Origin of the sequence: Bacteroides sp. 43_46, from assembly GCF_001915455.1 — a bacterium.
Classification (GTDB): Bacteria; Bacteroidota; Bacteroidia; order Bacteroidales; family Bacteroidaceae; genus Bacteroides; species Bacteroides caccae.
The window spans coordinates 1-57,671 of the sequence record NZ_MNQN01000120.1; the positions used below are offsets into that span (position 1 = coordinate 1).

Below are 57,671 nucleotides of genomic sequence, written 5' to 3' on the forward strand. Positions count from 1 at the left end.
AGGAGGGGAAACGGACTATTGTTTCTCTTCATGTGAAAGGCATTTGTAAATATCTAGGCATATGAAGTCTCTTCCGTGGATATTAGTCTGTCTATTGTTTGGCGTGATCGTGTGGATGCGTTGTCATCTGCACGATCTGTCAACTGTGTACATTAAGGGAGATACTGTACATGTCCGGGACACAGTAAGAGACACAATACCCAAACCGGCAAAGAGAACTCCAAAGCGTATCGATACGGTATATTTACCTATCTTGATAGATACTACGACTGACAGAACCGTAGAAGGTGATTCAATTCCGGTACTTGTACCTATTGTAAGCAAGGAATATAAAACTGATAATTACCGGGCCATAGTTAGTGGATATAAGCCTAGTCTTGATTTCATGGAGGTGTACAGAGACAAGGAAATTATTACTCTTTCACCTTTACAGAAGAAAAAACGTTGGGGATTAGGCTTACAGACAGGATATAGTTATCCGGGCGGTTGGTATGTTGGGGTGGGAATAAGCTGTAATTTGATTATGTGGTAATGAAAAAGGAAATACAATACACTAGTATTCGTAGATTACTTCTCCATTATTTTTTTTACTGCTAAATTCTTTTTGGATATTTCACATATTATTTATAATTTCGTATTTACATTTTAATCTAATCTTATGATGTAACTTATATAAATTATATTGAAGGTATGAAATATATATGTTTATTTCTTTTTGCGTGTATTTCAATAATATCCAAAGCACAAACTTTAATTCTATCAGAAAATGATTCTACGGTTATGACAGAATATAATGATGGGAATCTTTGGGCATATAGAAATGCGAATGGTTTTATCGTTGGCCTTACGACTTATGAAACGAAGGATGATTATGGAAAATATTATCGGATTGATGTTTTCATCAAGAATCAGTGTGATTCGTCGGTCATATTTACGCCGGACGATGTTACTTCTCATTTGCTGACTAATAGAGGAGATAATTATCAATTAATGGTATACACAAATGAAGCTTTTCAGAAAAAGATAAGAAAGTCTCAAAACTGGGCTATGGCCTTATATGGCTTTTCTTCTGGGCTTAGTGCGGGAAGTGCCGGATATTCTACATCTTATTCCACATCGTATTCGTCAAATGGTACCGCTTATACAACAGTGACCAACCATTATGATGCAAATGCGGCTTTTCAAGCTAATATGGCATCATCTTATCAACTACAAACATTGGGTAAAATGATGGATAATGATAGGGAAATAAAAAGGCAAGGATATCTGAAGAAGACAACGGTACATCCCAATGAGGGTATAATAGGATATATGAACATTAAAAGAAAAAAGGGAAAGATTCTAACTATAAATATACCTATCAATGGTTATGTTTATTCTTTTGATTGGGATGTAAGTAAATAATTGGATTGAAGGTAAATGAAAGGCAGCTTATTAGGCTGCCTTTTTTGTAATCCTTCCTATCAACAACACACGAATCAACAAACTCTCAAGAAGGGTTACATAAGATAGTACTAATATATAAATGAAAAGTTCGATCGTGGATATAAAAAAAGTGAGGGGAACCACCCCCTCACCAAAGTCAAACCAAAATAATCCGAATTATGTCCGTATTATCTTGATGTTGCAAAGATACAATTATTTTTCGATTAGACAATAAAAATCCCTGCATCGGCTCAATGCAGGGATGGTGTCAAATAAGAGCTTAACTGATCTTTAATGATGTCTGATGAATCATTTCGCTAACATCGTTCAAAGCGTTCAGAAACGTTTTGAGTTCATTGTCAGTAAAGCGAGCCTTTTTCCCGTTGACTATATTTCCGTTAATACGCTGATATAGCCAGTTTCTACTTTTACCAAAATATTTCTTTGCAATATAACTGAATGAGATTGCTTCGGGCAATTCTCCAAGTTTATCACGTAATATGGCTTCTTCCACTCTTTCTATATAATCATTGCAGGCATTTACCGTTGCTTTTAGCCCAGCTTCAGATGCTTTTTTGTAGGCTTCCTTTTGGGCTTCCGGTAGTTTATTATATTTATCCTGCATTTCCTTTTTGAAAGCTTCTTTTTCTTCTGTGGTTTTTAGTTCTTTGAATCTTTCAAAGTCAGCCTGCATTTCTTTTGTTGGCAGGCAATCATTCCAATCTATCATAGCTTTTAATGTTTGTCCCTCCCCGAAGGGAGGGATGTTAATTACAACTTTTTTAATTTCTCTTGGATTTCGTTCATCCGATCGAGTATGTCATTTATAAGCGCTTCCCGTTCTTTGGCATTTTCAGGAACCCCATAGGCCTCGTGAAAAGAAGCGAGAAGTTTTAAATTCTCATACTCTTGTTCTAATTCTTTTTTTTCTTCATCTTTCATCAGTTAAACATTAAAATTAAGAACTCTTATTTGACACTACAAAGATAATAAGCATTTGGTTATTATGCAAATTCTTAGTGATTTATTTTATATGTGATTATTCATTTTTCAAGTTGTCAAGTATTTCCCTGATTGCTTTATCAGCGTGTTTTCTCATTATTGTGACATAGTTGAAGATTGGTCTATCTTCTTTCATTGACTGCCCGATACAGTATTCCAGTGTACTAAGAGGAATTCCCAGGTCATATCCATGTTGGACGAAAGATTTGCGGGCTGAATATAGGGTGAATTTATGCCTGATTCCTGCCACCTTGCCTAATTGACTGATTTTCCTAGCCAGCAGGTTATAGCAGGAGGTATAGTTCTTGTATTTCCCGAATATAATTTTCCCCGTATTCTTTTTCATATACTTTTTTATAATGGGCTTTGCTTCTTCGGGAATGGAAAAGGAAATCAGGGAGTCCCCCTCTTTGGTGTTTTTGGTCTTTTTTCGGATGTAGTTTATTTCATCCGTCCGGAAATCGTATGCTAGTATGTCTACTAGGTTCATGCCGGCAAGATAATAAGTAAGCATGAAAATGTCCCGTGTGACGTTGAGATTGTAATGCTCTAAATTGGCGTCCCTGATTGTCTTGAGTTCTTCGACGGTGATTTGCGTTTCCCTCTTTTGGGCTGATGGAATTCTGGCTGTGATGAAAGGGTCGATATCGTAGGTGACGTATCTCATCTTTATAGCATAGTTAATGATAACCTTTAGGAGGGTTATGTAGATGTTGATTGTGGTGCTTGACAGCTTTGTCTTTTTGAGCCATGATATGTACTGGTTCATTCTGATAGGGGTAATATGTTCCATGAGAGAACCGTTCCCGATGAATTGCATAAACTTGTTTGTGGCCAGCCGATAGAGTTTGTATGTCTTGGTACGTTCTTCTTCATCTATTTGGGACAGATATTCATCCACGATATCCTCGAACTTACGATGCTTTTCTCCGTTTAACGGGTTAGTTATCATTTTGACTAATTGCGTGCACGTGAGCGAATCAGGGTAGTCCAGTTCCATGTATCGCTTGAAATAAAGGTTGTATAGCTGTTGTAATTTTGTATTGAGAAAATCCTTGTCTGGACGGTGTACTATTTTACCGTTCTTAAACTCGTTTTCCCTTACCACTATATCCGTGGTGATGAATCTCGTTTCAGAGTTGTGTGCGACTCGAATTCTTATTTTATGTGTCCCGTCTGATAACCTTTTTGCGGGAACTATTACCAATGTTAATGTAGCCATAATTTGTGTTTTTAGGGTAAAAATGGCGTTTTCGACCATTATTTTTTTAACATCCTATTGTAATTTACTTATAATCAGATTCTAATCCGGGAATTTTCCGACCATAATCCGACCATTTTATAGCGTCAAAAGTGACGTTTTTGCTCTCTATTATAGACTACTAATTGATAGGAAAAATAGTTCGATTGTGCTTTTAATATGCTGTATATCAATAAAATAAAAATCGGAAGCTCATGCTCGCTCGCAGGCTTCCGATCAACACAAAAACTAAACTAGACTTAACTAAACTATTCTATTCTTGGAATTTCACAATCCCTTTTCTGTTCGGTGCAAATGTACGCATAAATCATATTCTGACAAACTATAATCGACAAAATTCTCTTTTTTACCGATAAAACAGCTAAACATTAGCTCCTCTCGTCGAGGAAAGTTTGGAAGACCTGCTTGTAGCTGTCGCTGATAGGGATATAGGTCTTGTCGAATACAATACGGCCACGGTCAATCACACGTATTTTATCTTTTTGTACAATGAACGAACGGTGTACACGTATAAAGCGGCTGGACGGCAGAAGTTCTTCCATAGCTTTCATACTCATCAATGAAAGAATAGGTTTGGGAGCGTCTTCTGTATAAATTTTAATATAATCTTTCAGTCCTTCGATATACATAATTTTCTTCAAGTCTACTTGTACCAGTTTGTAGTCACTTTTTACAAAAATGCTGTCTATTTCTTCCGGTTTCTGAACCAGTTCGAACCATTGAAGTGCCTTATTGGCAGCTTGCAGGAAATCGACATACGAAATAGGTTTCAGCAGATAATCGAGCGCATTGACACGGTAGCCGTCAATGGCATACTGACCGAAGGCGGTGGTAAACACAATACGGGTACGAGAATCCACCATTTTAGAAAACTCCAGTCCGTTAAGCTCCGGCATTTGAATATCCAGGAAAAGAAGATCGACTTCCTCATCCGGCAACTCTTTCATGGCCTGAACCGCACTGGAATATTTCCCGGCTAGTTGCAGAAACGGAGTCTTGTTCACGTAACTCTCCAACAGACCGAGAGCCAGAGGCTCATCATCAACGATTGCACAACGTAACATCATAATTCTCTATATCTATTGTTTAATACTTAACGTTTTATTCTCAAATCCTGATACTCAGTCGAGATTCGTACACTTCTCCCTCCTTCGAAATGCCTTTCGACCAGGTGTAATCCCCTGGATAAAGTATCTCCAGCCGTCGGCTGACTTGTTCCAATCCCACGCCTGAACCACTCTTGTCCTCCATTGTCTTAGGATGATTACTGTTACGGATCTCACAAATTACCTCTTTGTTGCTTTCCGAGATACGAATGCTGATGAAACTCGTTTCGGTGGGGGAGATGCCATGTTTGAAAGCGTTCTCAATCAAGGAAATGAAGATAAGTGGGGCAATAAGTGTCTGGCTGTCCGGCTGGATATCGAATTGAGTAGTCATTTTTACGTTCGACGATAATCGGATACGCATCAGTTCAATGTAATTGCGGATGAAGTCCACTTCCTTGCAGAGAGGGACATACGTCTGCTGATTGTCGTACAGAACATAACGGAGTAATTTACTCAATTCCTGTACCGCCTGTTGTGCCTTGTCCGAGTCGAACGCAATCAGTGCATAAATATTGTTCAGGGTGTTCAGCAGGAAGTGCGGATTCAGCTGATTGCGCAGATTTTTCAGTTCAGCTTCCGCACGGCTTTTTTCTGCTTCCTTACGGGCAGCTTCGTTCTGTGTCCAACGGGCACTCATGCGGATAGCGGCACTTAGCCCGATAGTAAAGACAAGGCTCAGCATATCTCTAAGGAAAAACAGCCAGCCCGGAGGCATACCCGCCCGTTTGGGTTTCGGAGCAAATGACGGGTCGAATGTCAGGCTCTGCCAGAGATGAAGTAAAACTCCAATGGCACATAATAGGATGATGTTGTAAACAACATATCTCTTAGCCTGATTCTGAAAAAGGTAGCGGGGAACCAACAGGAAATAATTGGCGTAGAACACGATCATAAAAGAAAGTGGTACGGCGGCATGGCGTACGTAAGCCCACCAGTTGATGTTTCCGTTCCCACGTTCGACGAAAAAGAACGGGAAACCGAACATAATCCCCCAGCCGATAATGTGTATCAGTATCTCCAGGGGACGACGTGCGGATGTAAAGGTTTGTTTCATAAAGACAAAGATAGTTTTTTATTCGTATCTGATTGCCTCAATCGGATCTAAATCTGCAGCTTTTTTTGCAGGATACCAACCGAAGAAGACTCCGGTGACGGTACAGACAGCGAAAGAAAGGAAAACGCTCCACGGCTGAATATAGATAGGCCAGTGGGCCACGCTTTTCACTATCCAACTGGCTCCGCAGCCGATAATGACTCCGATGATACCTCCGGTGATACTGATCATGATCGCTTCGATAAGAAATTGGCTCAGAATATCGACGCCTCGTGCTCCGACGGACATACGCAGACCGATTTCACGGGTACGTTCCGTGACGGATACATACATGATATTCATGATTCCGATACCGCCCACTACCAATGAAATGCCGGCGATACAGGCAAGCAGGGTTGTCATCAAGTCGGTGGTAGAGTTCAGCATTGTACTCAATTCCTGTTGGGTACGGATCGTGAAGTCATCGTCGTCCGAGGCTTTTAGCTTATGATTGCGGCGAAGAATTTCGGTGATTTCCTCCGTGGCATAGTCCGTCATATCTTCAGTGAGGGCAGAAGCAAAGACGCCTTGCAGGTAAGTGACGGCGAGTAGGCGTTTCATCACTGTGGTGTAAGGCGCAAGCACGACGGCGTCCTGATCCTGTCCCATAGAGTTGTAACCTTTCGATTTGAGCACACCTACCACGCGAAGCGGTATTTTGCTGAAACGGATAATCTTTCCCACGGGATCACTACCGTCCGGGAAAAGGTTATCTACGATTGTCTTTCCGATAACGCATACTTTGGCAGAGCTTTGTATATCGGCTTCGGTAAACATCTCTCCATTTTCGACAGTGAGCTGACGGATGTCGAGATATTCTGTTCCTACTCCGTTGACGGAGGCAGGGTAGTTATTGTTTCCGGCGATGAGCTGTCCGGACGAAGATACGTTGGGACTAATGGCAGACAGGAAATTTGTCTCATCGCGTAAGGCTTCGTAGTCTGCTAGTTTCAAGGTCTGCATCGCAGAGGGATCTTGCCGGACACCTCCACGCATATCGGCTCCCGGGTGAATCATTATCATGTTCGAGCCCATTTCGGATATCTGCTGCTGGATACTTTTCTTCGAGCCTTGTCCAATGGCAAGCATCGTGATGACGGATGCGACACCGATAATGATGCCGAGCATGGTAAGGAAAGCACGTAGCTTGTTGTTCGCCAACGCCCGGAGAGCTATTTTAAATAAATTGGTTCCATTCATGTTTAAAAGCTTATAACTTTAATTAGTCTTCCTCATTTTTCGGCAATGCAGCCAGCGCTTCGGCGGCAGACAGAATCTTCGTATTGACCGTATCTTCCGTTATATGACCGTCGCGCAACCGTATATTCCGGCTACTGTATTGTGCGATTTCGGGATTATGCGTTACGAATATAATTGTACGTCCTTCCGCGTGAAGTTTCTGAAACAGGACAAGTATCTCAAAAGAGGTACGGGTGTCGAGATTTCCGGTGGCTTCGTCGGCAAGGATAACGGCAGGATTGTTCACCAGTGCGCGGGCGATGGCAACACGTTGCATCTGTCCGCCGGACATTTGGTTCGACTTATGTTCGAGACGGTCGCCCAGTCCCACCGCTTGTAGAGACTCGATAGCACGGCGGCGACGTTCGGAGGCACTGACGGCGGAGTTGTACATCAGCGGCAACTCCACGTTTTCTACTGCCGTTGTTTTGGGGAGGAGGTTGTAGCTCTGGAACACAAAACCGATTTTCCGGTTTCTGAGTACCGCCCGTTGAGGTTTGCTCATTGTGCGGACGGAGATTCCGTCGAGCAGATACTCTCCGCTGGTTGGGGTATCCAGGCAGCCCAATGTGTTGAGCAGCGTGGATTTTCCCGAACCGGAAGTTCCCATGATAGTAACAAACTCTCCTTCGTTGATAGTGAAAGAAACGCCTCGTAACGCATGGACAGTTTCTTCTCCTACCTGAAAGTCACGTTTGATATTTTGAAGTTCAATTACTTTTTTCATCTTTTATTCTTTATTTCTCATTTGCAAAATGTCTGCTGGTTTTCAGAATCGGTTTTACATACTTCTCGGATTTGCGCAAAGTTTATTTTAGCCTGTTTTAATGTGAGTTCGATATAACAGTTATCATCCGCATGGTTTCCCTTCCGGGAAGGAGGGGAAACCAAAGGGCGGGGTGGTAGGTGCGGCCATTTGCTTTTAATCGTAAGGCAGTATATTTCATATACCTATATATTCACCTACCACCTCCCCCTACGGGTACTCCTCCTTCCCGAAGGAGGAGAGTTGTGAACAGTATAGACTTATATCGAACTCACATTATTTTAATTTTAGGAAATCAGCTCTATCCTCTTAGACTGATTTCTTAAAATGGATTCATTTTTTCTTTTTGCTTCCCGGAGGGCCCGGCATGAACGGACTTCTTTCTCCGCCTTCCTGACCTGTCGGGGCTTCCATGCTTTCGCCCGGCATGCCACCTATGGTAGCTTCTGTCACTACTCTTGTTCCTTCGGCGACACCGCTGATGATCTCTGTGGAGATTCCGTTTGTAATTCCTATTTCTACCGGATGAGCAGTGAATGTGGTGCCTTCGCGTGTCCAGACTTTATGTTCGCTTTCGCAATCCTTCACAATATCGTTTTTACCGATCAGAGGTTCTTCCGGTGTAAAGCGCAAAGCCTTGTTAGGAACAGACAGTACATCTTTCTTGTCGAGAATATAGATTGTGATATTGGCAGTCAGACGTGGTTTCAGTTTCAGATCCGGATTATGGGCGGAGATTACCACCTCATAAGTAACCACCGTGCTGGTGCTGGAACTTGTACTGCTGGTACTGCTCGCATCTCCCAGGCGAATCTGTGTCACTACTCCTTCGAATGTGTCGTTCGGATAAGCGTCTACCGTGAAGCTGGCACGTTGACCTTCTTCGATACCGCCTATATCAGCTTCGTCCACGTCGGCCACTACCTGCATCTTTGTCAAGTCCGCAGCAATGGTGAACAAGGTCGGAGTTTCGAATCCGGAAGCAACAGTCTGTCCGGCTTCCACATCACGGCTGATAACTACACCGTCAATCGGTGAGGTAATCGTGGCGTAGGACAGGTTACGCTCTGCTTTTGCCAGAGAGGCTTTGCTGCTGTCGTAGTTACTTTTGGCTTTCTGGTAGTTATAGAGGGCCTGTTCGTAGTCCGTATCACTGATTAATGATTTCTCGTGCAGACCTTTGCTGCGTTGGAAGTTCTTTTCCTGATATTCGTATTCGGCTTTCGCACCGTCATAGGTTGCTTTCTGTGAAGCCAGTTCGCTTTGCAGGGTGACGCGGTCCATTTCGGCTATCAACTGTCCTTTGGTTACTACCGAGTTATAGTCCACATAGATTTTGTCGATGATACCGGATACCTGTGTACCGACTTCTACTTCCGTTACCGGTTCGATCGTTCCGGTAGCAGTCACCGAATTTGAAATATCGCCTTTGCTGACAGTAGTGGTGGCATACGTAACCTTGTGTTTGGCGGGTGAACCTGCAAAGAACCAGATTCCTGCTCCCACAACCACAACGACTGCCACAGCGATTAGAATAATCTTTTTCGTTTTCATTCGTTTATTATGCTTTTACTTATTTATAATGCTGATATTCGATTCCTTACAAAGCTAGTTTGTCGCCTTGATAGAACTTCAACAACTGTGTATTCAGTATTGCCATATATTTGGCTTGAAGCTGTTCTTGCTGTGCTTGTAGCAAGTTGTTCTTTTCAGTGAGAAGTTCTACTGTATTTTTCATTCCCAGATTGAATTGCTCGCTAATCAGGTTGTAGCTGATTTGCGTACTTTTCAGTTTCTCGTTGGCTGCTGCATAGCGTTGCTGTGCACTGTTGGCGTCGAGCCAAAGTCCTTCAATCGTTTTGTATAAGGCTTTCTGTTCGTCGAGCAATGACAGCATACTCGTTTCATATTGTAACTTGGCTTTCTGTACGGCACTCTTTGTCTGTCGATTATTGAAAATAGGCACGCTGACAGACAATCCGATGGAATTGTTCCAGCCATTTTTTACTTGTTCGCCGAAAGTGAAATCACTACCACTGGTATGATTCGTTCCGATTCCCGCGCTGAGGCTGACGGTAGGAAGGTAGCCGGACTTGGCAATGTCGATTCCCAATTCGGAAGCGTTCACATTGAGTTTGCTCGCTTCGATTTCGGGACGAAGGGCAAGGGCACTCACATACACATCTCTTTTGGCGGGCAACGGAGACAGTACATTCTCGTCGGACAGAGCGGGGAGATAGATGTTCATTTCATTCTCCCCGTCGAGTTCGAGCAGTTGTTTCAGTTGTAATTTGTAATCTTGCAGAGTGGCTTGCGCTGTGACAAGTTGGTAACGGTCGGTACTGACCTGCGCTTCCAATTGTGCGAAATCGCTTTTGGCAATGCTTCCGGCATTCAGAAGTTCCTGACCGCGGTCGCGCTGTGCAATGGAGACTTGCAGCGTATTTTCATTTACTCTGACAGACTCTGCTGCATAAAGTATCTGAATATATATTTGTGCAATAGACTCCTGAATACTGTTCTCCGAAGTCGCTACATCCAGTTCGGCTACCTGATTGTTCAGTTTCTCCTGTTGGATTGTCTTCAGCCGTTTGCTACCATTATAAAGAGTCCACGAGGCATTTAGTCCGTAGTTTCCATTGTAACTGGTTTTACTGTTGGTACTGATAATCTCACTGCCACTGACTCTGCTACTTGATTCCTGATACGGCCGGTTCACAACCTGCTGGCTGGTAGAGAAGGAGAGGCTGGGGAACAAGGCAGCCTTGGCTGTCTTCACATCAATCTGCGTGCTTGCCGCAGTAACCCGATTTTTACGAATCGTAATATTCTGCTCAAGGGCATAGTCGATACACGATTGCAAGTCCCATTGAGCGGGAAGCTTTGTTTCGTTCAGTGTATCGACTTGCAGAGAAGAATTTTGGGCAGATATGCCGGGCAGCATACCTGCACCCAAAAATGCTATCACTGTCAATCTTCTTACGTTTATCATATTCATTCTTCTATTAATTAACCGGAAACGAAGGTACGTACATATTATAATAGCAGCAAAAGTGATAGACGGATTGCGGAATTTCGCCGTTAAATGATTTTTTTCTGTCGATAGGCAGGTTTTTTTAGAAAAACACGACAAATTCTGCAACAATTCAAGGGATTTGTTTGTTTTAATTATAAAAATTGTATATTTGTACTCATTACAAATCTTGACGTAGAAATATGAAGAATACACTACTTTCCGTCTGGAACTTCTACCTGGAAGGCTTTCGAAGTATGACTTTGGGGCGTACTCTGTGGATTATTATCCTTTTGAAATTATTCATCATGTTCTTTATTCTGAAGTTGTTCTTCTTCCCCGACTTTCTTGGCGACCACCCTACGGATGCCGACAAGGGAACGTATGTGGGAAATGAACTGATACAACGTGCTCTTCCCGAGAAATCTACTGATTTTTAACTTTTAAACTACATAAGATTATGATTGAAAGTATTGACACCTCGCTGATCGATTGGTCGAGAGCCCAATTTGCGATGACAGCTATGTACCACTGGATTTTTGTTCCCCTTACGCTCGGACTGGCGGTGGTAATGGGAATAATGGAGACGCTGTATTATAAAACAGGCAATGAATTCTGGAAACGGACAGCCAAATTTTGGATGAAACTTTTCGGTATTAACTTTGCCATTGGTGTGGCAACCGGTTTGATTCTGGAATTTGAATTTGGTACGAATTGGAGTAATTATTCGTGGTTCGTAGGCGATATCTTCGGTGCGCCGTTGGCTATTGAAGGGATTTTGGCCTTCTTCATGGAAGCTACGTTTATAGCGGTGATGTTCTTCGGCTGGGAGAAAGTGAGCAAGCGTTTTCATTTGGCTTCTACCTGGCTGACAGGTCTGGGAGCTACAATTTCCGCCTGGTGGATTCTTGTTGCCAATGCTTGGATGCAACATCCGGTGGGTATGGAGTTCAATCCTGATACGGTTCGTAATGAAATGGTGGACTTTTGGGCGGTGGCTACTTCGCCTGTGGCCGTCAATAAATTCTTTCATACGGTGTTGTCCGGCTGGGTGCTGGGTGGCGTGTTTGTAGTAGGCATTGGTTGCTGGTATTTGTTGAAGAAGCGCAATCGTGAGTTTGCACTTGCCAGCATAAAGATTGGTGCTATCTTCGGATTGGTGGCATCACTGCTTTCCGTTTGGACAGGCGACGGCTCCGGTTATCAGATTGCGCAGACGCAGCCGATGAAACTTGCCGCTGTGGAAGGATTGTATGAGGGTGGTACGAATGTGGGTTTGGTAGGAATCGGCATGCTGAATCCCGAAAAGAAGACTTATAATGACGGAAAAGAACCTTTCCTGTTCCGTATTGAGATACCGAGTATGCTTTCTTTCCTTGCCGAGCGTGACGCCAATGCTTATGTTCCGGGAATTACGAATATTATCGAAGGTGGCTATCAACAGAAAGACGGTACGATTGCTCTTTCGGCTGCCGAAAAGATTGAACGGGGTAAAACGGCTATCGGTGCGCTGGCTGCTTACCGTGCTGCGAAGAGTGCCGGGAACGAGGAGGATGCGCAAGTGGCATACAAAGTGTTGCAGGAGAATATTCCTTATTTCGGATACGGATATATTAAGGATGTGAATCAGTTGGTTCCGAATGTTCCTCTGAACTTTTATGCCTTCCGTGTCATGGTGATTCTGGGTGGATATTTCATTCTGTTCTTTATTGTTGTACTGTTCTTTATCTATAAAAAGGATTTAAGCAAAATGCGCTGGATGCATTGGGTGGCTTTACTGACGATTCCTCTGGCTTACATTGCCGGACAAGCCGGTTGGGTGGTTGCCGAATGTGGCCGTCAACCGTGGGCTATCCGGGATCTGCTTCCTACATCGGCGGCTATCTCCAAGTTGGATGTCGGCTCTGTTCAGACTACTTTCTTTATCTTCCTGTTTTTATTTACCGTAATGCTGATTGCGGAAATAGGAATCATGATAAGGGCTATCAAGAAGGGGCCGGAGGTTTAATACCTGGAATCTGATATCAGAGCGTCATACATAATACTTAAAACTTAATACTTAAAATATATGTATATATTTCTACAACAATATTGGTGGCTGATCGTTTCCTTGCTGGGAGCCATACTTGTGTTCTTATTGTTTGTGCAAGGAGGTAATTCGTTATTGTTCTGTCTGGGCAAGACGGAAGAACATCGCAAGATGTTGGTAAATTCTACCGGTCGCAAATGGGAATTTACGTTTACTACATTGGTAACGTTCGGAGGTGCTTTCTTTGCTTCATTTCCTTTATTTTATAGTACCAGTTTCGGCGGAGCTTATTGGCTTTGGATGATTATTCTTTTCAGTTTTGTGTTGCAGGCTGTCAGCTATGAATTTCAGAGTAAGGCAGGCAATCTGTTAGGTAAAAAGACATACCGGACGTTTTTGGTGATTAACGGGGTAGTGGGGCCTTTGTTGCTTGGCGGGGCAGTTGCTACCTTTTTCACCGGTTCTGATTTTTATATCAATAAGGCGAATATGACGGATACCATTATGCCGGTTATCAGTCATTGGGGCAATGGGTGGCATGGACTTGATGCATTGACCAATATCTGGAATGTGATTCTGGGGCTGGCTGTATTTTTCCTCGCTCGTGTGTTGGGCGCACTTTATTTCATTAATAATATAGATGATAAAGAATTGACCGATAAATGCCGTCGTGCCGTACTGAATAATACGGTTTTATTCTTATTATTCTTTCTGGCTTTCGTCATCCGTACATTGGTATCCGACGGTTTTGCCGTAAATCCTGATACGCAGGAGGTTTATATGCAGCCATTCAAGTACTTTACTAACTTTATCGAAATGCCGGTTGTATTAATCCTTTTCCTTATCGGAGTGGTATTGGTTCTCTTTGGAATCGGAAAGACGGTTCTTAAAAAGACTTTTGATAAGGGAATCTGGTTTACGGGCATTGGCACTGTGCTGACGGTTTTATCCCTGTTATTGGTAGCCGGATACAACAATACTGCTTATTATCCGTCTTATACGGATTTGCAAAGTTCATTGACTCTGGCCAATAGCTGTTCCAGCGAATTTACGCTTAAAACAATGGCGTATGTTTCTATTCTTGTTCCGTTCGTTCTTGCCTATATATTCTATGCATGGCGCAGCATCGACCGTCATAAGATTACAGAGAAAGAAATGGATGAGGGAGGGCATTCTTACTAAACGATACGGGTCGGACGTTGATAATGAATCAGGAACGATAATTTTGATTAAAACGATAAACGGTGAACAAGCTTGCGATAGATGCGCAACTTGTTCACCGTTCATTTTTATCGTTCTCCGTCGTTTTATTTATTCACAACGTTTTCCGGTGTTCCGGCAATGTATGCTTGGAGGTTACTGATCGCCATATTCATCAGGCGTTCGCGAGCTTCGGTTGTAGCCCATGCGATATGCGGGGTGATGTAGCAGTTCTTTGCAGTCAGTAACGGATTGTCGGCACGAGGAGGTTCGGTAGAAAGCACGTCTACTCCGGCAGCATAAATCTTCCCGCTGTTCAGTGCGTCTGCCAAGTCTTGTTCGTTGATGAGCGGACCACGGCCTGTATTGATAAGAATAGCGTTCGGCTTCATCATAGCGAGACGGCGGGCGTTCACCAGTTCGTGAGTTTCCGGGGTAAGCGGGCAGTGAAGGCTGACAATATCACATTCGCTGAACAGTTGGTCTAAGTCCATTTTCTTGATTTCCGGCGGCAACTGGAAGTGTGACTTGGAAGTCAGTGCATAAACCTGCATACCGAAACCGATAGCAACACGAGCAGTTGTGTAACCTGTATTTCCCAGTCCGACCAAACCGATTTTCTTGTCTCTCAGTTCCATTAAAGGAGTATCCCAAAAACAGAAATCCTTGTTGTTTGTCCAACGACCTTTGTGGACTTCTTCCGAATGGCGCTGTACTTGTTGGGAGATATTCAGGATATGTGCAAATACCATTTGAGCTACGGAAGCGGTGCTGTATGCGGGAATATTGGTAACAATGATACCGCGTTCTTTGGCAGCAGCCGTATCGACAACGTTGTATCCGGTAGCCAATACACCGATATATTTCAGTTCGGGCAAGGCAGCCATGTGGTCTGCATTGATGATTACCTTGTTAGTCAGAATTACTTCTGCACCGGCTGAACGTTCTAATACTTCTTCGGGGGCGGTACGGTCGTAAATCGTACATTCTCCGAGAGCCTTTAAACCTTCCCAGGATATATCTCCGGGATTGGCGGCAAAGCCGTCTAAAATAACAATTTTCATTTTCTATTTTAGTATTAATAATATGTTATACGTTTCTTGTTGTTTTATTTTGTTTCTGCCATTAGCCTACTTCTTGAATTTGTCTCCCCAGAGCTGTATCATCCGTTCGGCATGTTTCTGTTCGGCAGGATTGTTCTGCGGTTGCCATATCCGTTTGTCTTTCAGTTCATCCGGCAGGAATTGCTGTTTGACGAAATTGCCTTCGTAGCTGTGGGCATATTTATATTCCTGTCCGTACCCTAATTGCTTCATCAGCTTTGTCGGTGCATTGCGCAAGTGCAGGGGGACAGGCAGATTACCCGTAGAACGGACTAATTCCAATGCGTCATTAATAGCGCTATAAGCAGAATTACTTTTGGGACTGGTGGCCAGATAAATGGTCGTTTCGGCCAGAGGAATTCTTCCTTCGGGCCAACCGATTTTCATCAATGTCTCAAAACAGGCGTTGGCAAGAAGTAATGCATTCGGATTAGCCAAACCGATGTCTTCGGCAGCAGAAATAACAAGTCTGCGGGCAATGAAAGCAGGATCTTCACCTCCTTCAACCATACGGGCGAGCCAGTAGATAGCACCGTCGGGATCGCTGCCGCGGATAGACTTGATGAAAGCGGAGATGATGTCATAATGCATTTCCCCGTCTTTGTCATAAGCAAGCGGATTCTGTTGCAGTCGTTCTGTCACCATATCGTCAGTGATGACAACAGTATCGTCAGTGTCCGACTCTACAACGAGTTCCAGTATATTAAGCAACTTGCGTGCGTCTCCACCGGAGAAGCGCAACATAGCTGTGGTTTCTTTCAGTTCAATCTTACGTTCTTTCAGTACCGTGTCTGTACTAATGGCACGTTCCAGAAGTTCCAGCAGATCTTCTTTCTCCAGAGATTTCAGCACATAAAGCTGGCAGCGGGACAAGAGAGGACGAATCACTTCGAACGACGGGTTCTCCGTGGTGGCACCGATAAGTGTCACCGTACCGTTTTCCACTGCTCCCAACAAAGAGTCCTGCTGCGACTTGCTAAACCGATGAATTTCATCGATAAACAGAATCGGGCTGGATTGGGAGAAAAATCGGTTGCTCTTGGCACGGTCTATCACTTCGCGGACATCTTTCACGCCGGAAGTCACTGCACTTAAAGTATAAAACGGAGTTTCCAGTTTGTTGGCGATAATCTGTGCCAGTGTCGTTTTTCCCACTCCGGGAGGTCCCCAGAGAATAAACGAAGAAATGCGTCCTGCGTCAATCATCTTCCGCAGGATAGCGCCCGGTCCCACTAAGTGTTTCTGACCGATATATTCATCCAGAGTTTTTGGCCGTAACCGTTCTGCTAAAGGTTGCATAAGTTTAGAATACCATTAATACCATGAAACGAATACCGTTTTTGTTGATACCCGGATTATCACGGTAAGTGAAACGATGTACATATTCAACGTGCAGCAACTTGAAAATGTTGTAAATGCCGACGCTTGCTTCTACGTAAGGTACTTTCGGGTCCATTACGAAACTGGTGAATTTACCGTCGCGCGTCGGGAAACGGAACAAGTCGGGATTGCTGCTTTTAAACGGATTGTTCTTGTCTGTCAACGTACCCCACAATGCGCGGACACGGAACATTTCTCTCCATTTCAAGTTTTTGAGTAAAGGAATGCGGTTGAACAACTTTCCATTCATATCGTAGGATATGGACATGGAAGCGAAGCGGTCGTTCAGGAATTCCATATTGTTAATCAAACAGAACGTTTCGCGCTGGGTGATATATGACAAGTTGGCTTCCGGCAAAATCAACAGTGGGAAAGGAACGGTATTCCACTCTGCGCCTGCCTTCACGCTGCAGTCAATCTTGCCCCATGAGGCGGGAAGCCAGAAACGTTTCCAGATACTTGCTTCCGTACGGTTGAAATTATATTCTCCTCCCAGCACTCCTTTGAATCCCATGGCATGAGTCAGCGTAAAGACCGGAGCGTCTAAAGATACGGGGACACGGCGTTGTTTTGAGTTGACGAACGACTCTCCCGGTGCATAACGCAATGTCATGCTGGCTTCGGAGGTTGTGACGTCGTGCACGCGTGTCTGCGCAGCGTCATTCCGCAGATATTCCAGTTTCCCGGTCGGCTCGTCGTTACGGTGACGGAGCATGGCTTTTACACCGAATCCGGTAGGCGTTTCCAGTTCATAATTGATAGTCGCGTCGCGCATGTATGACATCTGGTCTACGGTGGTCGTTTTCAGTGACAGGAAGATATTATCCTTGTCAGTAAACAGAAACTTGTCCATTGGAGACATTACATCATAACTATAAGTGGCGGAGATGTAATGTTTGGGAAATTCCCATACCACATAATCACGTTTGTTGAACGAATAAGTCAGCGTTCCGCTATATTTCCAGCGCTTGTCTTTCAGACCGTATGCTCCGTAACCGCTAAGGAACCAGTGCGGATTGAGGTTTGCGGTCGTCATACCACTCAACCGGAAACGGGTTCCGTCGATGTAGTTGCTCGAAATCATGGTGTTGATAGGGCCGATGTCGAACTTGTTCGGGCGGTCTTTGCCGGATGTTTCCACAAAGTTCTCAATCAGGGCTTTTGCACCGAAGATGATGTATTTGAATCCCGGAATCTGTTCGAGACGATTAACGAAAAGGTCCATAGTGCTTTCTTTTTTAGTCAGCGGCACCTGGCGCACGCTTGCCCAGTATTCGTCACTTTTCGAAAGCATATCCGCCTCTTTTATCACCTCTCCTTTCAATCGGAAGAGTCGCGGCTCTATCGGGTCGAACTGATAATTCGTATATTTCGTGGTACGTTCTACTTGTAGTCCTCCTGCCGTTTTGTTGGAACTCCATGAAAGGTCTACGGTCATGTTGTCATCCGACAATACCCAGTTTCCGTTGGGGAGTTGTTCGTATTGTTGCACGATATCCATGCGGTTGACGAAGTTGACTCCGGTCTTTTTTGGCAGGTTCATGGTACATTTCTGAACGGCATATGTAGAATCGTTCAGCACGTATAGATGTCCGGTAAAACCGAAATCCTGTGAGTTTTGCGGAACGAAAGTAAGATGTACACATTCGCGTTTGTCAACCATTAATGTATCCATTAGGTAGTATTTATAAAATGAAATGGCACTACTGCCGATAGGGCTGACAAAGCGTTGTTGCAACAAACGGATATCGTCCTCGTAGATGTTAATATCGGCAAAAACATCCTTTAATACGGTGCCGAGCATATCTCCGGTGTTGAAGAACTCTTCGATACCGTTAGAGTTTTTTCCTTTAATAATGGTCTTTTTGTTCTGAGGGTCTTTGCGGAAGATAGTTTGCGAAGCTGTTTCTTGCACGGAGATAGGAAGAATCAGTTTGTTGGTAGTTTCCGAAACTTCCACCTGATCTTTCAGGAAAGAATATTTCTTATAAATCCCTTTTTCCAGTTTTTCCGGTGTGAGATCGTTGATCGACATTTTCATCTTCTCGTACTTGTCGTACTGGTAGTAATCGTTCACTTCGAGGACTTGTGCCTTTTTGTGTTCGATGACTTTCTTCATAAATTCGACTGCCGGGTTATTCTTGCGGGAGTACTTTTCCTTTTTGGGCTTTACTACTACTTCGTTCAATACGACATTGTCCGGGGCCAGTTGTATGTTGATTGTCTGGTTGCCTGAACCGACTTTCACCGTTTTACTGATATACCCCACTGCGGAGAACACGAGTGTCCCCCCGTTTCTGCGGGTTTCAAGCTTATATTCTCCGTCGATATTGGTGATAGTTCCCATGTCTCTTTTTTCCTGGTAGTAGACAGAGATATACATCAATGGCTCATGGGTTACGGAATCTGTAACCACCCCTTTAATTTGCTGCGCAAAAGCATTTGAACCTGCCAATACGAGTAAGAACAGTATAAGTATTTTGCTATATCGTTGTTTCATAACGTTCGTAGTAGGGCTGCAAAGTTAACAAATAACTCGGATGTTAACAGAATATATAACTTTTTTTACCCATAGTTTTTTGTTATTTGCAAGCTGTTATCGTTTGACAATGAAAGGAATTAGTGGGTGATTCGCCTTTCTATAAATGAGTATCCCGCTTGTTACATTTGGTTTCCCGGCTTGAAACACTTTGTTCCCTCATGAGAAATCTTTGGTTTCGCTATATGAAACCCAAAGTTTCAAGCGTCTGAAACTAAAGTTTCCCATTGATGAAACTATGGTTTCTCATAAGGAAACTTTTAGTTTCCCGGCACGAAACTAAAATTGGTATGCCGGGAAATGATAAAAGGTATATAGGGCGATATTATTTGCCGGTAAGGATCTGTACAATGCGTTCGGCTGTACGTCCGTCCCAGCGTTCGGGAAGCTCACCTCGTTTCCATTCACCTTTCATCAGTGTATCCATTGCCTTGGCAAGTTCGGCAGGGTCTTCACCGACTAATTCGTTAGTCCCCATTCGCCAAGTTTCCGGGTGTTCGGCATACGTATTCAGCGTGATGCAGGGAATGCCCAGGAAAGTAGCTTCTTCGGCCACGTTGCCGGAATCTGTGATGATTCCTTTTGCTTTGTTGATGAGATATCCGAAGAAGAGGTAGTTCTGCGGTGGCATGATATGAAGATTCGGGGCTTCGATGCCTAACTCTTTGATTGCGTTGCGTACATAAGTATGTAAAGGTGCAACGATAGGCGTTCCTGCTGATTTTTCAATGATTGTATTCAAAAGCTGGCGCAGGTTCTCTTTGTCGTTGAGGAGTACGCGGCGGTTGAGAGTGAGCAGGAGATAGTTACCTTCTTTCAGTCCCAATACGGAAAACCAAATCGGTTTGAGTAACCGGTTCCGGTTATAGCGAATCGTATCAATCAAGATATTACCGACATAATATACATTTTCGCTTTCTGTTCCTGTTTGGTTCAGGTTACGGTTGGCAACCATTCCGGCTGTGAACAGATAGTCGGACAATCCGTCCGTAATCATGCGGTTCACTTCTTTCGGCATTTTCATATCGAAAGAACGGGTACCGGCTACGAGGTGGGCAACTTTGATTCCTTGTTTCTTGGCAACGATAGCGCAGCTCATGGTGGCAGTGAGGTCGTCTACCACGAGAACAACGTGTGCCGGGTTTTCAGTCAATTCCTGCTCGAAGGCTACCATGATTCCGGCTGTCAAACTTGTTGGATTACTGCTTTCCACTCCCAAATACACATCGGGAGCCTTCATGTCGAGGTCTGAAAACAGTGAAGCATCCAAACTGGTATCATCTTTTCTACCTGTATATACCAGGCGGTAAGAGATACTTTTACCCAGCGCCCGTGCGGCTTCAATAGCCCGTGTAATGGGTGCTATCTTCATGAAATTGGGGCGTGCCCCGGCAACAATTGTTATTTTCATACTGTTTCTATCAAATTCAGTTTAATTCTTGAAGCAAAAGTACATTTTCTTACGGAATTTATTTGTTACTTTGCAAACAAAATAACAAATATATGCCCACATTCGTTCAAATTCTTGATTTTATAGGCACATTTGCCTTTGCTATTAGTGGTATCCGGCTAGCTTCGGCAAAGCGATTCGACTGGTTCGGAGCTTACGTCGTAGGTCTTGCTACGGCTATTGGTGGTGGTACAATCCGTGATGTTCTGCTCGATGTTACTCCCGGGTGGATGACAGACCCTATTTATTTAATTTGTACAGGCGTAGCATTGCTTTGGGTGATTTGTTTCGGACGCTGGCTGATCCGCCTCAATAATACTTTCTTTATTTTTGACTCGATCGGTCTGGCACTGTTTACTGTTGTAGGTGTAGGCAAGAGCATTGCTTTGGGCTATCCTTTCTGGGTGGCTATCATCATGGGTAGCATTACGGGAGCGGCAGGCGGTGTGATTCGTGATGTCTTTATCAACGAAATCCCGCTAATCTTCAGAAAAGAAATTTATGCAATGGCGTGCGTAGTAGGCGGCATCACTTACTGGCTTTGTCATGTCGCAGGCATGGAGTCGTACGGATGTCAATTGGTTGGCGGTTCGACAGTTTTTCTTGCCCGTATTCTCGCCGTGAAATATCACATCTGCCTGCCTATATTAAAAGGTAGTGACGAAGTGGAGGCAAACGAGAACAAAGAGCAATGACGGAAGGAAGTTGGTTTATTCTTCCTTCACGTCCAGTTCCCCCTGGAAGCTTATGGATTGACGGTTTTGCATATTGACGTCAATACTTGTCGAACCATTTGAATATACTTTCACTCTGAAATCAAACTTATCTTCCGGGTTGCGGGCGGTGAATGTGATTACTGAATTGCCTTTCTTGTCCAGTTTCATGTTATACTCTTTAAGAGGGGCTTTGAAATTGAGTCCATTGCCTCCTCCGTAAGGGATACTGTAAGCCCGACCATAATAAGGTAAATAGGAGATTACCGAATCGTTTCTGATTTCCAGTGAGTATAAACTGGTCAATGGAATAGACCGGCCGCGCATAGGCATGGCGGTATTGACGTCTATCTTATAATTCTCTGAAACAATCAGTTCTTTCACAGCTTCTTTCTTCTGTTCCTTTTTCTCTTTCTTGCTTTGAGCCGAAAGAGTAGGGAGACCAACTAGCAAAGCTAGCAACAGCATAAGGATTTGTTTTTTCATTTTCATGTCAGTTGTATTTAGGTTGATATATATGTATAACAATCAAATATACTAAAAAGTCAGGAACTCCTCTCTTTTCTTTAATGAAAATTAAACAGAAATCCTGACCTTTATCTTATATTTCAGAAGAACTTAGAACTGTTCCAATATCTCAATCCGCTTTTCAATGGGAGGGTGCGTAGCAAACAAACCGCTGAATTTGCTATATAAGTCTTTGGTTTTCTTTTTAGGATTTTGAATAAATAATTGTGCTATGTCTTTCCGTTGCACTGCTTCTATTGCCGGATCGGCGGATATTTTACGCAAGGCACTGGCGAGTGCCAGCGGATTCTTCGTCATTTCCGCCGACCCTGCATCTGCCATATATTCGCGTTTGCGTGAAATGGCAAAACGCATCAGGCTGGCAAAAAGGAAACCGATAGCAGCTATCAGTAAAGCGATAAATATGAAGATGAAAATTCCTCCGCTACCTTTACTATTGCTACGTACACGTATATGTGTAATCGCATAGAAGGTGATTTCTGTCAGCATGGAGAAGATGCCGACAAACACGATAGAGATTATCAGCAAACGTACATCCCGATTGCAGATATGAGTAAGCTCATGCCCGATTACTGCTTCCAGTTCCTCGTCATTCAGCTTCTGGATGATGCCTCTTGAAAGAGTAATAGTGTATGTGCGGTCATTGATACCGCTTGCAAATGCATTCAGTGAATCATCATAAATGATATTTATTTTCGGCATGCTCATGCCTTGAGACATACAGAGGTTTTCTACTAAATTATAAACGCGTTTGTTCTCTTTGCGGTCTAGTGGTTTGGAACATGTGGCAGAATTAATGATACTTGTATTGGCCCAATAGGCAATGAGAAACCAAATTACCACCACTCCTAAAGTATACGGTAGAGAAGAGAGAAAGAAATGATTGACCATAGGCATCATTTCAATCTCCATACTCTTTCCGTATCCGAAGAGAACGAGTAAGTAACAGGACAGATAAAGGAGTGCTGTTACCAAACAAGGAAAAAGTAGTAATAGGAATCCGGAACGTAAGTTGTTCCGGTTCTGTTGTGTTTGGATTCCGACGTATTGCATCGCGTGTTTATTTTTTGCAGTTGGGTGGGACGGTGGTGTTCGGATTAGAAACTAATTTTGGGTGCCTGTTCCAGATTAGCACGTTCGTTCTTTCCCAAATCGAACATAATTTCTCTTTGGAATCCGGTCATTCCCGCAATAATGTTTGAAGGGAATGTCTGAACGGCATTATTATATTCTTTGGTTGCCGAGTTGAAATAACGGCGGACAGCAGCTAACTTATTCTCTACATCGGCAATTTCTTCCTGTAATTGCAGGAAATTCTGGTTTGCTTTCAGGTCGGGATAGGCTTCCAATGTGATTTTCAGTCCTGACAGGGCCGAGGATAGCTGGTTTTCGGCGGCTATCTTTTCGTCGATAGTTCTGGCACTGACCGCACCGTTGCGTGCCTGAATCACCCGGTCGAGAGTTTCTTTCTCGTGTGCGGCATATCCTTTCACGGTGTCTACTAGTTGAGGGATAAGGTCGTGACGTTGTTTCAGTTGCACGTCAATGTCGGCAAATGCGTTTTCACGATTGTTTCTGAGTTTCACCAGGGAGTTGTACATGGATGCGAAAATAATTCCCAATAGTACAATAATACCTACAATAATAAGTATAGTCATAGCCTTTCATTTTATTTAAATATATTAATCAAAAGTAGGCTATTTGTTTTTTTCTGCCAAACAGAACAGAATAAAAATCATTAATTACCACCTGAAATCTATCCAAATGCACCCGAAAACTGTCATTTGATAGAATTAACCCCTAAGAAATGACGAATTTCCCCCTGTCTGGTATTCAAAATACCTTTAAACTTGCATCATCGAGAAAAACGAAATATTAACCATAAAACCCTTAAAGTATGAAAAGTTTAAGTTTCAGAAAAGATTTAATTGGAGTTCAGGAGGAATTGCTTCGTTTTGCGTATAAGTTGACTGCCGATCGTGAAGAGGCGAATGATTTATTGCAAGAAACATCATTAAAAGCATTAGATAATGAGGAAAAATATGTTCCGGACACAAATTTCAAAGGATGGATGTACACAATCATGCGTAACATCTTTATTAATAACTACCGAAAAATAGTACGTGACCAGACTTTCGTCGATCAGACTGATAATTATTATCACTTGAATTTACCGCAGGACTCGGGATTCATGAGTACGGAAGGTGCCTATGACTTGAAAGAAATGCATCGTATTGTCAACGCATTGCCTAAGGAGTATAAGGTGCCTTTTTCTATGCATGTATCCGGATTTAAATACCGTGAGATTGCAGACAAATTGGGCCTTCCTTTGGGAACTGTGAAGAGCCGCATATTTTTTACACGACAACGTTTACAACAGGAATTGAAGGATTTTGTATAAATGGGGATAATACATTCAAACAAGCTTATTGATAATGCAAGGAGCAACGAAGTAGACTTCGGTTGCTCCTTTATTTTTTCTTCTTCTTTATCTCTTTCTTTGCGGCTTTTCCCTCCGGTGGAAACTTGGGGACGAGATTCATAAGCCGTAATATTTGCTTCTGCCGTTTTAATATATACGCCGAAGGTTTCGCCGAGTTAAACCGTATCGGATTCGGGAGAGTGGCGGCGATTAGTGCACATTGACCTTTGGACAGCTTGGCAGCTGTAGTGTTGAACTTATATTTTGCAGCAGCCTGTGCGCCATAAATCCCTTTACCCATTTCGATTGAGTTGAGATAAACTTCCATAATCCGTTCTTTCGGCCAGAATAGTTCTATGAGAAAAGTGAAATAGACTTCCAGGCCTTTCCGCACCCATGAAGATTGTGGCCATAGGAATACATTTTTTGCTGTCTGCTGGCTGATAGTGCTTGCTCCACGTTTCCGTTTCCTTGTTTCATTTTCTTTCATCGCTTTTTTGATTTCCACGAAATCGAATCCGTTGTGTTCGGCAAAACGGTTGTCTTCGGAAGCTATCACTGCCATTGGCAGGCTAGGAGATATCTTATCAAAAGAAACCCACGTGTGCTTCCACGTGGGTTTATCTCCTGAAATGATCTGTTGAACACCTCGAATGACCATTAACGGAGTAATATAAACCGGCATGAATCGATAAATAATGACCGTCAGTAAGGTCGATGTAAAAAAGAGAATCAACAGATTGCGTGTATAACGCAGAATTTTTTTAATTAGAAGCTGCCTGTGCATCTTTAATCATTTGCTCACTTGCGTACATGTACACTTCTACACGACGGTTCTGTTCACGACCTGCGGCTGTATCGTTGCTGGCAACGGGATCGCTTTCACCCATACCTTGCACGCCTTTAATCTGGTTGGTAGAAACACCGCAACTTAATAAGTAACTGGATACACTCTGTGCACGTTCTTGTGACAGGTTCAGGTTCTTTTGCTGGCTTTGTGCGGCAGTACTGTTCTTCCAGCCCTGATTGTCGGTGTATCCATAGATAGATACATCCATATCTCTGTTCTGGTTGAGCACATTGTTGGCGAATTTGCTTAATGCAGATTTAGCAGCAGCACTCAGATTAGCATTACCTGTTGTGAAAAGGATTCCTGAATCGAATGTCACTTTCACGGCTTGCAATCCGTTGTTGTCTGTTATCTGTTCTACTTGTGCGCCTTCAATTTGTTTTGCTTCTGCTGCGGCCTTATCCATTTTTTTACCAATGAGAGCACCTGTTCCTGCACCTACCGCCGTACCGATAGCAGCACCGATAGCAGCGCCTTTACCTTTACCGATAACACCACCTAGGATAGCACCCAATGCAGCACCCGAACCGCCACCAATAGCAGCACCTTTACCAGTGTTATTCATACTTGCACATCCACTGAATATCATGGTTATACTCATAAAGAGAACCATAAATTTCATCTTGTTCATAATGTTGATGTTTTAATTGTTTAATAATAATCTGTTTTTATATTTTAAATAACAACGCAAAGATACATATTATTTGCCAAGGTGATACTTTTTAAGTTAAAATAACTCGCACACTCTTGGCAGAGTGCTGAAAAATGTCGATAAACTGTTACTTTCCGACTACGGACGGGAGGTTCAGGCATTTCTTCCTAATGATGATAAACCAGCTTAGGAGGATAAGTCCTTTGGCAACAGTTGTGACGCTGACTGCCCACCAGATACCTTCTACTCCCATGCCCATTCGTACAAATAGAATGGCAAGCGGGATACGCATATAATTACATCCGATACTGATAATAGCAGGAGGTACGGTACGCCCGATACCATAGAATACTCCTTGCATGGTGATTTCGAGCATCATGAAAAGCTGGGAATACCCGTCAATGCGTAGAAATACACCTCCGGCCTCATAGGCTGCCTGCTCGGGTACGAATATTGAAAAGACTTCGTTTCCGAAGAAGATGAATAGCAGTGTACAGAAAGTTCCGAAGATTCCTGTCATCCATAAGGTGGTATACCATGCTTTGAGCACTCGTTCGGTTCGTCCGGCAGCATAGTTTTGGGCGATAAAAGCACTGAGTGCGGTTGAGAATCCTTGTGAAGTGTTCCAGGTAATTGCTTCGATTTGTCCTCCGGTCGTGAAAGTCATTAAGCCGATGTGGCCGCCTTGCTCAGAGGCGGTACGGCAGAGGAACATATTGACAAATGCAAACAGGGTATTCAATGTGGCTACGGGTAATCCTAGTTTTAGGATACGTCGTGTGTATCTCTTCTTTAATTGAGTGAAGAAAGGAAATCCACCGAGCAGTGAGTCTTTTCGGAAACGTAGTTGGTAGATGAAGATAGAGAAAACAGTAGCTTGTGAAATCCAGGTTGCATAAGCGGCGCCATTGGTCTCCAAACCGAAACCGAAGATGAACAGAGGATCAAGAATGATATTCAAAAGAAGTCCGGCACCACTGATATAGAACGGGATTTTACTTCGTCCTGCGGCATTGTAGATACCTGTAAAGGCGGCGGAAAGGAAAATAAACGGCATTCCGGTAGAGATAATCCGTAGATATTCTATTGCATTGGCGGTAATGTGTACCTCAAGTTCGTAGATACAGATGATGGGTTCTGCAAGGATGAAAAGTAATCCGCCCCAACAGAGAGAAATGATAAGTGCAATCGTAATGTTATGGGAGGCAAAGTGACGGGCATCTTCTTGATTTTGTGCGCCGATAGATTGTCCTACACTGACTTCGGAACCTACCTTATTTAATAGGGAGATAGAACCGGACATCCATGTCAGGATTCCGACAGAACCAATGGCTGCTACGGCTTCACTACCCAGCCGTCCTACCCATGCCATATCCGTGAGACTGTATGCCATTTGGATAAATGACGTAGCCATGATAGGCATTGCTAAATTGAATAGTTGACGATTGATTGGCCCGTGTGTCAGGTTTTTAATTCCTTGCATTTCTTTTTCTATTTAAAAGGAGGCGCAAAGATACATAAATTTACTATCTTCGCACATTAAATCATTCATTAATCAAAGTATACAGATACTATGAAACAGAAATTTTCTATTCTTTTATTCCTGTTGCTTTTATGGTTCACAGGTTCTCAGGCGGTAGCTCAGAATGCTCCGAACCCTTTTGATATTGAACAACCTTCGCTTCGCGTATTTCTTCCGGCGCCGGAATTGGCTACAGGTCGTGCTGTAGTGGCGTGCCCGGGTGGTGGATATTCGCACTTGGCTGTAGACCACGAAGGATATGATTGGGCACCGTATTTCAACAAACAGGGTATCGCATTGATCGTTCTGAAATATCGTATGCCGAATGGTGACCGTACACTTCCTATTTCGGATGCCGAGGCTGCCATGAAGATAGTGCGGGACAGTGCTGATGTATGGAATCTGAATCCGAGAGATATCGGTATCATGGGATCTTCTGCCGGCGGACATCTTGCATCGACAATCGCGACTCATGCCAAACCGGAACTTCGTCCTGATTTCCAGATTCTTTTCTATCCGGTAATTACAATGGATAAGTCGTATACTCACATGGGTTCCCATAACAGCCTTTTGGGTAAGGATGCTTCTGCTGAGTTGGAAAAGGAGTATTCTAATGAGAAGCAAGTGACAAAAGAAACACCGCGTGCTTTTATCGTTTATAGTGATGATGATAAGGCTGTTCCGCCCGCTAATGGAGTGAATTATTATCTGGCTCTGAATAAGAATGGTGTTCCTGCTGTTCTGCATATTTACCCTTCCGGTGGTCATGGTTGGGGAATTCGTGAAGGTTTCCTTTATAAGGATGAGATGTTGAACGAACTGACTTCATGGTTACGTAGTTTCAAAGCTCCCCGTAAGGATGCCGTTCGTGTAGCTTGTATTGGCAATAGTATTACGTATGGAGCACGGATTAAGAATCGTGATCGTGATAGTTATCCTTCTGTTTTAAGTCGTATGCTGGGTGACGGTTATTGGGTAAAGAATTTCGGAGTAAGTGCCCGCACGTTGCTGAATAAGGGTGATCGTCCTTATATGAATGAAAAGGCTTATCAGGATGCATTAGCTTTCAATCCTAATGTTGTGGTTATCAAACTGGGAACAAATGACAGTAAATCGTTTAACTGGAAACATAAAGCCGACTTCACGAAAGATATGCAGACTATGATTGATGCTTTCAAGGCATTGCCTGCCCAACCGAAAATCTATCTCTGTTACCCTTCTAAGGCATACCAAGCTAATGAAAGTATCAACGATGATATTATTTCTAAAGAAATTATTCCGATGATTAAAAAAGTTGCCAAGAAAAACAAGTTGGATATAATTGATCTTTATACGGCAATGGATGGAATACCACAACTCTTTCCGGACAAAATTCATCCGAATGAAGAAGGTGCCAAAATAATGGCAAAAACTGTTTACGAATCAATTAGAAAATAGAAGCATATCTTTTTACTTTGATTATTTAGCCTTCTAAAATGCTGGTAATCATACGAAAAACTATTTAAGCAAATATTTGTAAATGTTATAGCCACTAATACTATAGAAAGTAGGTATTAGTGGCTATTCTTCTTATAATATGCTAAAAAAGTGTCATTTTGAAAGAATGGGAAGCCTGTAATATCTAATTTTGTGCTCGTGAATGTGTTGAAATGATTAATGGATAATGTCTTTACTTCATCAATTATGAGCAAACAACAAGATTTTGTGTTCTTATCAAAGTTAATGGCTAATGCCAATATGGGGTGGTGGGAAGCTAATTTGGCAACGGAATGTTATACCTGTTCCGAATATATATCTGAGATTCTGAATTTGGATGAAACAGGGACTATTAGTTTTGAGGATTTCAATAAACGTATTTTGAATGAAGAACAAGGTCCGACAACGGTTCGCTCTTTCGATGTACAGTCGATGTCGGAAGTCGTTTATTTATTAAAAACCCCAAAAGGGTCAGTTTGGATGCGTAGTAAGATTTGTTTTCGAGAAGTAGATGATAAGGGAAATACGATTGTGTATGGCATTGCAGAAATGCAGGACGGACCGGATACTGCAATAGCTTGTCAGGCTTTACAACGTAGCGAACGGCTTTTACATAATATTTATAAGAATTTGCCTGTTGGCATTGAGTTGTATAATAAGGAGGGAGTATTGGTCGACCTCAATGATAAAGAATTGGATTTGTTTCATGTAGATAGTAAGGAGGAACTTCTAGGCATCAATATTTTCGAGAATCCAGTTTTCCCGGAAGAGATGAAGGAGAGGTTGAGGAATAATGAGGATGCGGACTTTACCTTTCGCTATGATTTCTCAAAGTTAGGAGAATATTATTCGAATAATAAGGCGGAAGGTACAATCGATCTTGTGACTAAAGTAACTACTTTGTATGATGAGAATCATAATCCGGTTAATTATCTGCTGATTAATGCTGATAAAACGGAGACTACGGTTGCTTATAATAAGATTCAGGAATTTGAGGAATTTTTTGAGTTAATAGGTGACTATGCGAAAGTGGGTTATGCTCATTTTAATATTCTAAGCAAGCAGGGACATGCACAGAAAAGTTGGTATAAAAATATAGGAGAAGAGTCTGGAACTCCTTTATCCGAGATTATTGGTACATATAAATCTTTTCATCCTGATGACCGTGATTTGATTCTTCAGTTTTTTGAGGAGGTACAAAAAGGAAATGCTGATAAGTTAAGTCATAAAATACGTGTCTTTAGGGAGAATGGAGAGTGTACATGGACGCATGTTAATCTCTTTGTCAGAAAATATGCACCCCAAGATAAAGTCATAGAATTGATTAGTATTAATTATGATATTACAGATTTGAAACAGATAGAAGAAATGCTCGTTAATGAACGTGATAGAGCTGAAGCTTCAGATCGTTTAAAGTCAGCTTTCTTGGCTAATATGAGTCATGAAATCCGTACTCCGTTGAATGCTATTGTTGGTTTTTCAAGTCTGTTGGCCAGTGCGGAAAATGTAGTGGAAAAGGAGCTTTATAATTCTTTAATTAGTCATAATAACGAACTTTTGCTTAATCTGATCAATGATATCATTGATTTGTCTAAAATTGAAGCCGGATATTTGGAGTTACATCAGAATTGGTTTAATCTTACGGAGCTTCTTGATGAGTGTGTGGCAGAATATGCTCGTCTTCTTCCTTCTGGTGTGGAACTTCTGACCAGTTATCCGGAACATGATGCTTTGGTGGAACTTGATAAGTTGCGTATCAAGCAGATATTGAATAATTTTCTTTCAAATGCTTTGAAGAATACGATTCGTGGATATGTGGAAGTGTTTTATGAAATAGATAAGCATTGCGTTAGAATTGGGGTAAAAGATACCGGTCGTGGTATTCCTCAGAATATGTTGGAGAAGATATTTGAAAGATTTGAAAAAGTGGACTCTTTTGCACAAGGTGTGGGGTTGGGGTTATCTATTTGTAAATCTATTGTCGATAAAATGAACGGACGAATACAAGTATACTCTCAGCTAGGATTGGGCACTACTTTTATTGCAGAGCTACCTTGTCATTCCATATTAGTCAATGAATAAAAAACAATTGATGTTTCTGTGGTTTTATACCTGTTTGCATTTATTCATTCGGATATCTCATTATATAAATTAGCCAGTTTGTTATATGTTCCTCTGTGCAGGCATGATACTACTTTTCGGGCAGGAATTCCCCGAAGAGTAATATCATCTTTCCTCTGTAATAATTTTGCTGATTTAAATCCGATAACCATTCTAATATTTTCTTCAGTCAGATTTTCATAATCAGGATACTTAACAAAAGGAATATCTGTTGTAGCTGCATCTTGTTCTTCAAACAAAGAACTTATTTTCATAAAACTTTCTCTAATAGCCTGTGACATTCTTAGTATATCCGTTTGTTATTCAATAATTAAGGTCGGTTGTTCGGCTTGTGGTATTGGCTACACTGAATTTGGGCTAATAGATAATACCTATTTTCCTGAATATCCTAAAAGTACGACTTATCAACGACGACTTCTACCGCTTGTAATGATGAAATCAAGAGAAAGACAAAGAATAAATCCCTGATAATCATTGATTATCAGGGATTTATTCTTTGTCTAGTGATCCGCCTGGGGTTCACCACTGAATTATATCTAATTGATATATAGATGATTATTAAGTCTTCTTTTTTTAGTCCACCTATTTCACCACAGATTATTTTCTGCGTTTTGCTGTGGGCTCCACAGTGACTTTCAATAGTGATACAAAAATAGCTACTTTTGTTGGAATTTGCAACTGAATTGATAAGTATTTCATTATCAATGCCAAAATGTTTTAGATATTTTACTGCTTTTTGAATTATTGTGTCATTAATTACTTTTTTGCGATCCATTGCTTATACTCATGACCAATAATCTGAATCACGTTTTGAATAAAGAAATGACTCTGTACTGAAAACTCTAAAAAATAAGTGTTAGGAAAAAATGATTAAGATTGAAAGTTACCCTTTCGCTACACTTGTGAGGAATTATAAGAAGTCATTGAAAATGCGGCCGTTCTGCAGCATATTTGTAAGGAAAACGATGCGGCACTTTTCATGCTGCCGGATGATAAGGGGAGAATTGATTGACCTTAATCCCACTGAAATAGAAAGACGGCGTTTGAACAGGCGCATGTGCTTTGTCGAAGAGGAAAAGAAACAAGACATTATTCGATTATGGATATAATATAATCAATCAAAAGGATGCGATTGATTGCTAGGTTATAAAAAGATAGGTTGATGAACACCGATTTGTTATGTAGCGGGGTGAAGTTATAGCTGTCCAAGAACTTCTCCACCGCATAGATATAACTGTCTACCTTGTTGCTGGTGTATTCTTTGGCTATGACATTTTCTTTTCTAGCCGCATTCCCATTTCGTTATTCCAAGTTGGACAACCTTAAAGGTATGTCAGGAAAGTGGATTAACACAACACTTTCCTACGCGTTGATTCCCGTCCTAAATTCCTAGGTGGAACTGAACAGTAAGCAGATGTGGTTCGTGTTCATATTCATATCGCTGAATAGTTACTTGCGCGCATTATTGTTGTTTGCTTCCTGAATGAATTTTGTCTACCTTTCTAGGATGTTAGGTCTTCTACAAGTTTGAGCTATATTTCGCTGTAGATGTTCTATTGATCAAGTTTATAGGTACTCAAGTCAGAATTACCATTATGTAAAGATTTACATAATGGTAATTCTGACTTGAGTTCAGTTATTCTTCGCAAAGTATGGTACCTATATGACTAATTGATATTTAGGAGTTTCAATATTACCGAAATCTCTGTTCCTTGCTATGTATCATAATTTTGTGTAAATAATTTGCAATTTTCTCGTCATTCCATTTGCGTCTACCATACTGATTCTTCTGCTTACTGAGTGCCATTGCTACTAAGGAATACTCGTTAGGAAGAGAGGTTGCGAAAATACCTTTGTCATCGGTATTTATAGAAACATTAAGCCGGTGCGGATTTCCATCTGGTAAATTTTCTTCCAGTTGGTGGAAACGAAGAAGGGGAAGTTCTTCATATTTGGAAAAGGGACCTATCATCACATTAGATGACGGGTTACATTCAATGGCGATACCCTTTTCTTCTATTTCATACATCATACATTCCTGTATTTTGGAAATAATGTCCGGGAACTCCTCCGGTAACTTGCAGGAGCAGGTTTTTGCTCCTATATCCTTTATTTTTGCTGCGAGCTGATAGTCTTGATATATTTTGCCAGCTTCTGTATCATTTCGGGCATTCATACATTTGGGATCACTACAAAATTGTGCTTTCTTCCAGTTTGAGGAATAGTCCATTTTATCAATTCCTTCATTCATTAGATTATCACTCCTCAGATACATACTATTTCTGTAATGAATAAGACTGAAGGTTTTCTTATATCCTATTTGATTATATAATTCTGAGCAGTGGTCTTGGATAAACAGATTCATACGAGGGGGGATCTGAATGTTATATTCCATAGCCTTAAAATATATCCAAACCAGATTGTCCAATAGATATTGACGTGGCATGACTACTGTATGATGTCTTTTCTTATAATATGTAGCTGCATCAACACCTAATGCCAAGGCATGTCCTAACCTGTTTCCTCTTGTGTATTCCATAAAAAGCAATACATCGTCAATGGACCGTAGTCCATCAGCCAGATCATAAAAATCTTCCCCGACATGATAGGTCATATTGCCAAACCCCTGTAACCGAGCATATCTGAATGCTTGTGCAAAAACCTCCGGGCGACAGTTGAACTCTGAACCGGCAACATCGATGCCGGTTATGGAATACAGCGTTTTATTTCTACAAATTTCCAATATCTGACTGATATCCCATTTAAGTTTTGCACGTAAGGTTGAGTGTCTGGGTCGTGAATTTTGATTGTATCCCTTATCTTCCTGTTTAAGGAAATGGACAACAAAACTGATTTTTTCATTTGGGTCGTTTTTTTCTATCGGCTCCCGTTCTTCCTGCAATTGCCGAGGAGAAGCATTAAATAACTTATTAAAACATGGAATCCGGACGATGTCTCTTAGCTCAGGAGGTATGCGTACCTCCAAATAGTCGGCAGTATTAGGACGCAAACTGGATTGTATGGCATAAGGCTGATAGATATTTTTAAAAGCTGTATCAGCAAGTTTGGATTTCCTTGCTTCGTAACGCTTAAAATTCTGAAAGCCGATAAGCCGATTCGTTTGAACTAACTCTCTCCGAAAACGGATTTTAATAAGTTCATATAAGTAGACATAGCCGATGAATGTTTCAAGTTCTGGACTTTTATCACCTCCATAATAACGTCGGAAAAATGTGTAGAGTAGCACCCGTTCTCCCCGATGGATCATGTAAATGGAATCACAATCTTCTTTTTCAATATCAAACTGTTTCTGAATAGCATATTCCGGTTTATTCTCCTTCAAAGCGAATAAAGTTAAAGCTTCTGACCGGAGTGAATCAATATCCGCTTGAATATTTTTGATTTCAATGCTATAAAACATCGGGTCCGTTATAATCCGAAGTACATCAGGCAGGTTCAATTGTTCAAGTTTATACCGTTTGAATAAAAATTGGTACAACTTTACCCGGATTGCTGCCGCAGCAATACATAACTTATGCATTCCACATAAAGAGGTTCCGTTTGCAATAATCACAGGGTTTTCTTGTGTCTCATTCAACAGATTAAACTCATTGCCTCTACCATCTACTTTATTCATCAGACTTAGCCAACTTAGTTCGAAAATGTCCGCCGAAGCTCCCAAATGGGCATGTACATCTGAAAGTCCTTCATTTAAAATTTTGTTTATTCCCCAATTATTATGTGGCAGAATATTCGGCCATGTAAAGAAGTGTCTTTCACAATCACTCTGGATATCTCTATTTGCCAAGAAAGCTGTAATAAACAATTCTTCACCTAAACAAAGGGTTAATTCTCTCCAACGGAACAGATGCTCGAACTGTACCTTAGGCATTTTCTTATCATAATCCAATACCCGTTCAGAAAAATAATCCAAAACAAGGAAGCATTGATTCAGTTTTGAAATTTCTGTCTGTCTGTTGGGATGAGACATCCACTCATCCTGTACCAACTTCTTCAAAGACTCCGCTTCCGAAAAAGTAAAAGAGGTTTCCCGCCATTTCACTAGGTGTGAGAACGGATCCATAAATGAATTCTCTTTTTGTTCTTGGAGTAGTCTGACGACATTCTCTACCGGATAATCGTAAAATAATGCTTTTAATGTTGCCCTTATCAAATCCATGATTAATTATGAATTTTGGATATCTGTTTCTGATGTTATGCTTGTCTCTGGTGTACTAGATATAGAATCCTCATTTACCATTATTTCAGTTGCCACAGTTTCTGTTACAGGGCTACCATCCCGATGTTTTTTTTCTAAATCTTTCAGATATTGCTGGATAATCGGATTTTCCTTTAGAATTTTTATAATATCACTTTTGTTCTTGGTTTCGTCAACGGGGAATAACATTTTCCATTCAGCACGTGGCATTATACCATATATTTCTGGCTGTTTTTCCCTTATTTTGGTTATTATTGTACTGCCTTTTATCGCAGATGTAACTGATTCTAGGAAATCTTTAAACGAATTCATCATAGAATCATTCTCTATTTCTTTGTCATCTAATACAAATATTGAATCAAACAAATCTTCCGGGCACTCTTTCAGAAAGTTGCTTATCGCAGTTAGAAAATCAAACTTTATTGTATATGCATCATTTTCTATTCTATCATAAGTCTTCATTTCTGAACTAATGATAGATTGATAAAATTCACTGATTCGATCCTTGTTCACACTAGGAGTGCGAACATTATAACGTATGCTTTTCATCTGTTCCATCATGGAAGACAGGACTTCTGCATTTCGTATCGTAGAATCGGAAATTAATCTCTTTTCCCAGTAGTCCACTATCTCTACTTTCGGTTCGTCATTCTTTGTGGCTTCTGCTATCATCTGTCTTAATAGGCTCCATTCATGATTTAAGGCAAAATTATATAAACTTTTATCAAATCGGTCATACGTATATTTAATGTTTAACATATTATAGAAAGGAGACAAAACATCGAATACAAAATAGTTCTTTTCTTTATTAAACGGTTTCAAATAATAAGGGATAGAATCTGTCCTTTTGATATCTGCATATGTACCTGCTTCAAACTCTTTTTGCTCAATGGAACGAGTGATTGTAAGCATGAAGAACTCCAGTAATTTGAATTTCTGTTTAAATTCATCTATGGAGTCTTCCGTAATAGAAGCATCGGTTTCGATTTCAGAAATTTTCTTTTTCAAGATATCCATCAATAGTTTTCCTTTGATTACTTTAAAGTCTCTTGGCTGTTTTCCTTGTATCTTGGCAAGTATATCTCCTGGTTCATAGGTGAAGTAGGAACCATTCACAAATCGTTGTAATACGTTTGTTCGTTTAAACCAAGCGTCACTTTTATAGATTTCACCAATACTATTTTTATCATCTTCTTCAGGGTGTAATTCACCTTGTTGCTCTGATATCACATCATAATATTCATACATACGTATGGAATAGAAAGATTTTAGGAAAAATACTAAGAATTTGAGTTGTTCGTCCACATTATTTTGTTCCAAATAGTTCAGAATGACAAAAACATCTCCTATAGATACATTATATGCATAATTGGCTGTATTTAAGATTGGTTTGAATGAATCCGGCAGATTTTCTTGTCTCAGATCTGGAAGATTTCTTAAGTAGGAGACAACCATTTTATTAATAGAATTGGAGTTTTCATTATCTATCAATTTGGATACAAATTGTTGATTCTCTTTGTTTAATTTTTGTATCCACGATTGATAAAAGTAGGATTTGAACTGTTGCTTATTCCTCATATGTAGATCATTACTTTCAAAATCAGGTAGTCTGTATAACATACCAAGTAATTGTCTCAAACTACGCAAGTTATTAGGTACAATAGGAGAAATACTCCCCTTACTGTTGTAGAACAGATAACGTGTTTTGCTGAAAATCAATTGTACTACGGCCTCTTTTACGGAATTATAGTTAGGATTATCGGATTGAGTCTCCTGATCTTTACGTTCATCGTAAATATATAATGGATTATTGCAGAAATCGCTTACTTTCGGCATATTAATACGATTCCCGAATGGAATAAGTTTTGTCACATATTTAGAGGCCATCCCGTTAATATCTATAGTATTGGAAGATGTTTTTAGCTCATTTCCAATGTTTATACTGATTGCATCAATCAACTGGTCTACCTTCAATGAAATGAGTAATATACAATGCTTATTATTAAGATATTTTCTTACCTGTTCTGCCATCTCGTATGCACCGGACATATTCAAATCAAGGTCATCAATGCAAATAACCAGTTTTTTCTTTTTTATGAAATCAAGGTATTGTTTGAACAATTCTTGAATATAATTCTTCAGTGATATACCGGCGGATAAAGCATCCAATTCTTCTAATGGATCATAAAGTTCTCTTTTTTCTTTTTCCAAATGACGCATACATAGTTTGGTTTTATGGAAGTGCTTGACCACTTCATTTTTTTTGTATGGGTCCTGCTCTGAGTGTGTTTTTTCGGTAGTATATCGTTCGAACTGTCCATACAATTGCCCCAATACTAATTCCAGCACATTATGTTTTTGGTCGAAAAATGCCGGGTCGATTACTGGCAGCAATTCCAGTTCTTGAGGGAAAATTTGATGACCAGTTAAAACTTCTTTAACAGTATCATAATTGTCATAATCCAAAATATGCCTGACAGTAGTCATACATGAAGTTTTCCCTTCACCCCGGTCTCCACAAAAAGCAATGATATTGCTTATATTTGTTAATGGATTGTCCATTATCTCTTGAAATAAATCTAATGCCTGTTTGTATTGATCTTTGAATATCGAATCATTATATGTAGAATTTTCTATGATGATTCCATTCTCTTCTCCATTATAAAATTTGATATATTTCATAACTCTATTATTTTATATTAATAATTTCTGTAATTCTTGTGATTCATCTGGGTAATGTGCAAATTAAATAAAATAAATGGTTAAAGCCAAGGAAAGTTTGTCCCTTTTGGACATTATGGAATTTAAATTCTTCAAACTAAGAAAATCGAACTAAAAAACAGTAAATATATGTATGCATCTTTCATGTAAGCAACTATATGTGCCTTTTTGTGAAAACTTTTTAAATCATCCTCATTCTGCATAATTGTAATTATTTAAATTTCCTGTTCTGCACTTTATTATAATCTATGTCTGCGCTTCTTCTTTTTCTTGTGCTTGAAGTGGAAGGCCTGTTCGTGTGTATGAGTGTCTTTCATGAGTACGGAGAAAATGTCAACGGCATTAAGTACGTATGTATTACTCAGACTTTCTGATGATTCACTCAGATAATGACTTTGATCCATGAAAATCCCTCAGATTCTTACGTTGATCCGTAATCTGCCTAAAATGGTGGACTGAGGGAAAAAAGAAATCCCCAATAGTAATTGACTATCAGGGATTTACTTTATTTTTCATCTTGTTTCAGTGATCCGCCTGGGGCTCGAACCCAGGACCCCAACATTAAAAGTGTTGTGCTCTACCTGCTGAGCTAGCGAATCAATCCTTGTTACTTTCTTTCGAAATGCGGGTGCAAAGGTAGAACATTTTTTTATAACTCCAAAGGATTTCAAACATTTTTCTTATCTTTGTGCCATTATCAACAATATACATTATTAATATATGGCTGCTGACGATAAAAAAATTATCTTCTCAATGGTAGGGGTGAGCAAAGCATTCACTCCAAATAAAAATGTGTTGAAAGACATTTACCTGTCATTCTTTTATGGAGCGAAAATCGGTATTATTGGTCTGAATGGTTCCGGTAAGTCAACGTTAATGAAGATTATCGCAGGTTTAGAGAAATCCTATCAGGGAGAAGTGGTCTTCTCTCCGGGGTATTCCGTAGGTTATTTGGCGCAGGAACCCTATCTTGACAACACGAAGACAGTAAAAGAAGTAGTAATGGAAGGTGTGCAACCCATTGTTGACGCACTGACAGAATACGAAGAAATCAATCAAAAATTCGGTTTGCCGGAGTATTACGAAGACCAGAATAAAATGGATGCTCTTTTTACTCGTCAAGGCGAATTGCAAGATATTATTGATGCAACAGATGCATGGAATCTGGATAGTAAACTGGAACGTGCAATGGACGCACTTCGTTGTCCGCCTGAAAATCAGTCTGTGGCAAATCTTTCCGGAGGTGAACGTCGACGGGTAGCTCTTTGTCGTTTGCTGTTGCAGAAACCGGATGTGTTGTTGCTGGACGAGCCTACCAACCATTTGGATGCAGAATCTATCGATTGGTTGGAACAACATCTTCAACAATATGAAGGGACTGTTATTGCCGTAACCCACGACCGTTACTTCCTTGACCACGTTGCCGGCTGGATTCTCGAACTAGATCGTGGTGAAGGTATTCCATGGAAAGGAAACTACTCTTCCTGGCTGGAACAGAAGACGAAACGCATGGAAATGGAGGAAAAAACTGCGAGCAAACGTCGTAAGACGTTGGAGCGCGAGTTGGAATGGGTTCGTATGGCTCCGAAAGCTCGTCAGGCAAAAGGGAAAGCCCGCCTTAATTCATACGACAAGTTGTTGAATGAAGACGTGAAAGAGAAGGAGGAAAAACTGGAAATCTTTATTCCGAATGGTCCTCGTTTAGGTAATAGAGTTATCGAAGCTAAACATGTGGCTAAAGCATACGGTGATAAACTGCTGTTTGACGATTTGAATTTTGTGCTTCCCCCGAATGGCATTGTCGGCGTAATCGGTCCGAATGGTACAGGAAAAACTACACTTTTCCGTTTGATTATGGGACTGGAAACCGTAGATAAGGGTGAATTTGAAGTAGGAGAGACTGTAAAAGTAGCCTATGTCGACCAGCAGCATAAAGACATTGACCCGAACAAGAGTGTTTATCAGGTAATTTCCGGTGGTAATGATTTGCTTCGTATGGGCGGACGTGATATTAATGCACGTGCTTATCTTTCTCGTTTCAATTTCTCCGGAGCCGATCAGGAAAAACTTTGTGGTGTGCTCTCCGGTGGTGAGAGAAATCGTTTGCACCTAGCAATGGCTTTGAAAGAAGAAGGGAACGTGTTGTTGCTCGATGAGCCTACCAATGATATCGACGTAAATACACTGCGTGCTTTGGAAGAAGGTCTGGAAGACTTTGCAGGTTGTGCAGTTGTCATTTCACACGACCGTTGGTTCCTCGATCGTATTTGTACACACATTCTGGCTTTTGAAGGAGACTCCAATGTGTTTTACTTTGAAGGTTCCTATTCGGAGTACGAAGAAAATAAATTGAAGCGTTTAGGGAATGAAGAACCGAAGCGTGTTCGTTATAGAAAGTTAATGACCGACTAGTGTAAAATAATAGATTGAAGCATTTCTAATGCTTTCTGTTTCAAAATAAAAGGCTCTGCAAGTTATGTAGAGCCTTTCTTGTTTTATAACGCAATAAAACGTTTATCTCTCTTAAAATTTTGTAGTATAATTGTAACGTAAGTCTAAATAATATTAATTATATTTGTGCACAGTTTTTAAAAGCAAACAATTAGTATAAACTAATCAATTACATTATGTTAAAAAGAACGCGGTCTTTTTTGGTGCTAGTAATGTTGCTAATGACAGTCACAATGAGTGCACAGGTTACCACAGCCACTATGAGTGGTAAAGTGACAGCACAAGATGAACCGATTATCGGAGCAACTATTGTTGCCATTCACGAGCCTTCAGGAACTCGGTATGGAACTGTGACTAATGTTAGTGGTCAATTCAATTTGCAAGGTATGCGTACTGGTGGACCATACAAGGTAGAAATTTCTTATGTCGGTTATCAGACAGCTATTTACAAAGGAATCAATCTTTTATTAGGAGAGAATTATGTTTTAAATGTTTCTTTAAAAGAGAGTTCTGAACTGTTGGACGAAGTGGTGGTGACTGCTTCTAAAGAAAGTAACATGAAGTCTGATAGGGCAGGTGCTATTATGAATGCTAATCGTGATATGATTAGTAACACCCCAACTATTTCCCGTAGTATTAGCGATATTATGCGTCTTTCTCCACAAGGTGCTGATGTTGGTAATGGTTTTGCAGTCGGTGGTGGCAATTATCGCCAATCATTTGTGACAGTTGACGGTGCTGCTTTCAACAATACATTCGGGTTGGGAGGTAATCTTCCGGCTAACGGCTCTCCAATTTCTTTGGATGCTTTGGAACAGGTTACAGTAGCTGTAACCCCGTTTGATGTTCGTCAGAGCGGTTTTACAGGAGGTGCAATTAATGCAGTAACTCGTTCGGGAGATAACCAATTTCGTGGAACTGCTTATATGTATTTTAATAATGAGAATCTAAAAGGAAGTAAAGTTGATGATTATGAACTTTTACGTTCCAAAGCTCAATATTATACTTATGGTGCAAGCTTCGGTGGTCCGATTATAAAAGATAAATTATTCTTCTTTGTAAATGGAGAATATGAAGATAATGTAACAGCGGGATCAAACTATCGTCCTCGTACTGCACTTGGAGAAAGCTATAGTGGTGGTAATATACATCGCCCTCTCCAAAGTGACATGGATGATATGCGTGGTTTCTTACTAAACAAATATAATTTTGATCCGGGAAAGTATAATGACTATTCAACGGATACCCCTGCTTATCGTGTTATGGCACGTGTTGACTGGAATGCTAATCAAAACAATAAAGTTAGTTTCCGTTTTACCAAGACACATACCAAAGATTCTAACTTCCCTACCAGTTCAGTCAGTCCATTATCTACATCAGCTCTTTATCCGGGAGGAACATCCACTGAAGTCATAGATGGTAAACCTGTTGGTACCATTGCTCCTGGACAGGGACGTACTTCTAAATATGCGCTTAGCTTTTCGAATTCCAACTATTATCAAGTGCGTGATTTTACTTCTGTTGCAGGTGAATGGAACTCTCGTATGGCTCAAGGAGCAATGAATAATATGCTACGTTTTGCATATTCTTATCAAGATGAGCCTCGTTCGTTTGATGGTCCTCTTTTCCCAACAGTTGATATTTTGCAGGATGGTGCTGTATATGCCAATTTTGGTGCAGACCTTTTTACTGCGGGTAATCTGCGTCAGACAAAAGTATTCACCATTACAGATGAGTTTAACTGGAACGTAGGTATTAATAAGTTCATGGCCGGTTTCCAATATGAGCATACAAAGGCTATTAATGGTTATATGCTGGGAGGTGCTGGTTACTATGTTTATTCAAGTTGGAGTGATTTTGTAAATGATGAGACTCCGAAGGCCTTTGCTATAACCCATTCAAATTCACCTGATATGTCTCAATTCCTTGCAGAATTGAAATTCCAACAATATTCTTTATATTTGCAAGATGAGGTTTCTGTTTCAGAAAACTTTAAAGTAACAGGTGGACTTCGTTTTGAACTACCGACTTACCCTTCTTTAAAGAATAATTATAATGAAGAATTTGCCAAATTAGATTTTGGAGGTCAGCATTATTCAACAGACCAACTTCCGGGTGCGAAAGTATCAGTATCTCCACGTGTTGGTTTTAATTGGGATATAACAGGAGATCGTAAGTATGTACTTCGTGGTGGTACAGGTTTGTTTGTTGGACGTATGCCTTTCGTTTGGTTGATTTCTGCTGTCGGAAATTCAGGCGTGGGACAAACTACCTATTATTATACGGATGCTGCTACTGCCCAATATAAACCTCATTTCCATGCAAATCGTGATGAGATTTTGAAGGACTTGTATGGTGGTCAGACGCATTCAAAAGTAGAGCTTCCTAAAGATCCGACAATTATTGATAAAGATTTGAAGATGCCTTCTACTTGGAAGACCTCATTAGCTCTTGATATGAGATTGCCGGGAGATGTTAACTTTACTTTGGAAGGAATTTATAGCCGTGATTATAATCCGGTTGTGATAACTAACCGCGGTTATGAATTGCAAGAGGCAAAATTGACTCTTTCTCCCAATGATGTTCGTGATACTTATAAGATATATAACAGCGGTCGGAATGTTTATCTTTTAGAGAACTGGAAAAAGGGTGCTTATTACTATTCTATTTCAGCGCAATTGCGTAAGAGCTTTGATTTTGGTTTAGATTTATCATTTGCTTATACACATTCAAAATCTCGTTCATATAGTGATGGTATTGGTGACCAGGTAACTTCTGCCTATAAGACTAATACTTATTCGGTAAATGGTATCAATGAACATGAATTGGGTTATGGTACCTATGTAGCTCCTGATCGTATCTTGGCTACAATCGGTTATAAAAAGGAATATGGAAAGCATTTTGCTACTAGCGTTTCTTTGTTGTATGAAGGAATGCAGATGGGATATTCCGGGTCATGGGGATATAGCCGCTACTCGTATACTTTCTCTAGTAATGTTGTTGGTGATGCAGGCGCTAATAGTTTATTGTATATTCCTGCAACACGTGAAGAATTGGATAGCTGGAAGTTTAGTGATGCTGCTTCTTATCCGGCTAAGGAGCAAAGAGATGATTTCTGGAATTATATTAACCAAGATAAATACCTGAAGAATCGCAAAGGTAAGTATGCCGAGAGAGGTGGAGCTGTTATGCCATGGCATCATCAAGTTGATTTTAAATTGAATCAAGATTTCTATTTGAATGTTGGTGGAAAGCGTAACTTGCTGCAAGTAGGAGTTGATATTAAAAACCTTCCTAACTTATTGAACAACAGTTGGGGACTTTATAAGCAGGTAATCAATTCGAGCTTGTTGCAATATAAAAACGGAGAATTTACTATGAATAAGAATGCAGGTGAGACATTGACAAGCACTTATCGTGATTTCCAAAGTTTTAAATCTACTTATTCAGTACAGTTTAGTGTACGTTATATTTTCAATTAAGACAATATAGTATAACTGAAAATTAAAGGAGGTGTGTCAAAATGCGCACCTTCTTTTTTTTAAGCACAAAGCCCCAACTTTCACAAGCTGGGGCTTTGTTATTACCTAAAGATTTTGTATCTTTCCACCGGATTATGATCACTATATTCCCAGTCCGGTGAGAAATAATCCAAACCTTTCAGTTCGGGCGAGTGAAGAATATAGTCAATTCTCAACAGGTGCTTAAAATATTTGAAAGTATACATATATCCGTGTCCGCCGGTCTGAAAGCCGTCTTGCAATTTATCACCTTTCACGGTGTGGTAAACGTAAGAAGAAGGGAGTGAGTTGAAGTCACCGCAGACAAGAGTAGGATAGGGGGAGGCAGACACCAGTTGATTGATAAGATTAGCTTGTACTGCACGTTTCCGGAAGTTCTCATGCAGGCCGTCGGCGAGCGTAAGGGCGGCACGTTTGGCTCTTTGAGAGTTGTCTTGGCGAAGTTCTTTTTCCAGTTTGCGCTTATTGCGGCTCACTTCCGTAGTTTGCAGGTGATTATTAAACAGACGGATCATACGACCGTTGACTTCAATATCACACCAGAGACTACAATTACCGGAGTTGGGATAAATAATCAGATGCTCCTTTTTGATAGAATAACGGCTGAAAACAGCAAGTTGTAAAAGATGTTGTCCTTCGGGAGAAGAAGGAATATAATGATAAGGCCAGTCAGACAACGCAGTACATAGACTGTCGACGCCAAACTCATCATCAATACCGAACTCTTGAAAACAGAGAATGTCCGCTTTCAGATTTCTCATCTGTGCAGCGATCTCCTTACATGAATACCCGGTGTGTTCGCGGTTGAATCCGTCAACGTTGTAAGTGGCTACGGTCAACACTCCGGGAGTATATGCGTTAACTTTGACTGTCGGTTTGGAAGCCGGATCGAGAAGCGGGAATTGGAGAACACAGTTGATGTAACCCCAATTACTGAATATGGCAATTAGCGGAATGAAAACCCAGCATCGCCAACGAATCGTCCAATAAACAGCAGACGCCAGATTGACCAACAAAAGTATCGGTAGTCCCAAACCGATAAAAGGCATAAACTTGAAACTGTCCGGTGAAGCAGTACCGTTAAATGCTCCTGCTATTGTGACACCCGCCAGGATACACGATAAAAGAATAGAGATGTAGTAAAATAGTCTATAAAAGGCTTTCATCTTTCCTTGGTTATGTTTATATCACTCTTGTATTTTATTATTTAATTCTGGAGACAGCCATTTATTGAGCATTTTTTTCAATTCCGACTGCACGATCGGCTTGGATATGAAATCACTACATCCCGCTTCTTTGGCAGCTTTCTGGTCTTGCGGATAAGCGTATGCACTTTGAACAACAATAGGAACGGTGGCAGACAGTTCGCGAATGATTTTCGTAGCTTCCAGTCCGTCCAGATTCGGCATTTTGATATCCATTAAGATGAGGTCAGGTTTCACTTCATCATACATTATGACGGCTTCCATACCGTCGTGTGCATGAACCAACCGATAATTCTTGCCAAGGATAGCATTCAGCAAATCATAGTTACTGTCCGTGTCTTCGGCAATCAAGATGCAGGCTTGTTTCTCAGGAATTTGTTCCTGTGGTGTTTCATTGGAGGGTTGTTCAGTCAGGTCAGAAGGTTGAGAAGACTGCGAAAGTTGTGAGGACTGCGAAGACAGTGAAGATTGCATACCTTCTGTTGTGTCCGCAACCTTCTTTATAATATTATAAGGCAACGTAAAATTAAACGTCGTTCCTACTCCAAATTCAGAGTTGACGGTAATCTTTCCACCCAGTCGTTCAACGATCGACTTACAGATAGACAATCCCAATCCCGTGCCCTGCGCATGATTATTCAGCTTGGCAAAACGTTCGAACACACGTCCCACCTTTTCCGGTTCGATGCCTGTGCCCGTGTCGGTCACATGAAAAACGATTTGGTCGCCGACCCGTTTGTATCCATAACTAATGCTCCCTTCTTTCGTGAATTTGGCGGCATTGCCAATCAAATTAGAAATCACCTGGAACACCCGATTCTTGTCCGTTTCAATCATCAGACTTTCGTCCGAAGGCTCGTGAACGAGGCTCACGCCTACCGGCATACGGAAAATATGAGCGTCGTGTACTTCCCTGCATAAGTTGTGCAGGCTTGTAGGTCCTATGGTAAATTCGATAATTCCCGATTCAATTTTCGAAAGATCAAGAATCTCGTTGATAAGATCCAGCAGGCGACCATTATTAGACTCAACGATACCATAATACGTCTTCCTTTCCTCCTCATCATTACTTTCGGCGATAAGTTGCGAGAAGCCGACAATGGCGTTCAAAGGAGTACGAATCTCGTGACTCATGTTGGCGAGGAAAGCCGATTTTAGCTTGTCGGACATTTCCGCTTTCTCTTTTGACGATTGAAGTTCACGTTTGATCATCTCCAGTTCCGTGATATCCCATTCGATGCTGACGATGATAGGAGAGGACAATTCATCCCCGTCCACCCGGATTTTCCGTTTGTCGAGGATAATCCGGTTACCGTTTTTATCCCTCCCCTCGGTCGTCCAATGCAATCCCTTTCCGGTGGTTGCCACTTGTATATCCTCCTGTCTCTTTTTATCGGCCACTATGGGCGGATAATAGTCAAAGTCATTCTTTCCGATCGACTCACCGACGCAGAGATCACGGTTGTACGACTCACGGTTACGGTAGAGATACCGGAAATCATTATTGATCTCCTTCACCACAATTCCCGCAGGCAGATTATTGATAGTAGTATCCATAATCAAGTTGAGTCGCTTGATTTGCGCCTCATACCGGATTCGTTCGGAAATATCATGTGCAAACGACCAGTAACTTTCTTCTCCGGAATCATTGGTCACATTATACATTGTGCCTTCGTATGCCAGAATATCCCTGTTGATTTTCGAAGGATGATGAGCGATAAAATTGCTGCTTCCGCCGTGCATGATGTCCTTACAACGTTCGTTCCACGCTTTCTGCGTAGGCATATCTGCGGCAATATCATAAATTTTCAGTTTACAGATATCCACATTCTCGCAAATCCCGTGATTGTGGAGAAAACGCCGGTTGGCAAAGATGATCGTACCGTCCTCTCTGGCGGCAAAGATACTCTCCTTGGCGTTGTTGATAGCGTGCGTCAGCGTATTGATATCGTTTCTGCGGCGCTGGATATCGGTGATATTCTGGATATATCCCTCGATCGTAAGGCTGCCGTCCGGGAGTTCCTCACGCAGATAAGCCTGGATACGCATATAATATATCTCTCCGTTCACCTGTACGCGGTAGCTGATACTGTCCGTATTGAACCTCTCCAGATTTCTAAGTTTCCAGTTGATAAACGTCTGCCGGTCTTCTTCAACGATATACTCCCTGTATTTCTCGAAAGAAATGCTTCGTACCGTTTCTTCGCACAACACGCCGGTATGTCCCAGATAATGAAAAACGTTTTCATTCGTATTGTACACCCACTGACCGATTTGCGCCACTTTCTGTATCTCTCGCAGCGTTCGGTTCGCTTGTTCCAGTTGGCGTTTCACGTTGCTTCTTTGGGTGATGTCGCGATACTGGCAGAGCACCATGTCATCATAAGGATGCATGATACATTTAAAATAATAAACATCTTCCTTTAGTACCAGTTTGAAGTTTTTACTGACGCTCTTTTTCCCTTCAAGTACCGATTGGAAGACAGGAACAACCCTTTCCCGCGTATATTCGGGCAGGAGTTCAAATATGTTTTTTCCTAGAAGTATCTCATCCTGTAAGAACCATAGGTCACAATGAGGATCAATGTCTATGCAAACACCATTCTTGTCGACCAACAACATTGTATCGGCTGTCAGTTTCAATATCCTTTGCGCGTTATTTGTATCATGTAATGTTCTGTTCATGTCCATTCGATTAGATGATTAAGACTATTGCATCTTACAAAGATAACAAAAGATTTGATTATTTGTTTTTATTTTTCTGCCCGCTTCGCTTTTTCCCAAGTCCCGCTCCCTCTTTTCTTCTTCAGATAGCGGATTCCTCTCAAGACATTTATATTCATAAAGAGGAAGTAATAGGGGATAAACAGCAATTTATTCTTTATCTGTCTGGTAGACAGATAATATCCCCAGTATCCCAGTCCGTAGAAAAACACCTGTAACACGAACAGGACGCCGTAGAACACAGGCGAGCCGCCCGTCAGCAAAATCGCAACATTCAGCGGGAGAAGTGCGAACAATAGAAAAGGCGTGACAGACCACCTCAACACCCGGTGCGACGTGTACTGAAAACTAAGTACCCCGTAGCGGAAAGGGTTCAGCAATGGGCGAAGCCTGCGGATTGACTGCAATCCTCCGGCAGCGATACGCACCTTCCGTTTTTCCTCCTCGCGCATATCGGCCGAACCGTTTTCAATGGCGTAAGCATTCGTACAATAAGCAATGATATACCCCTTCATCGTGATACGCAGTGAAAGGATGAAATCATCAAGCAACGTGTCCGGCTCCATTGTCTCAAACAATTCCCGCCGCACGGCAAACAGCTCTCCCGCAGCTCCCACCGCCGAATACAACCGTGCATCAAGCGCCTTCAACGTTGATTCATATTTCCAGTAAATACCTTCGCCACCGGCTGCCGCCCCGTCCTTCGCTTGCACGGCAATCCGTTTTTCACCTGCCACGCAGCCCACTTTCGGATTCCGGAAAGCAAGCACAATCTCCCGGATTGCCTCCCGGTTCACCATTGTGTTCGCATCCGTAAAGACCACCAACGGGGTGTCAACCAGTGTCATGCCGCGTGTCATGGCAGCCGTCTTGCCTTGCCGTAGCGGTTGGAAGTGCACCGTTGCCTTTCCTGCCCAGCGAGTTTGCAAACGCTCGTTCGTTCCGTCATCACTGCCGTCCGTCACCCAAACAATGCGCAACTTATCCGCCGGATAATCCAGGTCCAGGCTATTCTCCATTTTCTCGTCCACTACATCTTCCTCGTTGAAAGCAGTGATGAACAGTGTCACTTCCGGCAATTCATCGTTCGATGCAGGTAATGAGTATTTCACCGGTTTCACGAAAAGCTCTTTCAGTTTGACGAGAATATAGAGCACGATTCCGTAGCCCAGATACGTGTAGAACACGACGAACAGGGCAAACCAGAAAATAACTTCGAGACAAAGAGTAAGACTTCCGTTCATAACTATATTATTATTTGTTTTTCGTATCGTTTATATTCGCCTTTTGCCAACCGTTTATTTGATTCGTTTTTTCAGTTCCTCCTTCTTTTCCGGGGTTTTACTAATTCACTTTACCACTTAAAATTAGAAGAAGAGCCATAGAGACAGTATATTACTTATTTTCTTCTTTAAGCCTCATATATTCTTCCAAACTGATTGGAGTATGTCCATGAATCTTATATTTAACCTTGTTTTTTATGATATAAAAGAAAGCATTCCATATCTTTTGTATCTCTTTTATTGCACTTCTGCGTGGATACATCTGTTCTACCATTTGTCGGCTCCACGGTTGGGTGAAGAAAGCAGTATACTTCTCATCGGTCGGGTTGATAATAAATTCTATATCATCTTTCCATTCACACCGGTTCAGCATCAAGTCTCCTTCGGTGAGCCATAACAATTTATAGGTCAGTGATTGATAAGGAAGATAATTGAGAAATAATTCACCATAATTATTTTCATAGTTTCCCGGCATTCTCGACTTCTCAAAAAGAATCAGTTTGTTGTCCAGGTGGAGAATAATCCATTTATGTGATTTCTTGGGGAAAAGAAATTCTCCCAGCAGACTGGGCGTTTCCATATACCCCCTTTTGGCAACTCTGCATTGTTCGCGGATGAACTCGGCAGGATTTTCCGCGTGCTCAAGTACCAGGTTACAAATAACATAATCAAATTCTTTATCTTTAAAGGGGAGAGCTTCTCCGTTCGCATTAATAAACTGCTGATGTGGATAAATCTTCAGATTCCCGCATCTATGGTAGTTAGAGTCTACAAATAAGTCCACAAGCACGTTTGAACGAAACGTAGGGCTGTGTCCCGGCCCCACTTCCAACACCTTGTCTTTCTTGCCTATTTTCAGGTTATCTCTATCGTAAGGAGTACGCGTTATCATAATAGCATTTGTTTTATTTGTTTTTTATCAGATTATTATCTTCGTCTTTATATTCATTTTTCCTGGTAAACATACTGCCTGCTCCTTTGAACGCTTTGACTAGTCTCGTTTTGAAACTATTAAAGAGCGAACCGTCGTTATTTAGAGTGCCATATCCTGTCATGACCCTGGCTTTTCCGGAATGGATAAAGACCAATTTTCCATAAGGCTTCATTGCCAAAGCCAGTGACCCGTCCTCGCCCCGGATAATATCTGTCCGGAAACCGAATTTTCTGCCCAGCTCGGTGTTAAACCCGAATGTCATTCCCCGTACACAAAGTTCCGGACGCTGTATCGACTGAATACGCAAATGAAGATCCCTCAATGCTTCGTACCACCACAGTCCCGTGGCGGAATGGCGTTCATCGGGAATAAAACTCCACAGGCTGAACGTGCAAGCCACTCCCGGCTTCATCAGTTGCTTTACGTGCGTCTTTATATAACGGGAAGGATATATCGTATCAGTATCGATGCAGATATGATACTTTCCTTTAGCCTGATTAAGTCCGCATTGGCGGGCGTGTCCGGGGCCCTTCTTGGTTTCATTGAAATAAGTCACTCCCAGCTGTTGCATCACCGCTTCCGTGCGGTCTGTGGAGTTGTTGTTGACCGCTAAGATTTCTATCGGGAAATCACATTCATTGTCGCAAAGCGACCACAAACAACTCAACAAACGCGTTTCCTCGTTATGGCAAATGAGAACAACCGAAGCCAGCGGTTGCTTGTTTTCGGATAACTTCCGCAACTTTTTCTTCACAAAACCGACCACCTCCGGCGGTGCCGAAGCAAATGGCTGCTCGTAAACCTGCAAATATTTCGAATACCATTTCATAATCAATTCTTTAAAGTGAGGCTTTCAAACAACTGTTTCCATTGTTCGGCAATCTGCTCTATCTTGAAACGTTCCACGTCAATTCGGGCTTGTTGTCCCATTTTCCGGCGTATTTCGTCATTCTCTATCAAGTAACATATCTTTTCTGCCAGCATTTCTATATTTCCGTTTTCTACCAGCAAGCCATTCTTACCGTCGTCAATAATGTCGCGTGGCCCGCACGGGCAAGTGAAAGAAACAGGGGGAACACCGCACGACATCGCTTCGGTAATGACCATTCCGAATCCCTCATAGCGCGAGGAAAGCACAAAGATAGAACTCCGGCAATAGTTCCGGATAATGTCGGGTGTTTGCTCCTCAAGATAAAGCGTATCCAAGTGATATTTGTCTTTTAGGGCAAGAAAATCGCTCCTGTCTCCTCCGCCATATATTCTTAAATTCCAATCAGGATGCTTTTGGGCTACGATTCTCCATGTTTCTATTAATAAGTCGAATCCTTTTTGGTACGCATATCTCCCTACTGCAATAACCTCCTTAGCCGTGCAGTCCGACGTTTGCTCCGGATAGAAAGGCAGCGGGTTGTAGATGACGGTGGTATTATCCAGATAAGATGAGAAATTCTTCCGGTCCTCTTCCGTCAGGATAATAAACTTAGACAATTGTTTTACTTGCCGATCCAACTGCTTCATCCAAAGTCTGGAAAGTCTGCTTTTGATGAATCCGGTATTTTTGGCTTCTGCAAGATCTCTGAAATTCGACTTGTTGACATGGATTTCTCCTATTTTCACGCTGCCGTCGTGGATAGAGTTTATAAAGTTAATTTCCCTTCTGAGCATGGATACGGTGATGTCCGGCCGTATTTCAAACAAACACTTCGTGAGGCGTTTTTTGTATAAACGCTGTTTGCAGGCATAGATGAATAACTTCTTGTACAGAGGTTTGTTCCATAGCTCGTTGAAATTAATATCCAGATGAATCAAATGTACTTTAGGCGATAAGGCGTAAAAAGGTTCCAGCCCTTTGCCGTCTGTCAGGATGATGTATATGTCATATCCTAGTTTCTCGGCAAAATAGTTGGCTTTTATGGTAAGTACCCGTTCCATTCCCCCCGGTATATAAAGCGAAGGAAGGCAATAGACTATTTTAATTTTTTTATTCATCAACCATTGTTTGTTATTTATTGGGGAATACTATTCTAGTGATCCGAATCCGGCTTCTTTGATAACTTTCTGCATTTGCGCCTTCCATGATAGCGGATAGACGGATTCTCTGATCTCAAGCGGCGTCATGGTCAGCGCACGTTGAAATTCGACCAGTCCCATGATGTCAACCGGTGATTCGTCTGCGGGAGCTTTCCATACATACGGTGCGGAGTCGAAATCATCATCATTTTCCGAATAGGTGAACGCTAATCCACGTGCGGCATATTCGCGGTTTTTCAGCGTTTTAATATGAGCTATGCCACTCCGGTGACGCCCTAAACTGCCAATGGCAAAATCTGCTTTTTCAAATTGTGCGTCCAGTTCTTCGCTGTGGAGAGGTCCGTGCAGAATCACGTAAGGCTCCAGATGATTGTCGCGGATGACGGGCAGGATTTCTCCCTGTTCGCGTTCGCCGGTCAGAGGTCCTACGATGTGAAAATAGACTTTGTAATCCGGATTTGTCCGGTAGTATTCGGCCAGTCCGTTAACCAGTCGGTCGAACCCATGCCAGTAGTGCACTTCTGCCACGCCGATTAAGTGCAGTTCATGTGAAGTGTTGTTCCGGTTCTGCTTCAGCGGGATAGCGTCAAAGTCTATTCCGTTGGAGATGCGTATCGTTTTCCCTCCGAAGATCCTGCCGGCATTAGAGAAAGTGACGATACCGTCTAGGATCTTGGCCAACGAATGGCGGAAGCAACGGTCGACGGCCAGACTGAGTTTCATAGACCGGGTGATGTATTCCTGGTCATACGGGTAGGTCGGTATTTCCATGACAACCTTTGCGCCGATACTTTTCAGATGTTTCACCAGCCGCAGCGTGAAAGGGTTGGCGTTGTGGGCCGACCGGATGTAGACAAATTCTATTTTTTCGCGGCGTGCATATTTGATAATGGGGGCGTAGTAGATGCGTTTCCACACTTTCGCTGTGGTTCCTGTCCCGAAATCGGCAATGACTTCGTTGTCTATCATCAAACGGCGTTCGCAATGAGGGGTGATGTCATAATAACACAAGCGGGCATCCACTCCACATTCTTTGAGAGCTTTTACCTGATAATGTATTTTCTTACTAATTCCATTTGCTTTATCGAAGCCATGGAAGATAAGGAACAAGGCTTTCATTCGTTTTTAAAGTCTCTGTATATTGTTTATTCTGTCTTTTTATTTCCCTTTTCTCGTCATGTCGCGCACTTTTCCGATAATGTCAAATTCGTGCGTAGCCTGTATATATCCTCCAAAGATAATAAAACTAATAATACCTTTAGCAATAATTGTCACAAAAATATTCATTCCCTCCATTGCGTACTGCACGGGAATGAGGGCCAACACCATTAATCCGCTTACAGCAAGCGGAGAAATAAGCTGACGTACGAACGGCCGGAGGTTCCGCCGGAAAGTCACCCGGTACATCTGCCAATAACATTGCACGAAGTTGATAGTGAACGTCGTTACGATACAACCCGCTATTGCTGTAAGTGTGCCGAAGTAGAAAATTCCGAGCACTATTCCCGCCACATTGAGAGTAGACGAGAACAGGCCGCAGATGAAAAGGCTCCGTGTGTCACCTGCTGCCTGAAAGATAGAACCCGATGAGGACAATATGATCTGAATTCCTACCGAAAGCGCCAGTATCCGGAATACAGCTACGGAGGGTAACCACTGATTACCGAAAATAATGAGTGTCACTTCTTCCGCAGTGAAAAAGAGCAACACGCTGAGCGGCAGTCCGATGAAGGCGAGGAAGCGGATGATCCGTTCGTAGGACGTTGCCAGTTTCATCTTGTCATCCTGAAAATCACTGAAGATAGGGTGCATCACCGGAGTGACCACTTGTGTGATATTCTGCAAGGGAAGCATCATGAGGCGGTAGGACTTCTCGTAATATCCGAGGTCGGACATTCCCATATGTTTGCCGATCAGCAGTTTGTCTAAATTCCTGCTGAAATAACAGATGACATTGAATAGAAACTGGTAGACGGAATAAGAGAAGATCTTCCGAATGGATGATAGCCCTAACGTCATGCGTAGATGTTGGGGATAGCGGTGGAATGAGATAATATAAATCAATATGCTCGACACGATCGGGGTGATGAGTAAAGCATACAGTCCCGCTCCGCTCAATGCGGCAATGACAGCTCCGGTGCCGGCGGTGATTTGAATGACAAAGCTGCGGATAGCAATGAATTTGAACTCCTTGTTTTTGTAAAACAAGGCTCCCGGCACGATATTGACCGATGCAAAGAACAGGTTGATAGATAACAACTGGCAAAGAGTGCGTAATATAGGGCTGTCGTAATAGGCGGAAATGGGCCATGAGGCTATAAAAAAGAGCAGAGCGACCGCTATGCCTGTCCAAAACGTGAACGAGTAGATGTTGGTCAGGTCGTCTTGGGTGAGAGTCTTGTTCTGTATAATGGCGGGAGACAGTCCCATATCTGTGAAAATGGCGAAAAAAGAAATGATGACCGTAGCAATGGCCACTATTCCGAAATCATCCGGCGAAAGCAGTCGTGCCAGAATACCGGCCACAACCAGTGAGATAATGATTCCGCTGTATTTGGCTATGGCTGTATAGAATACTCCCGAAAAAAGTTGCTGTTTAATATTGTTCGTCACTTTGTTTTTTCTTTAATTAGGTACTCCAGATAACTTTCCCACTGTTTGATAATGGCGGGCAGTTTTATTGATTCGGCTATCTCTAATGATACTTTTCCCATTTGGATTAACCGTTCCGAGGGAAGTTCTGTTATTTTAGTCATGGCTTCCGCCAGTTCTTCTATGTTTCCGTTTGAAAACATGAAGTGGTTGTCTTTCTCCTTGAGGAGTTCTTTTACAAAGGGAAGGTCGGAGGCTATGACAGGAAGGCTGTGGCTCATGGCTTCTGCCAGGACGAGCCCGAATCCTTCCCACCGTGAACTCAGTATATATACGCTTGCCGAGGCGTAATGTTTTTGTATTTGTCGGGTGAAGGGAGAAATTGTTACCCTGTTTTCCAGCTTGTGGCGGGCTATTTGTTTCAGTAATGCAGGTTTCTCAGGGCCTTCACCGACAATTTCCAGTGTCCATTCCTTGTTGTCACGTGCAAAGATAGCAAACGCTTCAATAAGGATGTCAAAACCTTTTGTCAGATGTGACATTCTTCCTACCGAGAGGAAACGTTTGTATGCCGGACTTCCTTCTCCCTCCGGTGTCAACGAAAGGGGGTTGTATATGGCGATAGGAAAGAGGTTCAGCTCTCGTTCGTACAGTCCGCGGTCGTAATTGGTGAGCACGATGATTCCGTCCAGTTTCGTCATTTCATGTCGGAACTGATTTTTCTGCTCATATAGATAGAACCCCGGAGTGTTAAAGAAAGCGTTAAAAGAGGTGTGCATCCAGCCTACTACCCGGCGGGCTTTCAGCCGGTGGCGGATACTGGCCAGTTGGAGTGACAGAAAAGCGTGCACTCCAACGATTATGTCGTAGTTCTCATTGTTTAATTCACCGATGAGAACTTTCCGTTGTGTGTGTGGGAATGAGCTATATCCATACCATTGTGAGGTGATAGGGATTTGTGGTATGATTCTTTTTTTGTATAAATAGCTGTATGTTTTGCAGGGCAAATATTCCCATTTTCCGATAGGGGGGAGGCTGATGTAGCGGAAACGAATATTCCTTTGTCCCAGTTCATACATATTGAGATCTTCTTGTTCCGGTTTGTCCAGGGTCAGTATCGTCACTTCGTGTTTGGCAGAGATTGCTCCGGCTATCACTGCCAAAATACGCTGTACTCCTCCAACACTGAATATAGAGTCACAATAGAAGCATATCTTTATCATTTGGATTTTTTTATTCTTTACTGTTAATAGTGGGCTCAACTCTTTGTCTCAATCAGTTGAATTGATGCCTGTCTGCCAATTCTTCGTAGAGTTCGGCGTATTGTTTCCCAACTTTGTTTATACCCATGTTTCCTATCGCATACGCGTAGTTCGCTTCCCCTTTTCCCCGGGCAGACAGATGTCGTGCCTCTTTCAGTGCTCGGATTATGTCCTGTTTTTTATCGGAACGGAAAACCGGATTACCCGTATTTCTCAATAATTCGCCGATATTCCCGGAATCCGGCCCGATAACGACTTTATGAAAGAGGAAGGCAAGCGGGATATTGGCTGAGTTGAGTTGTCCTTTTCGTTGAATGAATATGACATTTGAAGCGGCCATGTAGTAAGGCAGGTCGCAATTGTCGATTAGTTCGTCATTGGCACCGGCGCGTAGCTTCATCACGCGGTTGAGCAAGGACATGAGCAGGTAGTATCCGGTTTTTGAGGCCCACCGCTTGAGGAAATTTCCGCCGTAATGGTTGTGCCGTGAGAAAGGGTAGAGGCGGGGGGCTAACAGTAACTTTTGTTTTTCGTTCCACGAACGGAAGGCTCCCAACACCATACGTATCTCTTCGCAGTTTCGGAATTCCCCGAAAGCAGTGACGATAAATGCTTCTTGTGGAAGTTGCAGGTATTGCCGTGCACGCTCTACGCTGATGTCCTCTTGGTAAGTATACTGATAGATGTGATGCAGGATGACGGCATTCCGGCTGTCGGGATGTTTGCCGACGAACTCCTCCAGACTGAAACGCCCCATGTGCACCACAACGTCACTTTGCGATTCGATGATGTCGTATGCCCGGCCGATAACTTCGTTGGCGTAATGGGGACGCACATTGTGGCGGGTATAGACAAAATGTGTCCCTCGCGAACGGAAGAACGCGATTCGTTCTTCCAGCCGGCGGACGATGCCGGGGTCGTCGCACATCCGGCCCACCACTTCTTCGGGCCATTGGAAATGGATGATGTCATAGGTCTTGTCCGACTCCCAGAATTCCTTTGTGGAACATCGCACGTCAACACCTGTCATTCGGATAGCATCACACAATACAGGTACGAACAGATTGCCCGCATCTCCGTTTTCTCTAAAGACGATGAGCGCTGTTATCGACGAACCGCTTGTATCTTCACTGTCATTCATGTTTTTCTCTTTTGATATTGATTCGCTTTGCTGTGCTACAAAGGTATGAAAAGATATGATAACTCTCTCTTTTTTCATGCCAAAATTGCTATGAAACGGACAATAAAAAAATGCTGAACGGTTCTGTTTCTTCTATCAGCTTGATAATTTCTTTCGTAAGAGGGATTTTTTTCTCTTTTATATATTGTCCAAAGAAGACACAGACTTGTGTGTATTTGAGGGCACTGATGATACAGGGATTCGGTTGGAACCAACGGTGGAAAGTAGATGTGTCGATATTAAGATGTACACATAAGTCCATGACGGTCAAATGGCACGTCTCAAGTAATTTCTTTATTAACAAAATTTTTTTGTTATAAATCTGATTTACTATTTTGTTCTCTTCTTGCTCCGTTAGCGTGTAGTTACGTTTTTGTTTCATTGTCTGTATAAATAATTAGAATTAATGGTGCAAAGTTCTGATAAAAAAAGATATGTTGTGTTGCGTTTATGCGACATACGGAATAAAAAAAAATATTCACCTTTGCCTCCGTTTCTGTTAGAAGCTGAAATATAGGTAAATAACTACGATAATGAAGAAAGATCAGTATTTTAATTTGGAGGTAAATTTGTTGAATGACGACAATATTGCCGGTATGATGTTGGAGTTGGGAGCGGCAAACGCTCTCGGAGTTTATGTGATGTTGCTGTTGCA

The 57,671-nt window shown here is 41.9% G+C and carries 44 protein-coding genes, 1 tRNA gene and 1 pseudogene (1 of these 46 running past the window's edge); 13 read left to right on the forward strand and 33 right to left on the reverse strand.

Annotation, left to right across the window (positions count from 1 at the left end; all coding sequences use genetic code 11):
- The first annotated feature begins 61 nt into the window (after positions 1-61).
- Together BHV72_RS13270 and BHV72_RS13275 are read left to right on the forward strand one after the other, a co-directional pair.
- The gene (locus BHV72_RS13270) at positions 62-532 is read left to right on the forward strand and encodes a DUF6808 domain-containing protein (RefSeq protein ID WP_004318760.1); all 471 of its coding nucleotides are present in this window, start codon (positions 62-64) and stop codon (positions 530-532) included.
- Between the two features lie 158 nt (positions 533-690).
- Complete coding sequence (locus tag BHV72_RS13275; RefSeq protein ID WP_004318758.1) at positions 691-1,404, forward strand: hypothetical protein; 714 nt, start codon at positions 691-693, stop codon at positions 1,402-1,404.
- Positions 1,405-1,705: 301 nt separating this feature from the next.
- Here BHV72_RS13275 and BHV72_RS13280 read toward each other — a convergent pair whose 3' ends face one another.
- From BHV72_RS13280 to BHV72_RS13320, 9 genes are all read right to left on the reverse strand, one after another.
- Positions 1,706-2,155: a DUF5053 domain-containing protein gene (locus tag BHV72_RS13280; protein ID WP_004300324.1), complete on the reverse strand. Its 450-nt coding sequence runs from the start codon at positions 2,153-2,155 to the stop codon at positions 1,706-1,708.
- Between the two features lie 41 nt (positions 2,156-2,196).
- Positions 2,197-2,367 carry a hypothetical protein gene (locus tag BHV72_RS13285; RefSeq protein WP_004313367.1) on the reverse strand — a complete coding sequence of 57 codons (171 nt, stop codon included), beginning with the start codon at positions 2,365-2,367 and terminating at the stop codon, positions 2,197-2,199.
- A 97-nt stretch (positions 2,368-2,464) separates the two neighbouring features.
- On the reverse strand, positions 2,465-3,688 hold the full coding sequence (locus tag BHV72_RS13290; RefSeq protein ID WP_004318751.1) for a tyrosine-type recombinase/integrase: 1,224 nt from the start codon (positions 3,686-3,688) through the stop codon (positions 2,465-2,467).
- A gap of 368 nt (positions 3,689-4,056) precedes the next feature.
- The gene (locus BHV72_RS13295) at positions 4,057-4,755 is read right to left on the reverse strand and encodes a LytR/AlgR family response regulator transcription factor (RefSeq protein ID WP_005676412.1); all 699 of its coding nucleotides are present in this window, start codon (positions 4,753-4,755) and stop codon (positions 4,057-4,059) included.
- Positions 4,756-4,795: 40 nt separating this feature from the next.
- On the reverse strand, positions 4,796-5,851 hold the full coding sequence (locus BHV72_RS13300; protein WP_005676410.1) for a sensor histidine kinase: 1,056 nt from the start codon (positions 5,849-5,851) through the stop codon (positions 4,796-4,798).
- Between the two features lie 18 nt (positions 5,852-5,869).
- Entirely contained in the window at positions 5,870-7,090 is a 1,221-nt protein-coding gene (locus BHV72_RS13305) for an ABC transporter permease (RefSeq protein ID WP_022042661.1), read from the reverse strand.
- 22 nt (positions 7,091-7,112) lie between these two features.
- Positions 7,113-7,856 carry an ABC transporter ATP-binding protein gene (locus BHV72_RS13310; protein WP_005676406.1) on the reverse strand — a complete coding sequence of 248 codons (744 nt, stop codon included), beginning with the start codon at positions 7,854-7,856 and terminating at the stop codon, positions 7,113-7,115.
- Positions 7,857-8,228: 372 nt separating this feature from the next.
- Complete coding sequence (locus tag BHV72_RS13315; RefSeq protein WP_005680682.1) at positions 8,229-9,449, reverse strand: efflux RND transporter periplasmic adaptor subunit; 1,221 nt, start codon at positions 9,447-9,449, stop codon at positions 8,229-8,231.
- A 46-nt stretch (positions 9,450-9,495) separates the two neighbouring features.
- Positions 9,496-10,893: a TolC family protein gene (locus BHV72_RS13320; RefSeq protein ID WP_005676403.1), complete on the reverse strand. Its 1,398-nt coding sequence runs from the start codon at positions 10,891-10,893 to the stop codon at positions 9,496-9,498.
- A gap of 218 nt (positions 10,894-11,111) precedes the next feature.
- Here BHV72_RS13320 and BHV72_RS13325 point away from each other — a divergent pair, with 218 nt between their 5' ends.
- Genes BHV72_RS13325 through cydB form a run of 3 tightly spaced genes read left to right on the forward strand, consistent with a single transcriptional unit; the run spans position 11,112 to position 14,119 of the window.
- On the forward strand, positions 11,112-11,348 hold the full coding sequence (locus BHV72_RS13325) for a DUF4492 domain-containing protein (RefSeq protein ID WP_005676402.1): 237 nt from the start codon (positions 11,112-11,114) through the stop codon (positions 11,346-11,348).
- A 20-nt stretch (positions 11,349-11,368) separates the two neighbouring features.
- The gene (locus BHV72_RS13330) at positions 11,369-12,916 is read left to right on the forward strand and encodes a cytochrome ubiquinol oxidase subunit I (RefSeq protein ID WP_005676401.1); all 1,548 of its coding nucleotides are present in this window, start codon (positions 11,369-11,371) and stop codon (positions 12,914-12,916) included.
- A gap of 60 nt (positions 12,917-12,976) precedes the next feature.
- Positions 12,977-14,119 carry a cytochrome d ubiquinol oxidase subunit II gene (gene cydB, locus BHV72_RS13335; protein ID WP_005676400.1) on the forward strand — a complete coding sequence of 381 codons (1,143 nt, stop codon included), beginning with the start codon at positions 12,977-12,979 and terminating at the stop codon, positions 14,117-14,119.
- 125 nt (positions 14,120-14,244) lie between these two features.
- On the opposite strand, the gene BHV72_RS13340 is transcribed toward cydB, so the two are convergent.
- The 4 genes from BHV72_RS13340 to wecB form a co-directional block, all read right to left on the reverse strand.
- Positions 14,245-15,201: a D-2-hydroxyacid dehydrogenase gene (locus BHV72_RS13340; RefSeq protein WP_286856148.1), complete on the reverse strand. Its 957-nt coding sequence runs from the start codon at positions 15,199-15,201 to the stop codon at positions 14,245-14,247.
- 66 nt (positions 15,202-15,267) lie between these two features.
- Positions 15,268-16,539, reverse strand: coding sequence for a replication-associated recombination protein A (locus BHV72_RS13345; RefSeq protein WP_005676396.1), 1,272 nt, complete (start codon positions 16,537-16,539; stop codon positions 15,268-15,270).
- Positions 16,540-16,543: 4 nt separating this feature from the next.
- Positions 16,544-19,120, reverse strand: coding sequence for a DUF5686 and carboxypeptidase-like regulatory domain-containing protein (locus tag BHV72_RS13350; protein ID WP_130056591.1), 2,577 nt, complete (start codon positions 19,118-19,120; stop codon positions 16,544-16,546).
- A 364-nt stretch (positions 19,121-19,484) separates the two neighbouring features.
- The gene (gene wecB, locus BHV72_RS13355; RefSeq protein ID WP_005676392.1) at positions 19,485-20,570 is read right to left on the reverse strand and encodes a non-hydrolyzing UDP-N-acetylglucosamine 2-epimerase; all 1,086 of its coding nucleotides are present in this window, start codon (positions 20,568-20,570) and stop codon (positions 19,485-19,487) included.
- Between the two features lie 92 nt (positions 20,571-20,662).
- On the opposite strand from wecB, the gene BHV72_RS13360 reads away from it, so the two are divergent.
- Positions 20,663-21,304: a trimeric intracellular cation channel family protein gene (locus tag BHV72_RS13360; RefSeq protein WP_005676391.1), complete on the forward strand. Its 642-nt coding sequence runs from the start codon at positions 20,663-20,665 to the stop codon at positions 21,302-21,304.
- Between the two features lie 15 nt (positions 21,305-21,319).
- On the opposite strand, the gene BHV72_RS13365 is transcribed toward BHV72_RS13360, so the two are convergent.
- From BHV72_RS13365 to BHV72_RS13375, 3 genes are all read right to left on the reverse strand, one after another.
- Positions 21,320-21,814, reverse strand: coding sequence for a DUF4251 domain-containing protein (locus BHV72_RS13365; protein WP_005676390.1), 495 nt, complete (start codon positions 21,812-21,814; stop codon positions 21,320-21,322).
- 126 nt (positions 21,815-21,940) lie between these two features.
- Positions 21,941-22,903 (reverse strand): M48 family metallopeptidase, encoded by a 963-nt coding sequence (locus BHV72_RS13370; RefSeq protein WP_286856149.1) that lies wholly within the window; start codon positions 22,901-22,903, stop codon positions 21,941-21,943.
- 44 nt (positions 22,904-22,947) lie between these two features.
- Positions 22,948-23,508: a LemA family protein gene (locus BHV72_RS13375; RefSeq protein ID WP_005676388.1), complete on the reverse strand. Its 561-nt coding sequence runs from the start codon at positions 23,506-23,508 to the stop codon at positions 22,948-22,950.
- Positions 23,509-23,747: 239 nt separating this feature from the next.
- Between BHV72_RS13375 and BHV72_RS13380 the strand changes: the two genes are divergently transcribed.
- Positions 23,748-24,251 (forward strand): RNA polymerase sigma factor, encoded by a 504-nt coding sequence (locus tag BHV72_RS13380; RefSeq protein ID WP_005680686.1) that lies wholly within the window; start codon positions 23,748-23,750, stop codon positions 24,249-24,251.
- A gap of 70 nt (positions 24,252-24,321) precedes the next feature.
- Here BHV72_RS13380 and mtgA read toward each other — a convergent pair whose 3' ends face one another.
- From mtgA to BHV72_RS13395, 3 genes are all read right to left on the reverse strand, one after another.
- Positions 24,322-25,059 carry a monofunctional biosynthetic peptidoglycan transglycosylase gene (gene mtgA / locus BHV72_RS13385; protein WP_122264672.1) on the reverse strand — a complete coding sequence of 246 codons (738 nt, stop codon included), beginning with the start codon at positions 25,057-25,059 and terminating at the stop codon, positions 24,322-24,324.
- Positions 25,037-25,753 (reverse strand): YiaD family glycine zipper/OmpA-like lipoprotein, encoded by a 717-nt coding sequence (locus tag BHV72_RS13390; RefSeq protein ID WP_005676385.1) that lies wholly within the window; start codon positions 25,751-25,753, stop codon positions 25,037-25,039. Before BHV72_RS13390 ends, mtgA begins: the two co-directional genes overlap by 23 nt.
- A gap of 148 nt (positions 25,754-25,901) precedes the next feature.
- The gene (locus BHV72_RS13395; protein ID WP_005680691.1) at positions 25,902-27,257 is read right to left on the reverse strand and encodes an MATE family efflux transporter; all 1,356 of its coding nucleotides are present in this window, start codon (positions 27,255-27,257) and stop codon (positions 25,902-25,904) included.
- Between the two features lie 90 nt (positions 27,258-27,347).
- On the opposite strand from BHV72_RS13395, the gene BHV72_RS13400 reads away from it, so the two are divergent.
- Both BHV72_RS13400 and BHV72_RS13405 read left to right on the forward strand, forming a co-directional pair.
- Positions 27,348-28,733: a GDSL-type esterase/lipase family protein gene (locus BHV72_RS13400; RefSeq protein WP_286856151.1), complete on the forward strand. Its 1,386-nt coding sequence runs from the start codon at positions 27,348-27,350 to the stop codon at positions 28,731-28,733.
- Between the two features lie 246 nt (positions 28,734-28,979).
- The gene (locus BHV72_RS13405; protein WP_122118530.1) at positions 28,980-30,854 is read left to right on the forward strand and encodes a PAS domain-containing sensor histidine kinase; all 1,875 of its coding nucleotides are present in this window, start codon (positions 28,980-28,982) and stop codon (positions 30,852-30,854) included.
- Positions 30,855-30,898: 44 nt separating this feature from the next.
- Here the strand turns inward: BHV72_RS13405 and BHV72_RS13410 are convergent, their stop codons facing one another.
- Entirely contained in the window at positions 30,899-31,174 is a 276-nt protein-coding gene (locus BHV72_RS13410) for a GyrI-like domain-containing protein (protein WP_122118518.1), read from the reverse strand.
- A gap of 585 nt (positions 31,175-31,759) precedes the next feature.
- On the opposite strand from BHV72_RS13410, the pseudogene BHV72_RS13415 reads away from it, so the two are divergent.
- Positions 31,760-32,004, forward strand: a pseudogene (locus tag BHV72_RS13415) (hypothetical protein); the annotation flags it as partial.
- Between the two features lie 582 nt (positions 32,005-32,586).
- Here the strand turns inward: BHV72_RS13415 and BHV72_RS13420 are convergent.
- The 3 genes from BHV72_RS13420 to BHV72_RS13435 form a co-directional block, all read right to left on the reverse strand.
- Positions 32,587-35,073 (reverse strand): amidohydrolase family protein, encoded by a 2,487-nt coding sequence (locus tag BHV72_RS13420; protein WP_286856153.1) that lies wholly within the window; start codon positions 35,071-35,073, stop codon positions 32,587-32,589.
- 6 nt (positions 35,074-35,079) lie between these two features.
- Positions 35,080-37,794, reverse strand: a complete 2,715-nt coding sequence (locus BHV72_RS13425; RefSeq protein WP_286856154.1) for a hypothetical protein — start codon at positions 37,792-37,794, stop codon at positions 35,080-35,082.
- Between the two features lie 565 nt (positions 37,795-38,359).
- Positions 38,360-38,432, reverse strand: a tRNA-Lys gene (locus BHV72_RS13435).
- A gap of 121 nt (positions 38,433-38,553) precedes the next feature.
- Here BHV72_RS13435 and ettA point away from each other — a divergent pair.
- Positions 38,554-40,245, forward strand: a complete 1,692-nt coding sequence (gene ettA, locus BHV72_RS13440) for an energy-dependent translational throttle protein EttA (protein WP_286856155.1) — start codon at positions 38,554-38,556, stop codon at positions 40,243-40,245.
- Positions 40,246-40,460: 215 nt separating this feature from the next.
- Positions 40,461-43,766: a TonB-dependent receptor gene (locus tag BHV72_RS13445; protein ID WP_055170393.1), complete on the forward strand. Its 3,306-nt coding sequence runs from the start codon at positions 40,461-40,463 to the stop codon at positions 43,764-43,766.
- Positions 43,767-43,867: 101 nt separating this feature from the next.
- Here BHV72_RS13445 and BHV72_RS13450 read toward each other — a convergent pair whose 3' ends face one another.
- From BHV72_RS13450 to BHV72_RS13495, 10 genes are all read right to left on the reverse strand, one after another.
- A complete protein-coding gene (locus tag BHV72_RS13450; protein ID WP_286856156.1) occupies positions 43,868-44,971 on the reverse strand; it encodes an endonuclease/exonuclease/phosphatase family protein in 1,104 nt (367 codons plus the stop codon).
- Positions 44,972-44,992: 21 nt separating this feature from the next.
- Entirely contained in the window at positions 44,993-47,695 is a 2,703-nt protein-coding gene (locus BHV72_RS13455) for a hybrid sensor histidine kinase/response regulator (protein WP_122295560.1), read from the reverse strand.
- A gap of 68 nt (positions 47,696-47,763) precedes the next feature.
- Positions 47,764-48,978: a glycosyltransferase family 2 protein gene (locus BHV72_RS13460; protein ID WP_122295553.1), complete on the reverse strand. Its 1,215-nt coding sequence runs from the start codon at positions 48,976-48,978 to the stop codon at positions 47,764-47,766.
- Between the two features lie 151 nt (positions 48,979-49,129).
- The gene (locus BHV72_RS13465; protein ID WP_286856157.1) at positions 49,130-49,909 is read right to left on the reverse strand and encodes a class I SAM-dependent methyltransferase; all 780 of its coding nucleotides are present in this window, start codon (positions 49,907-49,909) and stop codon (positions 49,130-49,132) included.
- A gap of 13 nt (positions 49,910-49,922) precedes the next feature.
- Positions 49,923-50,780, reverse strand: coding sequence for a glycosyltransferase family 2 protein (locus tag BHV72_RS13470; protein ID WP_005676371.1), 858 nt, complete (start codon positions 50,778-50,780; stop codon positions 49,923-49,925).
- Positions 50,781-50,782: 2 nt separating this feature from the next.
- Positions 50,783-51,940, reverse strand: coding sequence for a glycosyltransferase family 4 protein (locus tag BHV72_RS13475; protein ID WP_005680701.1), 1,158 nt, complete (start codon positions 51,938-51,940; stop codon positions 50,783-50,785).
- A gap of 30 nt (positions 51,941-51,970) precedes the next feature.
- Entirely contained in the window at positions 51,971-53,101 is a 1,131-nt protein-coding gene (locus BHV72_RS13480; protein WP_005676369.1) for a glycosyltransferase family protein, read from the reverse strand.
- A gap of 39 nt (positions 53,102-53,140) precedes the next feature.
- Positions 53,141-54,595 (reverse strand): lipopolysaccharide biosynthesis protein, encoded by a 1,455-nt coding sequence (locus tag BHV72_RS13485; RefSeq protein WP_286856158.1) that lies wholly within the window; start codon positions 54,593-54,595, stop codon positions 53,141-53,143.
- Complete coding sequence (locus tag BHV72_RS13490) at positions 54,592-55,797, reverse strand: glycosyltransferase (protein WP_005680704.1); 1,206 nt, start codon at positions 55,795-55,797, stop codon at positions 54,592-54,594. Before BHV72_RS13490 ends, BHV72_RS13485 begins: the two co-directional genes overlap by 4 nt.
- A gap of 52 nt (positions 55,798-55,849) precedes the next feature.
- Complete coding sequence (locus BHV72_RS13495) at positions 55,850-56,977, reverse strand: glycosyltransferase family protein (RefSeq protein WP_022042212.1); 1,128 nt, start codon at positions 56,975-56,977, stop codon at positions 55,850-55,852.
- 572 nt (positions 56,978-57,549) lie between these two features.
- Here BHV72_RS13495 and BHV72_RS13500 point away from each other — a divergent pair.
- Positions 57,550-57,671, forward strand: partial view of a DUF4373 domain-containing protein gene (locus BHV72_RS13500; protein WP_130056586.1) — the 5' portion only. 964 nt of this gene lie beyond the right edge of the window; only the first 122 of its 1,086 coding nucleotides appear in the window; the start codon lies at positions 57,550-57,552; its stop codon lies beyond the right edge, outside the window.

Bases quoted from the DNA above. Each gene is read 5' to 3' on its own strand.
- BHV72_RS13350 (WP_130056591.1), bottom strand. From the start codon at position 19,120: ATGAAACAACGATATAGCAAAATACTTATACTGTTCTTACTCGTATTG.
- BHV72_RS13380 (WP_005680686.1), top strand. From the start codon at position 23,748: ATGAAAAGTTTAAGTTTCAGAAAAGATTTAATTGGAGTTCAGGAGGAA.
- BHV72_RS13270 (WP_004318760.1), top strand. From the start codon at position 62: ATGAAGTCTCTTCCGTGGATATTAGTCTGTCTATTGTTTGGCGTGATC.
- BHV72_RS13305 (WP_022042661.1), bottom strand. From the start codon at position 7,090: ATGAATGGAACCAATTTATTTAAAATAGCTCTCCGGGCGTTGGCGAAC.
- BHV72_RS13320 (WP_005676403.1), bottom strand. From the start codon at position 10,893: ATGAATATGATAAACGTAAGAAGATTGACAGTGATAGCATTTTTGGGT.
- BHV72_RS13375 (WP_005676388.1), bottom strand. From the start codon at position 23,508: ATGACTATACTTATTATTGTAGGTATTATTGTACTATTGGGAATTATT.
- BHV72_RS13315 (WP_005680682.1), bottom strand. From the start codon at position 9,449: ATGAAAACGAAAAAGATTATTCTAATCGCTGTGGCAGTCGTTGTGGTT.
- BHV72_RS13325 (WP_005676402.1), top strand. From the start codon at position 11,112: ATGAAGAATACACTACTTTCCGTCTGGAACTTCTACCTGGAAGGCTTT.
- BHV72_RS13275 (WP_004318758.1), top strand. From the start codon at position 691: ATGAAATATATATGTTTATTTCTTTTTGCGTGTATTTCAATAATATCC.
- BHV72_RS13310 (WP_005676406.1), bottom strand. From the start codon at position 7,856: ATGAAAAAAGTAATTGAACTTCAAAATATCAAACGTGACTTTCAGGTA.
- BHV72_RS13295 (WP_005676412.1), bottom strand. From the start codon at position 4,755: ATGATGTTACGTTGTGCAATCGTTGATGATGAGCCTCTGGCTCTCGGT.
- BHV72_RS13465 (WP_286856157.1), bottom strand. From the start codon at position 49,909: ATGATAACGCGTACTCCTTACGATAGAGATAACCTGAAAATAGGCAAG.
- BHV72_RS13300 (WP_005676410.1), bottom strand. From the start codon at position 5,851: ATGAAACAAACCTTTACATCCGCACGTCGTCCCCTGGAGATACTGATA.
- BHV72_RS13400 (WP_286856151.1), top strand. From the start codon at position 27,348: ATGAAACAGAAATTTTCTATTCTTTTATTCCTGTTGCTTTTATGGTTC.
- BHV72_RS13330 (WP_005676401.1), top strand. From the start codon at position 11,369: ATGATTGAAAGTATTGACACCTCGCTGATCGATTGGTCGAGAGCCCAA.
- BHV72_RS13495 (WP_022042212.1), bottom strand. From the start codon at position 56,977: ATGAATGACAGTGAAGATACAAGCGGTTCGTCGATAACAGCGCTCATC.
- BHV72_RS13460 (WP_122295553.1), bottom strand. From the start codon at position 48,978: ATGAACGGAAGTCTTACTCTTTGTCTCGAAGTTATTTTCTGGTTTGCC.
- mtgA (WP_122264672.1), bottom strand. From the start codon at position 25,059: ATGCACAGGCAGCTTCTAATTAAAAAAATTCTGCGTTATACACGCAAT.
- BHV72_RS13285 (WP_004313367.1), bottom strand. From the start codon at position 2,367: ATGAAAGATGAAGAAAAAAAAGAATTAGAACAAGAGTATGAGAATTTA.
- BHV72_RS13470 (WP_005676371.1), bottom strand. From the start codon at position 50,780: ATGAAATGGTATTCGAAATATTTGCAGGTTTACGAGCAGCCATTTGCT.
- BHV72_RS13420 (WP_286856153.1), bottom strand. From the start codon at position 35,073: ATGGATTTGATAAGGGCAACATTAAAAGCATTATTTTACGATTATCCG.
- BHV72_RS13405 (WP_122118530.1), top strand. From the start codon at position 28,980: ATGAGCAAACAACAAGATTTTGTGTTCTTATCAAAGTTAATGGCTAAT.
- BHV72_RS13360 (WP_005676391.1), top strand. From the start codon at position 20,663: ATGCCCACATTCGTTCAAATTCTTGATTTTATAGGCACATTTGCCTTT.
- BHV72_RS13290 (WP_004318751.1), bottom strand. From the start codon at position 3,688: ATGGTCGAAAACGCCATTTTTACCCTAAAAACACAAATTATGGCTACA.
- BHV72_RS13370 (WP_286856149.1), bottom strand. From the start codon at position 22,903: ATGCAATACGTCGGAATCCAAACACAACAGAACCGGAACAACTTACGT.
- cydB (WP_005676400.1), top strand. From the start codon at position 12,977: ATGTATATATTTCTACAACAATATTGGTGGCTGATCGTTTCCTTGCTG.
- BHV72_RS13480 (WP_005676369.1), bottom strand. From the start codon at position 53,101: ATGAAAGCCTTGTTCCTTATCTTCCATGGCTTCGATAAAGCAAATGGA.
- BHV72_RS13395 (WP_005680691.1), bottom strand. From the start codon at position 27,257: ATGCAAGGAATTAAAAACCTGACACACGGGCCAATCAATCGTCAACTA.
- BHV72_RS13410 (WP_122118518.1), bottom strand. From the start codon at position 31,174: ATGTCACAGGCTATTAGAGAAAGTTTTATGAAAATAAGTTCTTTGTTT.
- BHV72_RS13450 (WP_286856156.1), bottom strand. From the start codon at position 44,971: ATGAAAGCCTTTTATAGACTATTTTACTACATCTCTATTCTTTTATCG.
- BHV72_RS13390 (WP_005676385.1), bottom strand. From the start codon at position 25,753: ATGAACAAGATGAAATTTATGGTTCTCTTTATGAGTATAACCATGATA.
- BHV72_RS13490 (WP_005680704.1), bottom strand. From the start codon at position 55,797: ATGATAAAGATATGCTTCTATTGTGACTCTATATTCAGTGTTGGAGGA.
- BHV72_RS13425 (WP_286856154.1), bottom strand. From the start codon at position 37,794: ATGAAATATATCAAATTTTATAATGGAGAAGAGAATGGAATCATCATA.
- BHV72_RS13280 (WP_004300324.1), bottom strand. From the start codon at position 2,155: ATGATAGATTGGAATGATTGCCTGCCAACAAAAGAAATGCAGGCTGAC.
- BHV72_RS13345 (WP_005676396.1), bottom strand. From the start codon at position 16,539: ATGCAACCTTTAGCAGAACGGTTACGGCCAAAAACTCTGGATGAATAT.
- wecB (WP_005676392.1), bottom strand. From the start codon at position 20,570: ATGAAAATAACAATTGTTGCCGGGGCACGCCCCAATTTCATGAAGATA.
- BHV72_RS13475 (WP_005680701.1), bottom strand. From the start codon at position 51,940: ATGAATAAAAAAATTAAAATAGTCTATTGCCTTCCTTCGCTTTATATA.
- BHV72_RS13445 (WP_055170393.1), top strand. From the start codon at position 40,461: ATGTTAAAAAGAACGCGGTCTTTTTTGGTGCTAGTAATGTTGCTAATG.
- ettA (WP_286856155.1), top strand. From the start codon at position 38,554: ATGGCTGCTGACGATAAAAAAATTATCTTCTCAATGGTAGGGGTGAGC.
- BHV72_RS13365 (WP_005676390.1), bottom strand. From the start codon at position 21,814: ATGAAAATGAAAAAACAAATCCTTATGCTGTTGCTAGCTTTGCTAGTT.
- BHV72_RS13455 (WP_122295560.1), bottom strand. From the start codon at position 47,695: ATGAACAGAACATTACATGATACAAATAACGCGCAAAGGATATTGAAA.
- BHV72_RS13340 (WP_286856148.1), bottom strand. From the start codon at position 15,201: ATGAAAATTGTTATTTTAGACGGCTTTGCCGCCAATCCCGGAGATATA.